This is a genomic window from Metabacillus sp. RB-C-LZQ-3-1 (genome assembly GCF_058315175.1).
On the sequence record NZ_JBZFLI010000002.1, the window covers coordinates 57,672 to 115,342 of the forward strand.

Genomic DNA, 57,671 nt, shown 5'->3' on the forward strand with positions numbered 1-57,671 from the left:
TGGCAACAAAAGATATTTATTTTATTCCATTTGGCCAGGATGCACCTGACAAAAAACCGAATTCAATGGTTGCGAGAATGGAAGCCTTGCTTGATACTGTTTTAGCTGCATTAGAAGGGAAACAATATCAACCTGTTGTTGTAGAGAAATTCCGTGATTTAGAGAAATAATTTCATAATTCAATCAAAGAATCAAATTTTTTCATCCATTCGACAATTAATGTGATAGAATAGTACGTAAAAGATTTGAAGCTGTATTTTAAAGTGAATATAGCTGGAAGGAGCTAGTGTTAAATGGAAGCAAAAGGTTATCATGTAGCAGTAGTCGGAGCAACAGGAGCGGTGGGGCAGCAAATGCTTCACACATTAGAACAACGTAATTTTCCAATTTCTAAATTAACTTTGCTTTCTTCTGAGCGTTCCGCAGGGAAAAAAGTAATGTTCAGAGATGAAGAATATATTGTCGAAGCTGCAACTCCAGAAAGTTTTGAAGGTGTTCAAATTGCCTTATTCTCAGCGGGTGGAAGTGTATCAAAGGAACTTGCACCAGAAGCAGTAAAGCGCGGAGCAATTGTTGTTGATAATACGAGTGCATACCGTATGGATGAGAATGTTCCATTAGTTGTTCCAGAAGTGAATGAAGAGGCTTTAAAAGCACATAATGGAATTATTGCAAATCCAAACTGCTCAACAATCCAAATGGTTGTTGCTCTTGAGCCTATTCGTCAGCAATTTGGTTTAAATAAAGTTATTGTATCAACTTATCAAGCTGTTTCAGGTGCTGGTGCAGCTGCAATAAATGAGTTAAAAGAACAATCAAAAGCAATTTTAAATGGTGATGATTTCTCTCCAGAAATTCTTCCTGTAAAAGGTGACGATAAACACTATCAAATTGCTTTCAATGCAATTCCACAAATTGATAAATTCCAAGATAACGGATATACTTTTGAAGAAATGAAAATGATTAATGAAACGAAAAAAATCATGAGTATGCCTGAACTTCATGTTGCAGCAACATGTGTTCGTTTACCTGTTGAAACAGGACATTCTGAATCTGTGTATATTGAAGTAGATGCTGAAGGTGTTTCTGCACAACAAATGAAAGATTTATTAAAAGATTCTGATGGAATTACATTACAAGATGATCCATCACAACAAATCTATCCAATGCCAGCAAATTGCGTAGGTAAGAATGACGTATTTGTCGGAAGAATCCGTAAAGATTTAGACCGTGATCACGGTTTCCATATGTGGATTGTTTCTGACAACCTTTTAAAAGGTGCTGCATGGAATTCTGTACAAATCGCAGAAAGTTTAGTGAAATTACAACTAGTTTAACTCTTTTAGAAGAGAGCATGGTATGTTGCCGGCTCTCTTCTCTCACGTCTATAGTAGAGGTGTTATCATTGAAAATTATTGTTCAAAAGTTTGGCGGGACATCTGTAAAGGATGATCGCGGGCGCAAGATGGCGCTTGGTCATATACAAGATGCGATAAAAGAAGGATATAAAGTGATTGCGGTCGTTTCTGCAATGGGACGTAGTGGTGATCCATATGCGACTGACACGCTTTTAAGCTTGGTCTACGGTGAACTGAAAAATATTTCTAATAGAGAACAGGATATGCTTCTTTCATGTGGTGAAGTGATTTCATCCATCGTTTTTTCAAGCTTATTAAATGAAAATAATATAAAAGCAACATCGTTAACAGGTGCGCAGGCTGGTTTTGTGACAAATAATGAGCATACGAATGCAAAAATTTTAGAGATGAAATGTGACCGCCTGTTAGACACATTAGCTCAACATGATGTCGTTGTTGTTGCTGGATTCCAAGGAGCATCAACAACGAATGGAGATACTACAACAATTGGTAGAGGGGGAAGTGATACCTCTGCAGCAGCTCTTGGTGCTGCAGTTGGTGCCGAATTTGTAGACATCTTCACAGATGTTGAAGGTGTTATGACTGCAGACCCTAGAATTGTTGAAAATGCAAAACCACTATCGAAAGTAACGTATACAGAAATTGTAAATCTTGCCTATCAAGGTGCGAAGGTTATCCATCCTCGAGCAGTAGAGATTGCAATGCAAGCAGAAGTTCCGATTAGGATAAGATCAACTTACTCAAAAATGCCTGGCACCTTAGTTTCTTCTAATCAAACGGACAAAAAGGGCAGTGATGTTCATGAAAGACTGATCACGGGAATTGCTCATGTTTCAAATGTTACGCAAATCAAAGTAACAGCAAAGGAAGGACAATACAATGTTCAGACAGAAGTTTTTAAAGCTATGGCGATGGAAGGCATTAGTGTTGATTTTTTCAATATTACCCCTAAATCTGTTATTTACACAGTAACAGATCAGGTAACATCACGAGCGGTTGAAGTTCTGCAGGAATTAGGTTATGAACCGTCAATTATTAGACATTGTGCAAAGGTTTCTGCAGTTGGAGCAGGAATTATGGGTGTTCCAGGTGTAACATCAAAAATCGTGACAGCTCTTTCTGAACAAGGAATCCAAATCCTTCAATCAGCTGATAGCCATACAACAATTTGGGTGCTTGTCAAAGAGGATGATATGATAAAAGCGGTTAATGCTTTACACGAAGCCTTTGATCTATCAAAATAGAGATAAATTCTTTTAATATGTTAAAGAAAGAAAGTCTTACATTTATAAGACTAAGCATGATAACATATTAGTTACAATGTGCTGCATAAGGAGTGAAGGTAAGAATGAGTCATTTTGGAAAAGTTTCTACAGCGATGATAACCCCATTTGATAAAAACAATAACATTGATTTTCAAAAAACAACAATGTTAATTGATTACCTAATCAATCATGGATCAGATTCTTTGGTGGTAACAGGGACAACCGGTGAATCCCCAACATTAAGTAATGAGGAGAAAATCGCCCTTATTAAACATACGGTGAAAGAAGTAAATGGTAGAGTTCCGGTCGTTGCAGGAACGGGTAGTAATAACACAAATGCGTCCATTAAATTGACAAAACAAGCAGAAGAAGCTGGTGTTGATGCGATTATGCTTGTTGTGCCATACTACAACAAACCAAGTCAAGAAGGTTTATATCAACATTTTAAAGCAATTATTGATTCAACATCATTACCTGTGATGTTATACAACATTCCTGGCAGAAGTGCTGTTAACATGTCAGTTGATACAATCGTACGTTTATCAGAAATTCCTAATGTTGTTGCTGTTAAAGAGGCAAGTGGAAGCTTAGAAGCTATGGCAGAAATTATTTCAAAAACAAAAGAGGATTTTGCTCTTTACTCTGGTGATGATGGTTTAACTTTACCAGCCCTTTCCATTGGTGCCGATGGAGTTGTTTCCGTAGCATCTCATATTATTGGAGATGAAATGCAGGAGATGATTAAATCTTATTTATCAGGAGAAACTGCTGCCGCTGCCGAACAACATCGAAAATTACTCCCAATTATGAAGCAGTTGTTTACAGCTCCAAATCCAAGTCCTGTAAAAACTGCATTACAGTTCAAAGGGTTAGACGTTGGATCTGTTCGTCTTCCTTTATTACCATTAACAAGTTCAGAAAGAAGCGAATTAATGGAAGTAATACAAAGTAATCTAAGGTAAGTTTCGCAAAGGTAACAAAAAGATGGTGCTAACAGTTAGCACCATCTTTTTTAATTACTGGAAATCGAGTCCTGCCCAAATTAGAACTTGGCGACAGCTAGGTTTTTCTTAAATCCTACCTACTGGCTAAGTTCATAAGTTCATCCACACTAAAAAGATCTTGCCTACTTCTCAAAGCATATTATACGACTAAAATTTCCTTGTGTTCCATTTCTTTCATCAGTTATAATATTTCTAAGTGACGTTGAACGGGTACTTCAGTAGGGAGGATTTTCATGGAAAAGACAGAGAATATAAAATTAATCGCCTTAGGCGGTGTTGGAGAAGTCGGAAAAAATATGTTTGTTGTTGAAATTAATTCCGACATTTTTGTAGTGGATGCAGGTCTTATGTATCCTGAGGATGAAATGTTAGGGATTGATATGGTTATACCAGATATAACATATTTAAAGGAAAATGAAGACCGAGTAAAAGGAATCTTTTTAACCCATGGCCATGACGAAAGTATAGGTGGGATTTTTTATTTATTAAATAATATTAGTGTTCCTATTTATGGGACAAAGCTTACACTTGCTTTAGTTGGTGAAAAACTAAAAGAAAATAAAATGAGGCAGACTGTTTTAGTAAAAGAAATTGATAACGACACCGTCTTATCTTTTGAAAGTACTGAAGTTTCCTTTTTTAGAACAAATCATAGTATACCAGATTCGGTGGGAATTAGTTTTTCTACAACAATGGGTTCGATCATTCATACAGGCGACTTTAAGTTCGACCAAACACCTGTTGGAAATAGTCTAATGGATATTGGGAAAATTGCGGCTCTTGGTGAAAACGGTGTCCTTTGTTTGTTATCTGATAGCGTAAACGCAGAGAAGCCAGGGTATTCAGGTTCAGAGGCCAATGTCGGCGGAGAAATCTCAGATGTTATGTATAATGCTGAAGGAAGGGTCATAGTTGCCGTTTTTGCCTCTAATTTATACCGCATTCAACAAGTCATTAATGCTGCCGTCAAAAATAACCGAAAACTTGCCGTTGTTGGTAAAAATATGCGAAATATCTTAAATCTTGCTATTAATCTAGGGTATATTTCCGTGGAAGAGGATTTATTTATATCAATTAATGAGATAAATAAACATTCTGAAAGGGAAATTGCAATATTAACGACAAGCAATCATGGCGACCCGCTTGCTGTTCTATCACGAATGGCCAAACAAGCACATAAACAAGTTAATGTTAAAAATGGTGACACTGTTTTAATAGCTGCAACGCCAATACCAGGACATGAGCTTGTTTTTTCTAAAACGATTGATATTTTAAGTAGAGCTGGCGCGAATGTTGTGTTTGGACAAAAACAAATACATACTTCTGGGCACGGACACCAAGAAGAACTAAAAATGATGCTGAATTTAACGAAACCAACATATTTTATCCCAATACATGGGGAATATAAAATGCAAAAAGCACATGAAAAATTAGCTAAACAAGTTGGTATTGATGCTCAAAACATTTTTCTTGTTGAAAAAGGCGACATCGTTGAGTTTAAAGGAGATGAAGTATATACAGGTGGAAAAGCACCATCAGGAAATGTACTTATTGATGGGTTAGGTATTGGAGATGTTGGTAATATTGTTCTCCGTGATCGTCGTTTATTATCACAGGATGGAATTCTAATTGTAGTTGTTACATTGGATAAACAAAGAAAACAAATCATATCTGGTCCTGAAATTATTACAAGAGGATTTGTATATGTAAGAGAATCAGAAGAATTAATTACAAATGCTACAAAGGTGGTTGCGACGATAGTAGAGCGAAGTATGCAAGAATATTCGATTGAATGGTCACAACTTAAATTAAGTATTAGAGAAGCACTTAATCAATTCCTATACGAAAAAACGAAAAGACGTCCAATGATTTTACCAATCATTATGGAAATATAAAATGTCAAAAAAGCATTGAATTTTTTCAATGCTTTTTTTATTGTATACTATAAAATTCTATGTTGATTCAATAATAAAAGCCTTCGCCGGTAGGATTTTGCGAAAAGCAAAACTTTTCTATCCTATCTAGATCATGATAAAAAAATGATGTTTTGTATCCATCCTTCCATCATTTCGTATGAAAAAAATAAGGTTGTAAATACTACAAACAGACTGATAAAGAAAGGATGGCTAACATGACAAATCATGATCATTACATAAAAGATGAGGAAGTACAGAAACAAGAAAATAAAGAGAGCTCCATTGTAGATAAAATTCAGCAGCTCGGTCAAACTAATGTGCCACAAATGGGGAATGAGTCAAAAATCCATTGTTTAACAATCGTCGGACAAATAGAAGGGCACATCCAATTGCCACCACAAAATAAAACAACAAAATACGAGCATGTTATTCCTCAAATTGTAGCAATCGAGCAAAATCCTAATATTGAAGGTTTGCTTGTCATTTTAAATACTGTTGGAGGAGATGTTGAAGCAGGACTTGCCATTGCAGAAATGCTAGCATCATTATCAAAACCGACAGTATCTATTGTTTTAGGAGGAGGACATTCAATTGGGGTACCAATAGCTGTTTCTTGTGATTATTCCTTTATAGCTGAAACAGCAACGATGACAATCCATCCGGTTAGATTAACTGGCTTAGTGATTGGTGTACCACAAACATTTGAATATCTGGATAAAATGCAAGAACGAGTGATCAATTTTGTAATTAGCCATTCCGGCATCAGTGAAGAAAAATTTAAAGAGCTAATGTTATCAAAAGGGAATTTAACAAGAGATATCGGAACTAATGTTGTGGGAAGAGATGCTGTTGAATATGGATTAATCGATGAAGTCGGAGGAGTAGGGCAAGCTATTCAAAAACTAAACAGTATGCTTGAAAAAAATGATGAAGATAAGGTGCTGCAATGATATACTATACAATGATGCCAGAGGAACTCATGTTCCCTTCGGTTGAAGGGGACTATAAAAAACAATCCATCGTTGAAATGAATGGTGTACAACTTCTTGTTCAACAAACAGAAAACTCTCAGTACGAAATTATTCGTGTGATGAGTAGTAACCCACAGCATTATCTTGATTCTCAATTATGTCCAGGTCAAAAAATTACAATGTCTTTTTCGATCAATTAAGAGGATTATGGTATAATAAATATTAGTATGTACAAAGAGGCAGCCTGATTCGGCTGCTTTCTTCTTTTGATTATCGAAATCATTTTTATACATAATAAAGCCTTTGGCTAATAAGAAGATTAAAAGATAACAGGTGATGTAAATGGCTAAAAGAAAAAGAAGACAGAGAAAGTCAAAGGATGATTGGAAAAGAACATTAAAGTATGAGCTAGTAGGATTAATCATTTTGGCAATCGCCCTCATCTCCATATCCAAACTAGGATTTGTTGGTTCTACATTTGTCCATTTGTTTCGGTTTTTCAGTGGAGAGTGGTACATGTTATTTTTAATAGGAATTGTCCTATTTTCCCTATATTTGATTTGGAAAAGGCAAATACCAAAGTTATTTAACAGACAGATGGTTGGAATTTATTGTGTCACGGCTTCATTATTGCTATTAAGTCATGTCACTTTATTCAAACTGCTATCACATAATGGTACGTTTGCTTCGCCGAGTGTTATTTCAAATACACTGGAATTATTTTGGATGGATGTTAAAGGAGAAGCAAGTCATGTTGATTTAGGAGGAGGTATGCTAGGAGCAATTATTTTTGCTTCCTCTTATTACTTATTTGCAGAAGCCGGATCAAGAATCATCGCGATTGTTTTAATTGTAATTGGCATGATCTTAATAACAGGTCGTTCTCTGCAGGCAACAGTTGCAAAAATTCTTAGACCAATTGGAAGGTTTATAATAAACCAAACTATTGGTTTTATAGAAGATATGAAAGGTCTCCCCGAAGCAATCAAACAAAAGCGTACTGAACAAAAAGAAAGAAAACAGCAAAAACAATTTGAGAACAATAATGTTGATGAGCTGATGGTGGACGAGCAAGATGAGCTAAAACCGATTATCTCAAGTTTTTCCGACAATGGAGATCAGCAAGAAATGGTTATTCATACAATGGAAAATCAACAAGTATCTGAAAACAATCATGGAAGAGCATCCGGAAAAACGCAGAGTGATTATGAAAACCTTTCTGAGGAATCAAGCAAAGAGCAGGAAATGATTCAACCTATGGCTTTTGTTGAAGTCGAAAATAAGGATTATAAGCTTCCACCAATAGATTTACTTAAAGCACCAAAGCACAATTCACAACAAGCAGATAAGAAAAATATTTATGAAAATGCACGGAAGCTTGAAAAGACGTTTCAAAGTTTTGGAGTTAAAGCAAAAGTAACACAGGTTCATTTAGGTCCAGCGGTAACAAAGTATGAAGTATATCCGGATGTGGGTGTAAAAGTTAGTAAAATTGTTAACTTAAGTGATGATTTGGCACTGGCTTTAGCAGCGAAAGATATTCGAATTGAAGCACCGATTCCAGGAAAGTCTGCTGTCGGAATTGAAGTTCCGAATTCGGAGATTGCGATGGTGTCTCTAAGAGAGGTACTAGAATCAAAGGCTAATGATCGCCCGGATGCAAAACTTCTCATCGGATTAGGTAGAGACATATCAGGTGATGCTGTTTTAGCAGAGCTCAATAAAATGCCTCACTTACTTGTTGCTGGATCTACGGGTAGTGGTAAGAGTGTTTGTATTAACGGAATTATCACAAGCATTTTAATGAGAGCAAAACCTCATGAAGTTAAATTAATGATGATTGATCCTAAGATGGTTGAATTAAATGTTTATAATGGAGTGCCACATTTATTAGCTCCTGTTGTAACAGATCCTAAAAAAGCGTCTCAGGCACTAAAAAAAGTCGTGAATGAAATGGAAAGAAGATATGAGCTATTTTCACACACAGGAACTAGAAATATTGAAGGTTATAATGAGATTATTAGGCGGAATAATCTAGAAGAAGAAGCAAAACAACCAGAGCTTCCTTATATTGTTGTCATTGTTGATGAGCTTGCTGATTTAATGATGGTAGCATCTTCTGATGTAGAAGATTCTATTACAAGGCTTTCACAAATGGCACGTGCTGCCGGCATCCATCTTATTATTGCCACACAGCGTCCGTCTGTTGATGTTATTACAGGTGTTATTAAGGCTAACATTCCTTCGCGAATTGCGTTTAGTGTTTCTTCTCAAACAGACTCTAGAACAATTTTAGACATGGGGGGAGCGGAAAAGCTCTTAGGAAGAGGTGATATGCTCTTTCTGCCTGTTGGGGCATCAAAACCAGTTCGTGTGCAGGGGGCATTTTTGTCAGATGATGAAGTAGAAAAAACGGTGAACTTTGTCATTGGTCAACAGAAAGCTCAATATCAAGAAGAAATGATTCCGACTGAAGTGGCTGAAATGACAACAGAAGTTGAGGATGACTTATATGAAGAAGCTGTACAGCTTGTGGTTGATATGCAAACTGCATCTGTATCTATGCTTCAAAGACGTTTCCGTATCGGGTATACCAGGGCGGCTAGATTGATTGATGCAATGGAAGAACGAGGAGTTGTTGGACCTTATGAAGGTTCTAAACCACGTGATGTCCTGCTTTCCAAAGAAAAACATGAAGAATTAACATCTTAAAAGAAATGACTAAACAGAAATGGGTAAAGATAGACCATTTTCTGTTTAGTTTTTTTATTTTCTTATCGACAAAATACGACAAAAGGAGTACGATAAGACTGTGAAACTGAAGGTTAGTGATATTAAATATTTTTAAGGAAACAAACTATACTATAAACATAGACAACTTTTATTATTTCGACAATTTTATTCGTTTCTATTTATTTCTAGATAAAAACATGATATAGTATTTTCGATTAGAGTAAGGTGTATAACATCAGATGTCTGATCTCTTATACATTGCGGGTAAAATGGGGGCGTATCAATGACCATAAAGTCTGACAATCGACATTTGTATTTACAAGTGATTGATAAAATAAAAGAGGATATTGAGAACGGTACATATCGCGAAAAAGAAAAACTACCTTCTGAATTTGAACTTTCAAAATCATTAGGTGTCAGTAGAGCCACCTTAAGGGAAGCGCTGCGAACACTTGAGGAAGAAAACGTTATCATTAGAAGACATGGTGTCGGAACATTTGTCAATTCTAAACCAAAATTCACCTCTGGTATAGAGCAGTTAAATAGTGTTACGGCTATGATTGAACAAGCAACCCTTAAGCCAGGAACAGTTTTTCTTTCTTCATCCATAACAGGTGCGACTGAAGATGAGATCAAAAAGTTTAAGTGTAAAAGAGATGAAGATATCTTTCTGCTTGAAAGAGTTCGCACAGCAAATGGGGAACCAGTTGTTTATTGCTTAGACAAAATTCCCACTTCAATTTTGCCTGAGACATTTGACCATGAACAGGAATCTCTTTTTAAATTGCTTGAGGATAAAGCTAATATCTATATTAGTTATGCTGTTACCCATATCGAACCAATTGGGTATCATGAAAAAATATCCCCCATTTTAGAATGTGACCCTGAAACATCACTGCTCCTTTTAAAACAAATGCACTATGATGAACAAGATCAACCAGTTTTATACTCATTAAATTATTTCAGAGCAGATCACTTTAGTTTTCACGTTGTAAGAAAGCGTTTATAGGTCAGAATAGAAAGAGAAATTAAAATTTATTACTATTTTTTAATACTTCTTACATAAAGTTTGTCAGAAAATCTTCACTGTTTAGTGCTTACCACCTAGTGGTTGTTTAAAATAGACGAGTGTACAGGATCTATACTGTAAGGAGGTGGTTTGCTCGTATAGGCTGTAACTTTTGTTTATTTTAATTCTTTTACAATACTTTTTAGGGGGCTATAAAATGAAAAAGAGACATGGTTTAGCATTATCATTATTTTTAGCTGCTGGTACTTTATTAGCTGGCTGTGGTGGAGCAAACAACGATGAAGGAACTGGCACTGAAGGCGGCGGAGAAGCAGCCGATGATCAATTTACCGTAGCAATGGTAACAGATGTTGGTGGAGTTGATGACAAATCATTTAACCAATCGGCTTGGGAAGGATTACAAGCTTTTGGTGAGGAAAACGGCCTTGAAAAAGGAACGAACGGTTATGATTATTCCCAATCTCAAAGTGATGCAGATTATGTGACAAACTTAAATACGCTTGCTCGTAAAAATTTCGATTTAATTTACGGAATTGGCTACTTATTACAACCAGCAGTTGAAGAAATTGCACAACAACAAAAAGATACACACTTTGCTATTGTTGATAGTGTTGTAGAACAACCAAACGTTGCAAGTATTACTTTTAAAGAGCACCAAGGATCATTCCTAGTAGGTGTTGTAGCAGGATTAACAACAAAAACAAATAAAATTGGATTTGTTGGCGGTGTTGAAGGGGATTTAATTAAAAAGTTTGAAGTAGGTTTCGTAGAAGGTGTTAAAGCAGTAAATCCTGATGCAACAGTGGATGTTCAATATGCAGGAGCTTTTGATGCAGCTGATAAAGGGAAGGCAATTGCATCAAGTATGTATGGTGCTGGTGCAGATATCATTTATCATGCTGCTGGTGGTACTGGTAATGGTGTGTTCTCTGAAGCGATTGACTTAAAAGTTCAAGATCCAGACCGTGAAATTTGGGTAATTGGTGTTGACAAAGACCAACATGAAGAAGGAAACGGAAAATATAAAGATGGTGAAGAATTCAATATTACTTTAACTTCAATGGTTAAACGCGTTGATGTTGCTGTTCAAGACCTTTCTGAAAAAGCAAAAGCTGGTGAATTCCCAGGTGGAGAAGTGATCGAATACGGTATTGAAGAACAAGCGATCGGTATTGCACCAAGTGACGAGCATTTATCAGAAGAAGTAAAAGCAAAAGTTAAAGAATTCGAAGAAAAGATTGTTAATGGCGAAATTGAAGTACCAACAAAATAATCAATAGATAAGGGCTGACTTACTTGAATGTTCAGAATCCTCCATTAAATAGCTCATATATAAGCTTTTGGATAGAGGATATGATCAGAGTAGAAGTCAGCCTTTATTCCTGAAAATCATTAAATTTAAATCTTCTAACTATTCAAGAAACTTATCGAGTGAGAGTAAAACTCACCAGTTTAGTGAATTTACATTTGGTGATTTTCATACCAGGATACTTTCGAAATAATGCTTGGAAGTGAACGAAATGAAAGATTTATACCTACCTTATTATTGTTCAGGAAAAAGGAGTGAACAAATTTGGATTATGTTATTGAGATGCTGAATATTCGTAAGGAATTTCCTGGCATAGTAGCAAATGACAATATTACCTTACAAGTAAAAAAAGGCGAAATTCATGCTCTTTTAGGTGAAAACGGAGCTGGAAAATCAACATTAATGAATGTTCTTTTTGGTCTTTATCAACCTGAAAGAGGGGAAATTAGAGTTAAAGGAAACAAAGTAAATATTACCAATCCTAATATAGCAAATGATCTAGGAATTGGAATGGTTCATCAACATTTTATGCTTGTTAACACTTTTACAGTTACAGAAAACATTATATTAGGTAATGAACCAAAAAAGGGATTATCCGTTAGTATAAAGGAAGCAGAAAAACAAGTGAAAGAAATATCTGAAAAGTATGGACTTGCAGTAGATCCGACAGCAAAAATATCAGATATTTCAGTAGGTATGCAACAACGTGTTGAAATTTTAAAAACTTTATATCGAGGAGCAGAAATTTTAATCTTTGATGAACCGACTGCAGTTCTTACTCCTCAAGAAATTAAAGAATTAATTCAAATCTTAAAAACACTTATTAAAGAAGGTAAATCAATCATTTTAATTACACATAAGCTCAAAGAAATTATGGAGGTATGTGATCGTGTAACAGTTATTCGCAAGGGAGAAGGTATTGGGACTGTTGATGTGGCGAATACAAACCCAAACGAGTTAGCATCATTAATGGTTGGCCGGGAGGTTTCATTTAAAACAGAAAAAACTCCAGCAAACCCAAAAGAGGATGTTTTAACGATCACCGATTTAACTGTAAAAGATAATCGTGCAGTACCTATGGTTAATTCTTTAAGTCTATCTGTGCGTGCAGGAGAAATCGTTGGAATTGCAGGTGTAGATGGGAATGGTCAGTCAGAATTGATCGAAGCGATCACAGGGTTAAGGAAAGTTGATTCTGGTACGATAAAATTGAATAATAAAGAGATCACAAATATGCATCCTAGAAAAATTACAGAAACAGGTGTTGGGCATATTCCCCAAGACCGCCATAAACATGGATTAGTTCTTGATTTCCCTATTGGGGAAAATATGGTCTTACAAACCTACTATAAACAACCATTTTCAAAAAAAGGTGTTCTGAATTTTAAGACAATCTATGACAAAGCAAAGAACCTTATTAAAGAATTTGATGTGAGGACTCCAAGTTCTTCCACACTAGCTAGGGCCCTATCAGGTGGTAATCAGCAAAAAGCAATTATTGGCCGAGAAGTTGATCGTAACCCGGATTTATTAATTGCAGCACAGCCTACCCGCGGTCTTGATGTTGGAGCAATTGAATTCATTCATAGTCGTCTTATTGAACAACGAGACAACGGCAAAGCTGTTCTGTTAATTTCCTTTGAATTAGACGAAATTATAAATGTTAGTGACCGAATTGCAGTCATTTATGAGGGGAAAATTGTAGATATTGTCGATCCTAAAGAAACGACTGAGCAAGAATTAGGACTCCTTATGGCGGGTAGTAAACGTCAGAAAGAAGGTAATCAATCATGAATTTAAATCGCTATATGAATCTTTTGATACCTGTAATCGCAGTAATTTTAGGGCTGATTTGTGGGGCTATTATTATGTTGATAAGTGGATACAATCCAATTGCAGGTTATAGTGCTCTATGGTATGGGATGTTTGGGGATTCTTACTATTTAGGTGAGACAATAAGACAATTAACACCGTATATTTTAACCGGTTTGGCGGTTGCATTTGCTTTTAGAACAGGTCTTTTTAATATAGGTGTTGAAGGACAAGTAATTGTAGGTTGGTTTGCAGCAGTTTGGGTTGGTATAGCTTTTGAATTACCAGCAATCATTCATCTGCCTCTAGCTATAATTGTTGCTGCTTTGGCAGGTGCGCTATGGGGGTTTGTCCCAGGACTATTAAAAGCAAGATTCAAGGTTCATGAAGTAATTGTAACCATTATGATGAACTATATTGCTCTACACGTAACAAACTACTTAATTAGAAATGTAATAACAGACAAAAGTGATACATCGGATAAGGTCTTTCCTTCTGCATCTTTACGTTCAGAATTCTTCGAGAACATAACAGATTACTCTCGCATGCATTACGGAATCCTTATCGCATTACTTGCTGCATTTATTATGTGGTTTCTTCTTGAGAAAACAACGAAAGGCTTTGAGTTACGTGCTGTAGGGTTTAACCATGATGCTGCACATTACTCGGGTATGAATGTAAACCGAAACATTATTCTTTCCATGGTTATTTCTGGTGCCTTTGCAGGTGTTGCCGGTTCAATGGAAGGTCTAGGAACATTTGAATATGTATCTGTAAAAAGTGGATTTACAGGCATCGGTTTTGATGGAATCGCAGTAGCTCTTATCGGTGGAAATGCTGCACTTGGCATTTTATTCTCAGCCGCTTTATTTGGCGGTTTAAAGGTTGGAGCTCTTAATATGCCATCAGAAGCTGGAGTACCAAATGAGCTTGTTGAAATCATTATTGCACTTATTATCTTCTTTGTAGCATCAAGCTATTTTATCCGTTGGTTATTATTTCGTTTCAAAAAGGAGGGGAAATAAGTGAGCATTTTACAAGCTTTAGAAATTATCATCCCAACAGCTTTATTCGTAGCAGCTCCACTTATTTTCACCGCACTTGGTGGGGTATTTAGTGAACGTTCCGGTGTTGTCAACATTGGTCTTGAAGGTTTAATGATTATTGGAGCATTTGTTGGAATTGTATTTAATTTACAGTTTGATGATGTATTAGGTAAAGCAACACCCTGGTTTGCCATACTGGCTGCCATGCTAGCAGCAGCTCTTTTTTCTCTACTGCATGCAGTTGCCTCTATAACATTTAAGGCAGATCAAGTTGTAAGTGGTGTAGCGATAAACTTCTTAGCTTTAGGTTTATCCCTTTTCCTTGTGAAAAATATCTATGAAAAAGGTCAAACTGATCGCATTTCAACTAGTATTAACAAAATGGATATTCCGTTATTAAGTGACATACCGATTATTGGTAAAATCTTTTTCTCGGGAGGATATATTACCTCTTATTTTGCTATTCTTCTAGCTATTATTGTTTGGTACGTTATTTATAAAACACCATTTGGTCTTCGTTTACGCTCAGTTGGTGAGCATCCAATGGCAGCAGATACAATGGGAATCAATGTTACAAGAATGAGATATATTGGTGTAATTTTAAGTGGTGCCTTTGCAGGTATCGGGGGTTCTGTGTATGCCACAATTATTTCAAGAGATTTTAGCCATGCAACAATAAGCGGACAAGGGTTTATGGCACTTGCAGCCGTCATCTTTGGAAAATGGCATCCACTTGGTGCAATGGGTGCAGCATTATTTTTTGGTCTTGCACAAGGACTAAGTATAATTGGTGGAACAATTCCATTACTAGAGGATATCCCTTCAGTTTACCTGTTAATTCTTCCATATGTATTAACGATACTTGCGCTAACAGGATTTATTGGACGTGCAGATTCTCCAAAAGCTCTTGGAACACCTTATGAAAAAGGAAATCGATAAAATAAACAAGCCTTCTCTTTCCATTAGAGAAGGCTTGTTTTAGTTTGAATTAATGGCTGTTACATAATTCCAGTATATGTTAGCGCCATTTAACACAAAATGAACTTGTTAACAAAATAATTAGTAGACAGGTGAAGACGAAATGGAAGCACGAAAGAAGCTGGATTTACTTGCATTATCATCTGTTCCTCTTGTCATGACGTTAGGAAATTCTATGTTAATTCCTGTATTGCCCCAAATCTCCAAAAAATTAGGGATTAGTGCCTTTCAGGTTTCATTAATCATTACTGTATATTCTATTGTGGCGATTTTATTAATTCCAATTGCAGGATATCTTTCAGATCGGTTTGGGAGAAAAGTTGTGATGGTTCCTTGCTTAATCATAGCTGGGTTAGGTGGAGCTGTATCTGGCTGGGCTTCATGGAAAATGGATGATCCATTTATTATGATTCTCTTAGGACGTGTTTTGCAAGGGATAGGGTCTGCAGGTGCAGCACCTGTTGTTATGCCTTTAATAGGGGATATGTTTCAAGATGATGAACAAATAAGTGCAGGTCTTGGATTGACTGAAACAGCGAATACTGCAGGGAAGGTATTAAGTCCAATTATTGGAGCTGTTTTAGCTTCCTTTCTATGGTTTTTGCCTTTTTGGTTTATTCCTTTTTTCAGTTTAATCAGTGTGCTGCTTGTATTTTTTTTAGTAAAAGTACCAAAACAGAAAGAATCTGAAAAACAAAGCTTTAAAGTATTTGCTCATTGTGTAAAAGATATCTTTAAAAGTGATGGAAAGTGGCTTTTTGCCATCTTTGCAGTGGGTTGTACCATTATGTTTGTTTTATTTGGTGTATTATTTTTTCTTTCAGACATGCTCGAAAAACAATATGCAATAGACGGAGTAAAAAAAGGATTAGTATTAGCGATCCCTTTGTTAGCACTATCTATCAGTTCTTATGTATCAGGTAAAAAAATTGGTCAAAATAGACACTTAATGAAAAGTGTCATCATTATAGGGATGTGTTTAGTTACTTTTTCTTTTATTGCTTTAAGAGTACAACACTCATTTATATTTTTAATCTCATTTTTAGTTCTAGCGGGGGTAGGGATAGGAATCACTCTGCCAAGTCTTGATGCATTAATTACGGAGGGAATTGAAAAAGAGGAACGAGGTACGATTACATCTATATACAGCTCGATGAGATTTATTGGTGTTGCTGCAGGACCGCCCGTTTTTTCTTATTTGATGTCTGTAAGTGAACATCTGGTTTATTATATTTCAGCTGGTACAAGCGTTATAGCTGTAATGATTGTAATGCTTTTTATTAAACCGGATAAAGATTTTGAGAAAGATCCAAATCAACTTCCAAAACTTGCATAGGACAGTTCTATCACTAGAACTGTCTGCACTTTAAACATTAGCACGTATAGGGAAGATTCATTAGAGTAATGATAGAAAAGAATAAATGTGTATTATTTCCTTTATTATCCTCGTATTGATATAATTACTAACAATGAATTGGTAAAAGGAGGGTCTACATGTCTTATATTGATGAACAACAAACAAATATTCATGGTATTTCACTTCACACTGTTACAACATCTAAATTTAAAACAATTACCATAGTTCTTAAGTTATTAGCTCCCCTGAATGAAAAAGATGTTACATATAGAGCCATATTACCTTATGTTCTTCAAAGAGGTACACAAAATTTCCCAACTAGTACTCGCTTAAGACAGCATTTGGATGAACTTTATGGAGCAACTCTGAATGTCGATCTATCAAAAAAAGGTGAACATCATATTATTTCCTTTCGAATGGAAGTAGCGAATGAGAAGTTTTTATCAGATTCAACTCCATTATTAGAAAAAGCGTTAAAGTTATTAGCTGATATTTTGTTAAACCCTGTTATAGAAGGCGGAGCTTTTCAAGAGGATTATGTCACACAGGAAAAAAGAACATTAAAGCAGAGAATTCAATCTGTATATGATGATAAAATGAGATATTCCAATCTTAGACTTGTCCAAGAAATGTGTAAAAATGAACCTTATGCATTACATGTTAATGGAGAATTAAAGGATGTAGATGGAATTACATCTGAAGCGCTCTACGAGTATTATCAAAACATTTTAAAGCATGACAAAATAGATCTTTATGTTGTTGGAGATATCAATCGCCAAGAAGTTGAAAGGAATGTAGAAAGTTATTTTTCATTAAAAAATACACCTCAGGCAATGGATTATTCATTAGAAAAGAAAGAGATTGTTGAAAATGAAGTAATTGAAGAGCAAGATGTAAAGCAAGGAAAGCTCAATATCGGATTTCGAACAAACAGCACATATCGAGATGATGACTACTATGCACTTCAAGTGTTTAATGGTATTTTTGGCGGTTTCTCACACTCAAAGCTCTTTATAAATGTCCGTGAGAAAGCAAGTTTGGCCTATTATGCAGCATCAAGAGTAGAAAGTCATAAAGGACTATTAATGGTTATGTCAGGTATTGAAGTTCAAAATTATGAAAAAGCTGTTACCATTATAAAAGAGCAAATGGCAGCAATGAAAAATGGAGACTTCACAGATCAAGAGTTTGAACAAACGAAAGCGGTTATACGAAATCAATTATTAGAAACAGTTGATACACCATATGGATTAGTTGAAATTGTCTATCATAACGTTATAGCATCGATAAATCGGTCTTTTGATGAATATTTAGAGGGTATAGAAAAGGTGACGAAGGAAGAGGTTGTGGAAGTAGCGAAAAAGGTGGAGCTTGATACAATCTACTTCTTAAAAGGAATGGGGGGAACGGCATGACAAAACCTATTCGTTTTGAGCAATTACAGGAATCTCTTTATTATGAAAAGATGGCCAATGGATTAGACGTATACGTGCTACCCAAAAAAGGGTTTAATAAAACTTATGCAACTTTTACAACAAAATATGGGTCGATTGATAATACCTTTGTTCCTTTAAATAAGGAAGAAATGATACAAGTGCCTGATGGAATTGCACACTTTTTGGAGCATAAGCTATTTGAAAAAGAGGATGGCGATGTGTTTCAGCAATTCAGTAAACAAGGAGCATCCGCAAATGCGTTTACTTCCTTTACCCGAACTGCATATTTATTTTCGAGTACAAGTCATGTTGAGAGAAACCTAGAAACGTTAATTGATTTTGTTCAGGATCCATACTTTTCTGAAAAAACTGTTGAGAAAGAAAAGGGAATTATCGGGCAAGAGATCAATATGTATGATGATAATCCGGATTGGCGTTTATACTTTGGGCTTATTCAAAACCTTTTTCATCATCATCCTGTTAGGATCGATATCGCTGGAACCATAGAATCAATTGCAAAAATTACAAAGGATTCTCTATACGAGTGTTATCATACATTCTATCACCCAAGTAACATGCTGTTATTTGTTGTCGGAGCTGTTGATCCTGAAAAAATTCTGCTGCAAGTCAGAGAAAATCAAGAAAAAAAGAATTTTACTGCACAATCTGAGATAAGAAGAGAATTTCCAAATGAACCTTCAGGTGTTTTTAAAAAAATTGAGAAATTAAAAATGAACGTACATGGTTCTAAATGTTTAGTTGGTCTAAAAGCAAAAAGTCCGAATAGAACTGGCACAGCTTTATTGAAGTATGAACTTTCAATGAATATTATCCTCGATATGCTATTTAGCAAAAGCTCTACTAATTATGAAGAGCTATATCAAGAAGGACTTATTGATGATACGTTTAGCTATGATTATACAGAGGAAAAAGGCTTTGGATTTGCAATGATTGGTGGAGATACAGAGGATCCTGATCGTTTAGCTGAAAAAATTAAACAAATGTTATTTTCAGCTAAAAATAATGGTGTTGACTTCTCAACATTTGAAGCAACGAAAAAGAAAAAAATTGGTTCATTCCTAAGAGCGATCAATTCTCCTGAATATATCGCCAATCAGTTTACACGCTATGCGTTTAATGAAATGAATCTTTTTGATGTTGTGCCGACACTTGAGTCAATCTCTAAAGAAGAAATAACAAATGTATTAAACGAAGCAGTTGAAGAGGATTTATTTTCAGTATGCCAAGTCGTTCCTAAATAAGTTACAAGCGAATGAAGGTCTGCATTGTCAGGCCTTTTTTTATTTAGAAAACACCTGTTTATATGCTAAAATGATGGAAGTCTATTTTATTTTTTAAGGAGCTTATATGGAAAGATATGCATTAGTAACTGGAGCAAGTGGCGGAATCGGCACCGCCATCGTTAGAAAGCTCGTTGAAGATAACTACATAATTTATGTACATTACAATAAAAATGTACAAGCAATTAATGAATTGAAAAAATATTCCAGTAATATTATTCCTGTTCAAGCAGATTTGACAGTAAAATCGGGTGTTGAAACATTATTGGCCCAAATTAATATGCCTATTGACCTGCTCGTGTTAAACAGCGGGATAAGCTTATACGGATTAGTAACGGATTTACAAGATGATGATATCGAAAATATGGTTCAATTACATATTACAAGTCCATTTAAACTAGTACAGCAGCTTGTTCGGCCTATGATTCGAAAAAGATCCGGTAACATCATTGTCATATCCTCAATTTGGGGGATAACAGGTGCATCTTGTGAAGTGCTATATTCAATGGTGAAAGGGGGACAAAATGCCTATGTAAAAGCATTAGCAAAAGAGCTTGCCCCTAGTCAAATAAGGGTCAATGCGGTAGCTCCTGGAGCCATTTCAACGAAGATGTTATCTCATTTTTCTGAGGAAGAAATAAGGGAATTATCTGAAGAAATTCCACTTGGCCGGCTCGGTCACCCCGAAGAAATTGCTCATACGGTGTCTTTTTTAGCCTCAGAAAAGGCTTCATATATTACTGGTCAGGTTATTTCAGTTAACGGTGGCTGGGTCTAAGAAAAGCGCAAGCGCCTTGAACAACCTAGGTAAATAAGACGAAATGAATAGAAGACGTTCTTTGCCTTCAATTCATTTGTGGCTAGACACTCAAACTAAGTACAATATTTTATACTTTCTTACCTGTCTAAAATTATTGTATAAAACACACCTCCTCTTGGAACAATAATTTTGTATCAATTAAAAAGGAGGAACTCCTATGTCTGTCTTAGAAAATTGGAATGAATGGAAAGATTTTTTAGGTGATCGCTTACATCATGCTCAAAACGAAGGCATGAACGAACAAGTAATTTCCAACCTGGCATTCGAAATTGGGGACTATTTAGCAAAGCAAGTTGATGCTAAAAATCCACAAGAAAAAGTACTTGCAGATTTATGGAGTGTAGCATCTGAACAAGAACAACATGCTATTGCAAATATGATGGTAAAGCTTGTTCAAAATAACGGTTCACATTAAGAGAGGAGAGATCCTCTCTTTTTCGTTGAATTCATCGCTTTCATACTTTCTTCTTTTAATAAAATCATTTATTATAGTTGGTAGTGGTTATGTTAGGGGGGCTTTCTTTGCCATTTGAGTGGTACTTAGAATATGAGATACAAAAAAATAGGCCAGGGCTTTTAGGTGATGTGTCTTCTTTATTAGGGATGTTATCAATTAATATTATAACAATTAATGGTGTTGATGATTCTAGACGCGGCCTTTTATTAAAATGTGAAAGCAATGATCAAGTTCGAAGGCTTGAATCAATTTTAAATACAATGGATAATATAACAGTTACAAAGCTACGAGTACCAAAACTTCGAGATCGGTTAGCTGTTAGACACGGCCGATATATTCAAAGAGATGCTGATGACAAGAAAACATTTCGTTTCGTCCGTGATGAACTTGGTTTATTGGTCGATTTCATGGCAGAACTTTATAAACAAGATGGACATAAACTTATTGGCATTCGAGGAATGCCACGGGTAGGGAAAACTGAATCCATTGTCGCATCGAGTGTGTGTGCAAATAAAAAATGGTTATTTGTTTCATCAACATTGCTAAAGCAAACGATTAGAAGCCAATTAATTGCAGATGAATATAGTGAAGATAATGTGTTTATTATTGATGGGATTGTATCAACAAGAAGAGGTTCAGAAAAACATTTTCAATTGGTAAGAGAAATAATGCGGCTTTCTGCAACGAAAGTTGTAGAACATCCAGACATTTTTGTTCAGAATACAGAGTATACAATTGATGATTTTGATTACATAATAGAAATCCGAAATGAACCTGATGAAGAAATCACATATAAAGATGTTGAACATCCACCGATGATGTTTGACTCTTCAGGTCTCTCGGGATTTGACTTTTAGTTATGGGGTGTTACGGTTGAGTGAATTAGGAAATCGACTCAAACAAGCAAGAGAAGAAAAAAATATGAGTTTGGATGAACTCCAGGAAATCACAAAAATTCAAAAAAGGTATTTAATTGGTCTTGAAGAGGGCAATTACTCGATGATGCCTGGTAAATTTTATGCTCGTGCCTTTATGAAACAATATGCAGAGGCTGTTGACCTAGATCCTGAAATGCTTTTTGAAGAATACAAAAATGAAGTTCCAAGTACATACAAAGAAGAGGTTCCTGAACAATTATCAAGAGTAAAAACACATAAGGAGCTGCCAAAATCAGCTTCGAAACTTCTGGATATTCTCCCAAAATTGGCAGTGGTTGCTGTGGTAATTATTGTGGCCGTTCTCCTCTGGTTATGGAGACAAGAAGCAACTGAAAATGAAACACCGAATGAACAATCAGCAAACCAAACGAGCGATGTTGAGTTTGAAAGAATAGAAAACACAACAACGAATGAAGAACAACAAGATGAGGTGGCTCCTGCGGAAGAAAATGATAACACTGTTGAAGAAGAGGTAGAGCCTGAGAAACCAGAAACACCTGCACAGACACTTACTCTAAAAGGTGTAGAGGGTTCTACAACGACATATGAATTAAAAGGTGCTGAAAAGTTTGAGCTTGAGGTTATTGCAAAAGACCGTACATGGGTTGGCATTAAAAATGGTAAGGGTAAGACTTTCTTTGGAGCAGAAATAGCACAAGGTGAAACAGAGGTTAATGATTTTACTGCTGAATCTGAAATTACAGTTAGGGTGGGGAATGTCCCTGGAACTGATTTGAAAGTCAATGGTGAACTAGTCCAATATGAGGATACAAAGAAGACACCTCAAAACATTACCATTATTTATACGAAAGAATAGGGACTGACTCAAATAAAGTGTCTTGATCTTCATACTAACACGCAGGATATGGTATGTTAGTATGGGGATCAGGCCTTATGATGAGTCGTCCCATTTTACTTGTTAACACATTTGAAAGATGATGGAGGAAAAAAGAAATGAATTTACCGAATAAAATTACAATTTCCAGAATTTTGTTAATACCGGTTTTTATGGTAATTATGCTTGTACCTTTTAATTGGGGGGAACTCACTTTTGGTACAGAGTCGATTTTGGTCACGCATTTTGTTGGAGCTATTCTATTTATCATTGCTTCAACTACCGATTGGATTGACGGTTATTATGCCAGAAAGCTGAACCAAGTAACAAACCTTGGGAAATTTTTAGATCCATTGGCAGACAAATTATTAGTTTCTGCGGCTCTTATCATTTTAGTCGAGCTTGGACTTGCCCCGTCCTGGATGGTGATTTTAATTATTAGCCGTGAGTTTGCTGTTACAGGCCTACGACTTGTATTGGCTGGGGAAGGTGAAGTTGTTGCAGCAAATATGCTAGGTAAAATTAAAACATGGACTCAAATCATCGCGATTGCTGCTTTATTATTACATAACTTACCGTTTGAATTTATGAATTTCCCATTTGCAACAATTGCCCTTTGGGTTGCAACATTTTTCACTGTAATTTCCGGGTGGGATTATTTTAATAAAAATAAACAAGCCTTTGTTAATTCTAAATAATATATAGGCAAGGGGAGGATTCTCAATGGATAACCGTACAGAAATTATTGCTGTTGGATCAGAGTTATTATTAGGTCAGATCGTGAACAGCAATGCTCAATTTTTATCAAAGGAGCTTGCTGAACTTGGTTTAAATGTATATTACCATACTGTTGTCGGAGATAACCCATCTCGTCTTGAGTCAGCTATAAAGATTGCGAAGGAACGTTCAAATGTTATTATCTTTACGGGGGGATTAGGACCAACTAAAGATGATTTAACAAAAGAAACCATTTCAAAATCATTAGGAAAAAATCTTATCTTTGATATGGATGCTATGGAAAGTATCCAGGCATACTTTACTCAGACAAAACGGACGATGTCTGAAAATAATAAAAAGCAAGCACTCGTTATTGACGGTTCAACTATTTTAAAAAATGATTATGGTATGGCACCTGGAATGGCTCTAGAAGTCGACCAAACCATTTATATGCTTTTGCCGGGTCCACCAAGTGAAATGAGACCGATGTTTCAAAATTATGGAAGAGAGTATTTTCAGAAACAGCTTGGGATTCAAGAAAAAATTGTTTCACGTGTACTAAGATTTTTCGGAATTGGTGAGTCACAACTTGAAACAGATATTCAAGATTTAATCGATGGGCAAACAAATCCAACAATTGCCCCATTAGCATCAGACGGTGAAGTGACTCTTAGACTAACAGCAAAGCATAGAGATGAACAAGTTGCACAAAAATTACTGGATGAAGCAGAGAAAAGCATTAATGACCGTGTAGGAGAATTTTTCTATGGTTATAATCAAACAACTCTTATTAATGAGTTGAAAAAACAACTAGTGAACAAGAAAAAAACGATTTCTGCAGCAGAGAGTTTAACTGGGGGAATGTTTTCAGAATTAGCAACTTCATTAGATGGTGCTTCTCAAATTTTTAATGGAAGTATCATCTCGTATACAAATGAAGTAAAAAAACAAATCTTACATGTGAAAGAAGATACACTAAAGCAACACGGAGCTGTAAGTGAACAATGTGCGAAAGAAATGGCTGAGCAGGTTCGCAAACTGCTTAATAGTGATATTGGTATAAGCTTTACAGGAGCTGCCGGACCTGAGCCGCATGAAGGTAAGCCGGTGGGCACAGTGTTCATCGGTATCGCAACAGAAGATCAAACGAACGTATATTCCTTGAACTTAGCGGGTACAAGAAAAGGCATCCGTACCAGAACTGTAAAGTATGGCTGTCATTATTTAGTCAAACTATTAAATGAAATAGAATGATATAATGAAGTCTGTTATGCATAGTCTATAAAGCAATGTTTAACAGGCTTTTTTATTGCTTCGAAAACTATAAAATGCATCAATTGTGGATAAACACTTCGGCATCCAGCTCCAGATCTTAGCCTTAGATCACACAGGACGTGCAAGTGCAGTTACAACGACAGAACGCGGTTAAGTAACTGCCTCTAGGGTCTAGCCAATTCAAAATAGAAGGCAAAGAACGCCTTCTATTCTGAATCGTCTTATTTGCCCTAGGCTGATCAAGGCGTTAAGCGCTTTTGTACTTGATTTACATGTAGTTTCCAAGAACAATATAAAAATAGTTAAAATTAAATAGTGTATAAGAGGTTGCTGTATATTATAGAGTTTTCTTTTAGAGGATAATCGAATTTTTTGATTTTTTTGGTAGAGAAAATAATCGAATAAATGTTCGATTTTCACTTGGCAAACGAATGAAAAAGCGTTATATTTATTATAGATTGATTTAAAGGAGGAAATTTTGTGAGCGATCGTCAAGCCGCCTTAGATATGGCGTTAAAACAAATAGAGAAGCAATTCGGTAAAGGTTCTATCATGAAATTGGGGGAGCAAACAGATCGTAAAGTATCAACTGTTCCAAGTGGTTCTTTAGCTCTGGATGCTGCGTTAGGAATAGGCGGATACCCTAGAGGTAGAATTATAGAAATATATGGACCAGAGAGCTCTGGTAAAACAACGGTTGCTCTACATGCTATTGCAGAAGTTCAACAACAAGGTGGTCAAGCAGCATTTATTGATGCTGAGCATGCATTAGATCCTGTTTATGCCCAAAAATTAGGAGTTAATATTGATGAGTTACTGCTATCTCAGCCTGATACGGGTGAACAGGCACTTGAGATTGCTGAAGCCCTTGTTCGTAGTGGTGCCATTGATATTCTTGTCATTGACTCAGTGGCAGCATTAGTACCGAAAGCTGAAATTGAGGGTGAGATGGGTGATTCTCATGTCGGTTTACAAGCTCGTTTGATGTCACAGGCTTTACGTAAGCTGTCAGGTGCAATTAATAAATCAAAAACAATTGCTATTTTCATTAACCAAATTCGTGAAAAAGTAGGCGTTATGTTCGGTAACCCTGAAACAACTCCAGGTGGACGTGCATTAAAATTCTATTCTTCTGTTCGTTTAGAAGTTCGTCGTGCTGAAACCCTAAAACAAGGTAATGATATGGTTGGAAATAAGACTAAAATTAAAGTAGTAAAAAATAAAGTGGCACCTCCATTCAAAGTAGCAGAAGTTGATATTATGTACGGAGAAGGAATTTCTAAAGAAGGAGAAATTATTGATCTTGGTACTGAACTCGATATCGTTCAAAAGAGTGGATCATGGTATTCTTATAATGAAGAACGCTTAGGTCAAGGTCGAGAAAATGCAAAACAATTTCTAAAAGAAAATCCAGCTCTTCGATTAGAAATCCAAGAAAAGATTCGTCAACACTATGGCTTGGATGAAGAGGTTATTGCTCCAGACGAAAGCCAGGAAGAATTGGATCTATTAGGAGAAAAATAATTATTTTAAAGGGCATTAGTGCCCTTTTTTTATTACACGAAAGCTATAAAACGTTTAAACTCTTTGTAAAGTAATACAATTAGAAATAAAGTCTTTTGGAATTTTTAAATACAATCTTGAACATAATTCAATTTGTGTGAAATATATATTGTGACATAATTCTACAAAAAACAACCTTATTTTCGGTTTTGGTACCACTACTAATAAGAAGTTAGCCCTTTAACTGCTTACAAACATTATGATGACGGGCTTGACAATAAAAATTCACACATTTACAATTGAGATGTATATTTTACATTTTTGTAGAATCATGATTGAAGCATTTTGAAAGCAGAAAATGTTGGTACTTGAATTAGTCTTATTTCAACTCATGTAAAGACGCAAAGAGTTCAACATGAAAAAAAGCTTTGAGCTGTATGTTGACAACTTAAAATTGAACAATGTACATGCCGACACTTTAATCTAGAAAAACAAGTTCATAGCAAGAGGAGGTGTAATGATGGACGTAGTATCAATAATCATCTCCATTTTGCTTGGCCTAATCGTCGGTGCAGTTGTTGGCTATTTTGTTCGAAAATCTATTGCCGAAGCGAAAATTGCTGGCGCTACTAGTGCAGCAGAGCAAATTCTTGAAGATGCAAAACGCGATGCTGAGGCTACTAAGAAGGAAGCACTTCTTGAAGCGAAGGATGAAATCCATAAGCTGCGCACAGATGCAGAACAGGAAGTTCGCGAAAGACGCAATGAGCTTCAAAAACAAGAAAATCGCTTATTACAAAAGGAAGAGAATCTTGACCGTAAGGACGAGTCTTTAGATAAACGTGAGGTTATGCTAGAGAGAAAAGAAGGTTCTCTGAATGAAAGACAACAGCATATTGAAGAGATGGAAAGCAAAGTGGACGAGATTGTGCGTAAACAGCAAACAGAGCTTGAACGCATTTCTAGCCTTACACGAGATGAAGCAAGAAGCATCATACTTGAAAAGGTTGAAAATGAACTCACACATGATATTGCAATCATGATTAAAGAAAGTGAGAATCGTGCTAAGGAAGAGGCTGACAAAAAGGCTAAAGAAATCCTGTCACTTGCTATTCAACGATGTGCAGCAGATCATGTAGCCGAAACAACCGTGTCTGTTGTTAATCTTCCAAATGATGAAATGAAAGGTCGTATTATTGGACGTGAAGGACGTAATATCCGTACGTTAGAAACACTAACTGGAATAGATCTTATCATTGATGATACTCCTGAGGCAGTCATTTTATCAGGCTTTGACCCAATTCGACGTGAAACGGCAAGAATCGCTTTAGACAAGCTTGTTCAAGATGGGCGAATTCACCCTGCGAGAATTGAAGAAATGGTTGAAAAATCTCGCCGTGAAGTGGATGAATACATTCGTGAAATTGGTGAACAAACCACGTTTGAAGTAGGAGTTCATGGACTTCATCCTGATTTGATTAAAATACTTGGCCGCTTAAAATTCAGAACAAGCTATGGCCAAAATGTATTAAAGCACTCGATGGAAGTTGCTTTCTTATCAGGTTTAATGGCTGCTGAGCTAGGTGAAGACGAATTATTAGCAAAGCGAGCTGGATTATTACATGATATCGGAAAAGCCATTGACCATGAAGTTGAAGGAAGTCATGTTGAAATTGGTGTAGAACTAGCTACTAAGTACAAAGAGCATCCTGTTGTTATTAACAGTATTGCTTCACACCATGGTGATACAGAACCTACTTCAATCATTGCTGTCATTGTGGCTGCTGCTGATGCGTTATCAGCTGCAAGACCTGGTGCACGTAGTGAGACACTTGAAAATTATATTCGTCGCCTGGAAAAGCTTGAAGAGATATCTGAATCCTATGAAGGTGTTGAAAAATCATTTGCAATACAGGCTGGTCGTGAAGTTCGTATCATGGTCAAGCCGGATTCTATTGATGATTTACAAGCACATCGTTTGGCAAGAGATATTCGAAAACGAATAGAAGAAGAGCTCGATTATCCTGGTCACATAAAAGTAACTGTGATCCGTGAAACGAGAGCTGTTGAATATGCAAAATAAAGTGGTGCAGCGATGCGCCACTTTATTTTTTCTTTATTTTGTGCAACACTAGATTTAACACTTAAAAGTAAAGAGGGTACATAAATGAAAATATTATTTATCGGGGATGTTTTTGGATCACCAGGTCGTGATATGGTGAAAGAATATTTGCCTAAGTTAAAAACAAAATATCAACCACATGCTGTTATTATAAATGGAGAAAATGCAGCACATGGAAGAGGCATTACAGAAAAGATCTACCAGCAATTTATTCAACAAGGTGCCCATGTTGTCACAATGGGAAATCATACATGGGATAATCGTGACATCTTTGAGTTTATTGATGATGCAAATCAAATGATTCGACCTGCCAATTTTCCTGAAAATAATCCTGGGAAAGGGATGACGTTTATACAAGTAGGTGGAAAAGAAATAGCAGTTATTAATCTACAAGGACGTGCATTTTTACCACCGTCTGATTGTCCTTTTAAAAAAGCAGATGAATTGATTGAACAAGCTAAAAAACGAACATCAATCATCTTTGTGGATTTTCATGCTGAAGCAACGAGTGAAAAACAGGCAATGGGCTGGTATTTGAATGGACGTGCATCTGTCGTTGTAGGAACACATACACATGTTCAAACAGCAGATGAGCGGGTATTAGATAAAGGGACAGCATACATTACAGATGTGGGAATGACAGGTCCATACGATGGAATCCTTGGAGTAGACAGAGAAATGATTTTAAAACGCTTTTTAACTGGTCTTCCTGTTCGCCATGACGTAGCAGAAGGCAGAGCTCAATTAAGTGGTGTTGTAGTAGATGTGAATGATAAGACCGGAAAAGCAAGTAAAATTAAGCGGATTCTAATTAATGATGATCACATGTTCTTTGAATAAGGATTGATATAAGAAATAAATATATTTCCATTTAGAGATAACTGAAATGAGAATTTTTCGAAATAATGTGCGAACAAGCAGGAATATATTTAAACTCTAGTGAATATAGTATCAATGGATATATAACTAACACTGTTTGGAAGGAATTTAGGGGAGGTCCTTTTAAACAAAATATACCAAAGATTGTTCTAATGAACACTCAAGGATTCATTGAAAATGAAGGGGGAACTAGAAATGGAAATATTAAAGGTTTCAGCAAAATCTAATCCTAATTCAGTCGCTGGTGCATTAGCTGGGGTTTTAAGAGAAAGAGGCGCTGCAGAAATCCAAGCAATTGGAGCAGGTGCCCTAAATCAAGCAGTTAAAGCTGTAGCGATTGCAAGGGGGTTTGTAGCCCCAAGTGGTGTGGATTTAATTTGTATTCCTGCATTTACTGATATTCAAATAGATGGTGAAGAACGTACAGCGATTAAGCTAATCGTAGAACCTAGATGATTTCTTACCAAATCATAAGAAAAGGGTTTGACTCTGCTGAGTCAAACCCTGTTTTTTTATATGATCAAAAATGATAAAAATAAAGATAAAGGAGAAGGATTGACTTGCACATTTTTGATGCACATTGTGACATGCTCTTTAAACTTTGGGAAAACCCAAAAATGGATGCTTTTAAAGATGATCGTCTACATGTAAACATATCAAGATTAAAAAATGGATATAAAAATATCCAATGCTTTGCTATCTTTATACCTGAAAATATCCCTTTCATACAACGATTAAATGTTGCACAACAACAAATCAATATTTTTTATCAAAAAATCCTTCATCAATATCCAGAGGTAAAGCTAATCAAAACTAAGTCTGATCTTACAGGCTTAAAAAATGGAGAAATAGGAGCCATTTTAACGCTTGAAGGATGTGATGCAATTGGTGATCAAATTGAAAATCTGGAGTTATTATATGAGCTTGGTGTTCGATCAGTAGGGTTAACGTGGAACTATGCAAATTTAGTGGCAGATGGTATTCTGGAAAAACGAAATGCTGGAATAACAAACTTTGGAAAAAAAGTTATTCGCTTTTTAAATAAACAAAGAATGTGGACAGATTTATCTCACGCAAGTGAGAGAAGCTTCTGGGAAGCATTAGATATCGCTGACTACCCAATTGCTACTCATTCAAACGTCTATCAATTATGTTCACATGTTAGGAATTTAAAAGATGAACAGATCGTTGCTCTTTTTCAAAAAAAGGGAGTAATAGGTGTGACATTTGTCCCGTTTTTTACGACAGAAAAACCTGAACCAACTGTAGCAGATCTTATCAAACATATAGATTATTATTGTTCATTAGGTGGAGAAGATCAAATTGGATTTGGTTCAGATTTTGATGGAATAGATGTGACGATCGGAGGACTTGAAAATTATTCCTGTTATCAGCATTTAGTCAATGAGTTGCTTCATCATTATTCTGAGTCACAGGTAAAAAAGTTCCTTTATCAAAATATGGTTGATCATCTTTCTTTTTAATGAACGATCACCCCCATTTTTCACTTTATTTTAGGAAACTCTTGTATTTTTTCCTTGTAAGGTCTAAAATTGAATACGTTTAGTGTAAATCCAATCATTTTACTAAGTTTTGAATTACATAGCAACTATAAAAGTTGGTATACTGAACATTATGGAATATTATAAAGATAGATAATAAATGATGTATATATTGAGGAGTGTAGAATGCATGATTAGTCAACTTTCCTGGAAAGTTGGTGGACAGCAAGGTGAGGGTATTGAAAGTACAGGTGAGGTATTCTCTATTGCTTTAAACCGACTAGGTTATTATTTATATGGATATCGCCACTTTTCATCTCGAATTAAAGGTGGTCATACTAATAATAAGATCCGTGTTAGCACAACTCAAGTACGTGCTATTTCTGATGATCTTGATATTTTAGTAGCTTTTGATCAAGAAACGATTGATGTGAATTTTCATGAGCTTCGTAATGGTGGCATAGTCCTTGCAGACTCAAAGTTTAATCCAACCATTCCTGAAAATGAGAATGTTACGCTTTACTCAGTTCCATTTACTGAAATTGCAACTGAACTTGGGACTTCGTTAATGAAAAATATGGTGGCAATTGGCGCAACTAGTGCTATTTTGGATATTGAAGCAAGCCAATATCACGAAGTAGTTCATGAAATTTATGGTCGTAAAGGCGATCAAATTGTTGCAAAAAATATGCAAGCTATAGAAAACGGTGCAAGATTTTTAAAAGACGAGCTTGAATACAATAGAGAGGATCTCTATTTAGAAAAAGCAGATGGAAAAAAACGTATGTTCATGATTGGTAATGATGCTATTGCGTTAGGTGCAATTGCAGGAGGGTCACGCTTTATGGCAGCTTATCCAATTACACCTGCTTCTGAAATTATGGAGTACTTAATCAAAAAACTACCTAAATTTGGCGGGGCAGTTATTCAAACGGAAGATGAAATTGCTGCTTGTACAATGGCAATCGGTGCAAACTATGCTGGAGCACGTACATTTACAGCATCTGCTGGACCTGGGCTATCTCTAATGATGGAAGCAATCGGATTATCGGGGATGACAGAACAACCACTAGTCATTGTCGATACACAACGTGGTGGACCAAGTACTGGGTTACCAACCAAGCAAGAACAATCTGATTTAATGGCAATGATATATGGAACACATGGTGAAATACCTAAAGTAGTCATGGCTCCAAGCACAGTTCAGGAAGCATTCTACGATACAATTGAAGCTTTTAACATAGCTGAGGAATATCAAGTTCCTGTTATTCTTTTAACGGATCTGCAGCTTTCTCTAGGAAAACAAACAGTAGAACCGTTAGATTATAGTAAAATTGAAATCCGCCGTGGAAAATTAGTTTCTGATGACTTACCTGAGGTTGAAAATAAATCATACTTTAAACGTTTTGAAGTTACAGAAGATGGCGTATCACCTCGAGTGATTCCGGGAATGAAAAATGGTATTCACCATGTAACAGGCGTTGAGCATGATGAAACAGGAAAACCTTCTGAAGCAGCAGGCAATCGTGTTGACCAAATGGATAAACGTTTAAGAAAATTAAATCAATTAAAATTCAAGAATCCAGTTTATAAAAATGTTTCTCATGAGAATCCAGATGTATTGCTTGTTGGATACATTTCAACTAGAGGCACGATTGAAGAGGCAATGACAAGACTAGAAGCAGATGGAATAAAGGTAAATCATGCACAAATTCGCTTAATCCATCCGTTCCCAACAGATGAAATGCTGCCACTTGTGGAAGCAGCTAAGAAAGTGATTGTTGTCGAAAATAATGCAACAGGTCAACTGGCAAGCTTACTAAAAATGAATGTGGGACATGCGAATAAAATATCATCGCTATTAAAATATGATGGAAATCCATTTTTACCACATGAAATTCATACGAGAAGCAAGGAGTTGATCTAACATGACAGCAACATTTAAGGATTTTCGAAATAATGTAAAACCAAACTGGTGTCCGGGATGTGGAGATTTTTCTGTACAAGCAGCTATTCAACGTGCGGCAGCAAATGTAGGGCTTACTCCTGAAAATTTAGCTGTTGTATCAGGTATTGGTTGTTCTGGACGTATTTCAGGATATATTAATTCGTACGGCTTCCATGGTATTCATGGAAGATCATTGCCAATTGCTCAAGGAGTTAAAATGGCAAATAAGGATCTTACAGTTATTGCATCTGGTGGAGACGGAGATGGATTTGCTATTGGGATGGGTCATACGATCCATGCTATTCGTCGTAATATTGATATTACGTATATCGTAATGGATAACCAAATTTATGGACTGACTAAGGGACAAACTTCTCCACGTAGTGATGCAGGCTTTGTAACAAAAAGTACACCGCAAGGTTCAATTGAGTCATCACTTTCAGTTATGGAAATGGCATTAACAGCAGGAGCAACCTTTGTTGCACAAAGCTTTTCAACTGATTTGAAAGATTTAACTGCTTTAATTGAGGCCGGGATTAACCATAAAGGTTTTTCTTTAATCAATGTATTTAGTCCGTGCGTAACTTATAATAAAGTTAACACTTATGATTGGTTTAAAGAAAATCTTACAAAACTAAAAGATATTGAAGAATATGATCCACATAATAAAGAGCTTGCTATGCAAACTTTAATGAAACATAATGGCTTAGTAACAGGATTAATTTATCAAAATACAGAGCAAAAATCATATCAAGAAATGATCAATGGATATAGCGATAAACCGCTATCGCAAGCGAAGCTGGATATTGATGAAGAAGAATTTAATAAATTAGTTGCAGAATTTATGTAAGTAGATAACGAAGGGCTGATGATTAATCATCAGCCCTTCTGCATGTAAACAATGTAGTTCAATGAATGTAAAAATGTTGAATAAGGCATACTTTAATAGAAAACTTGTTATTTTGATTGGGGTGTCAACATGAAAGCTGTAACATACCAAGGTCCGAATAATGTTGTTGTGAAAGAAGTTGAAGATGCTAAATTAGAAAAAAAAGATGATATTATTGTTAAAATAACTTCCACTGCTATATGTGGTTCAGATTTGCATCTATACCAAGGAAATATGCCATTACCTGAAGGGTATATTATCGGACATGAGCCGATGGGAATAGTAGAGGAAGTCGGTCCTGATGTGACAAAAGTAAAAAAGGGGGATCGAGTTGTTATTCCATTTAATGTGTCTTGTGGTCAATGTATTTATTGTAAACATGACTTGACAAGCCAGTGTGATAACTCTAATCCACATTATGATTCCGGTGGTTATTTTGGATATACAGAAAAGTTTGGTAACCATCCTGGAGGACAAGCAGAATATTTAAAAGTACCATTTGGTAATTTTACTCCATTTGTTATACCTGAATCGTATGAATTAGAGGATGAAGATCTTTTATTTTTATCTGACGTTCTTCCAACCGCCTATTGGAGTGTCAAAAATGCAGGAGTAAAAAAAGATGATACTGTCATTATTCTTGGAAGTGGTCCTATTGGATTAATGGCACAAAAGTTCGCATGGATGGAAGGGGCAAAACGTGTCATTGCAGTTGACCACCTTAAATATCGTTTACAACATGCAAAGGAAAAGAATAAAGTTGAAACCTTTGATTTTACTGAATATCCTGACATGGGTGAACATTTAAAGGAAATAACAAACGGTGGAGCAGATGTTGTGATTGACTGTGTCGGCATGGACGGAAAAAAATCGCCTTTAGAATTCATTGAACAAAAACTAAAATTACAAGGTGGGACGCTAGGACCGATTCAAATTGCAACAAAAGCTGTTAGAAAAGCAGGGACAGTTCAAATTACTGGTGTTTATGGCGCAAATTATAACAACTTTCCATTAGGTGCTTTTTTTGTAAGAAATATTACCTTGAAGATGGGACAAGCTCCAGTAATACCGATTATGCCAAAATTATTTGACATGATTACAGATAAACAATTTGATCCGAAAGATATTATTACTCATCGAACCGCATTAACAGATGCAAAAGAAGCATATAAAATATTCAATGACCATGAAGATAATTGCATAAAAGTTGTACTAAAGCCTTAGGAACTACTCATACAAAAATACTCAGAGAATGACTCTGAGTATTTTATATTGTTTAGGAAATTATTCTTGTACTTTGGACAATCGTGCGACATTCAGCTCCAGCGCCTAGCACCTCGAGGTTATAAGCCAATTTGGAATTAAAAGGCTAAGAACACCTTCTATTCCAAATCGTCTTATTTGCCCTAGGGTGACCAAGGCGCTTGCGCTTTTGTTCTGTAATTGAAAATCATCGATAACATCATGTAAAATTAAGTTTCAGTTATTTTTCTTATTATAAAAGATAGAGTAAACTAGAAAAAAAGAATTGTAAATTAGTAGGTGTAGGAAAGTCATGAAAATAATTATTGCTGAAAAGCCTGATCAAGCTTCAACCCTTTGTGGGCAATTTCAACGAATAAAACGCGATGGGTATTTTGAAATTAAACCTAATGAGCTTTTTCCAGATGGAGCTTATTGTACATGGGCAATTGGACACTTAACACAATTAAGTTCACCAGAAGCATATAAATCAGAATGGAAAAAATGGTCTATCTCAATGCTGCCGATTATACCGGATAAGTTTCAATACGAGGTCACAAAATCAAAAGCAAAACAGTTTTATACTATCAAGCAGCTTCTTACAAATCCAGCAGTTACAGAAATTATACATGCAGGTGATGCTGGTCGTGAAGGTGAATTAATTATTCGAAATATTATTCAGCTATCAGGGGTCAAAAAACCTATTAAAAGATTATGGATTTCATCATTAACACCTGCATCAATATACGAAGGCTTTAAACAATTATTAGATGGAGAAAAAACAAAAAATTTATTTTTTGAAGCTTATTCTCGGGCATGTGCTGATTGGTTAGTCGGTATGAATGCATCAAGAGTATACTCTCTTTTATTAAAAGATCATGGAATGAATGACGTGTTCTCAGCAGGGCGTGTTCAAACACCTACTCTTGCTCTTATTGTAAAAAGAGAGAGAGAGATCGATGACTTTAAACCAGAGCCATTTTGGGAAATTATCGCAACCTTTAAGATAAACGGGAAAAAGTACAAAGGGAAATGGCATAAAGATCAGCAGACTCGTATCATGGATCAAGAACTTGCTAATAAGATTGCAGCATTTTGTACAGGAAAGAAAGCTACGATTCAGGATTTAAAAACCGAACGTAAAGAGTATCAGCCGCCACTTTTATTTAATTTGTCATCACTACAGGCAACTGCTAACAAGGCGTTTAAATTTTCTCCTAAGAAAACGTTAGATATTGTTCAGTCTTTATATCAAAAAGGAATCGTTTCATACCCGAGAAGTGATTCAACGTATGTAACCAAAGGTGAGGCAGAGCAATTTCCAGGCATTCTACAAAAGCTAAGTGGTTTTGATGAATACAGTGATCTTTTTCCACTGCCTAAACAATCAATTTTAAACAATTCACGTTATGTAAATGAAAAAAAGGTGACAGATCACTATGCAATTATACCAACTGAACAAGTACGAGATCCTAAGAAGCTATCAGCAGATGAACAAAAAATATACGATATGATTGTTCGTAGATTAATCGCTGCACACTATGACCAGTCGATTTTTGATTATTCCACTCTCATCACACTAGTTGATGGTCGCGCTGAATTTATAACAAAAGGAAAACAACAAATTCAAGAAGGCTGGCGTAAAGTTATTTTCCAGAATGACAAAGAAAAAGATGAGCTACTTCCTAATCTTCAAAAAAATGATAGCGGAGTGGTAGACAAAATTGATACAAAAGAAGGAAAAACACAACCACCTAAACGTTACACAGAAGGTCAATTAATCACCTTGATGAAAACAGCAGGAAAATATTTAGATAATGATGAGCTTGAAAAAGTATTAAGTAAAGTAGAAGGCCTAGGAACAGAAGCAACAAGAGCAGGTATTATAACCATGCTTAAAGATCGAAAATATATTGAGATTAAGAAAAACCAGGTTTATGCAACAGACAAGGCAAAAGTTTTAATCAAAGCAATTGGAGATCAAATTTTAGCTTCGCCAGAAATGACGGCCAAATGGGAACAGAGACTTTCAGAAATTGGTGAAGGGCTAGCGTCACCTTCTGTATTTATGGAACAAACGAAAAAACTGTCATCTAAAATTGTGTCAGATGCTATGGCTGTTTCATCCTCTTGGAATTTTGATGGTTTAAAGGTTGAATCAATTCAACGAACTTCTTCAAGATTTACGATTGGAAAAAAGGTTGGGAATTGTATGGTATGTGATGGAGATGTTGTCGACAAAGGCGAATTTTACGGATGTACAAATTACAAAACAAATCAATGTAAATTTACTATTTCTAAAAAAATACTTGGAAAGAAAATCTCTCAAACTAATGCACAAAAGCTTTTAAAAGAAGGGCAAACAAATGTAATTAAAGGTTTTAAAAAGGGAGAAAAAACATTTGATGCCAAACTTGAATGGAAATCTGGAAAAATAAGTTTTCTGTTCGAAGTTAATACTAATAATTTGTAGAATTGGTTTTTAATCGAATTAGTGAAAGCCTTTGAAACATATTTGAAGGCTTTCATAGAATTTAAGTTTACATAATTATATTATAGGAATCTAAGGACATACCTTAAAAATTTCCATAAAACAATATTAGCCTTTTTTAATGAAAACGTGTAAAATTTAAGTCAGTATGTGTTGAGGATTGTTTTCTTACTAGATAATCGATATACTTTTATGTTGTACGTCTTATGATTAAACATACTCGTACAATTTTTCTAATAGAAAAAATTAATTATGAATTTGTAAGAGATGGATGTCTGTGAAAAAACAGATTGAAAGGAGAATGACACAATGAATGAACAACAACGTAAGGAAAGCACGCAAGTAACTCCTTCGGACAAAAAATCCGACAAGGACTACAGCCAGTATTTCCAATCTGTATATATGCCGCCTTCCTTAAAAGATGCTAAGAAGCGTGGGAAGGAAGAAGTCAAGTATGATGGTTTCTCTATTCCTGAAGAATTTAAAGGAATGGGACAAGGCCGTAAATTCTATATTCGCACATATGGCTGTCAAATGAATGAGCATGATACAGAGGTAATGGCGGGAATCTTCATGGCCCTTGGTTATGAGCCAACTGATGGTGTAGAGGATGCAAATGTCATTTTGCTTAATACATGTGCAATTCGTGAAAATGCAGAAAACAAAGTATTCGGTGAGCTAGGTCACTTAAAAGCATTGAAAAAAGAACGTCCAGATTTATTATTAGGTGTTTGTGGTTGTATGTCCCAAGAAGAATCTGTTGTAAACCGTATTCTAAAGGTACATCCATTTGTGGACATGATTTTTGGTACTCACAATATTCACCGTTTGCCACATATTTTAAATGAAGCATATCTTTCGAAAGAAATGGTTGTTGAAGTTTGGTCAAAAGAGGGAGATGTTATTGAAAATCTTCCGAAGGTTCGTAAAGGAAATATTAAAGCATGGGTTAATATTATGTATGGCTGTGATAAATTCTGCACGTATTGTATCGTTCCTTATACACGTGGAAAAGAACGTAGCCGTCGTCCTGAAGAAATCATTCAAGAGGTGCGTCATTTAGCAGCTCAAGGGTATCAGGAAATTACACTTCTAGGTCAAAATGTTAACGCATATGGAAAAGATTTCGACGATATTGAATATGGATTAGGCGATTTAATGGATGAAATTCGTAAAATTGATATTCCAAGAATTCGTTTTACAACAAGCCATCCTCGTGACTTTGATGATCACCTAATTGAAGTCTTGGCAAAAGGTGGAAACCTTTTAGATCATATCCACTTACCTGTTCAATCAGGAAGTTCAGACGTCTTAAAAATTATGGCTCGTAAATATACACGTGAAAGCTATTTAGAGCTTGTTCATAAAATCAAGGAAGCAATGCCTAATGCATCTTTAACGACAGATATTATTGTAGGTTTCCCTAATGAAACAGAAGAGCAATTTGAAGAAACTCTTTCTCTATATCGCGAGGTAGAATTTGATAGTGCCTACACATTCATCTACTCTCCGCGAGAAGGTACACCTGCAGCAAAAATGAAGGATAATGTACCTATGGAAGTGAAGAAGGAACGTCTTCAACGCCTAAACGCGGTTGTTAATGAGATTTCTGCTAAGAAATTAAAAGCTTATGAGGGTCAAATTGTTGACGTTTTAGTAGAAGGGGAAAGTAAAAATAATCCTGATGTTCTAGCAGGTTACACTGAGAAAAGTAAGCTAGTAAACTTCAGAGCACCAAAGTCAGCAATCGGGAAAATTGTCAAAGTAAAAATCACAAAAGCAAAAACTTGGACATTAGATGGAGAAATGGTAGAAGAAGCGGTTGAGGTGAAATAAGATGACAACAACTTATACAAAAGACGATATCGTAGCAAAAGCACGTGAACTAGCAAAAATGATTTCTGAATCAAAGGAAGTAGATTTCTTTAAACGTGCAGAAGCACAGTTAAATGAAAATCAAAAGGTTCGTGAAATGATTGCAAGTATTAAAAGCCTGCAAAAACAAGCTGTTAACTTCCAACATTATGGAAAACACGAAGCACTAAAACAAGTTGAGGCTAAAATTGATAAAATTCAAAACGAATTAGATGAGATTCCAATCATTCAAGAATTTAAAGAATCTCAGATCGAAGTAAATGATTTGCTTCAGTTAGTTTCACATACGATTTCAAATAAAGTTACGAATGAAATCATCACGTCAACTGGCGGGGACTTATTACAAGGGGAAACAGGATCTAAACTAAGAAATTCTCCTGGTAGTAGTTGTTCTTAATTATCATAAAAATAATTGCAGCTTTTTAGGGATTCGAAGGGACTATTCGAATCCCTTTTTTGGTCTAGGAAATTATAAAATTCTTGTACTGTGAATAAGCGCCCGGCATCCAGCTTCGAAGCACAGAACACTGCGGTTTTAGGCTGCAAGCGACTTGAGCTAGGCTGTTCAAGTCGCTTGCGCTTTTGTACTTTGTATTCAAAAATAGGCATAAGTTTTATTCATTTCTCATACATTCTTCTGAAAAGCCTTTTTAATTAATAAAGGCAATTTTCTGTGTCAAACAACAATAAAAATAGGCCATTATTTTTCTTTTTACACATGCACCTTTTTTTATTTTTAGGCACATATTCTGTAAATCTAGCATACAATGTACTATACGTTACATGTATTGGCGTAACATGTCATGAATTCATTTAATTACTTAGCACATCTGTTATTAGCCTAGCATAGGATTAAATGAAGATTTATTGAGGAGGGTATGCTCGAATGTCTGAATACAGAGAAATCATTACGAAAGCTGTTGTTGCAAAAGGACGTAAATTTACTCAATGCACACATACGATTGCACCATCACAAAAACCAGCGAGCATTTTAGGTGGTTGGATTATAAACCATAATTATGATGCTCAAAAAAATGGCAGAACAGTTGAAGTAGAAGGTACTTATGATATTAACGTATGGTATTCTTACAACGAAAATACAAAGACAGAAGTTGTAACAGAACGCGTTAAATATGTAGATGTCATTAAATTGAGATATAAAGATGACAATTTTCTTGACGACGAACATGAAGTTATCTGTAAAGCACTTCAACAACCAAACTGCCTAGAAGTAACTATTTCACCGAATGGAAACAAGATTATCGTTCAAGCAGAGCGTGAGCATCTTGCGGAAGTCATTGGCGAAACTAAAGTATGTGTTCGTGTAAATCCGGAAGGCTGCGATGATAATGATGATGATTGGGAAGAAGAATTAGATGATGAGTTTGAAGATTTAAATCCGGAGTTTATAGTTGGAGATGTAGAAGAATAACTAGGGGGGAGCGACCTCCTAGTTTTTTGTATTTTATTAAAGATTTTTGTGCTGCGTAAATTTCCCTATTAGTTAATCCCACTGCAATTTGTCGATTTATGTTATAATGGACTGTATGAAAAAAGTACGTTAACAGTGGTATTGGGGGTTTAACATGGCTACTTATACGCCGATGATACAGCAATATTTAAAGATTAAGGCAGATTATGAAGATGCCTTTTTATTTTTTCGTTTAGGAGATTTCTATGAAATGTTCTTCCAGGATGCAATCTCTGCATCTCAAGAACTTGAAATTACATTAACAAGTCGTGACGGTGGGGGAGAGGAAAGAATTCCGATGTGTGGAGTTCCTTATCATTCTGCACCTAACTATATAGAACAGCTTATTTCAAAAGGATATAAAGTGGCAATTTGTGAGCAAACAGAAGATCCAAAACAAGCCAAGGGTGTCGTGAGAAGGGAAGTAGTACAACTGATTACACCCGGAACAGTAATGGATGGAAAAGGTATTCAAGACAAGGAAAATAACTATATTGCTTCAATTACTGTTTTCGACTCTTTATTTGGTTTAGCACTAAGTGATTTAACAACAGGAGAAAATCTTGTAGCACTTTGCGCCAGCTTTGAAGACCTGCTTAATGAGATTTATTCCGTAGGTGCAAAAGAAGTGGTGATTTCAAATGATCTTCGAGAAGATTGGAAAAAACAATTAGTTGACCGCTGTCAAGCAACATTGTCCTACCAGTCTGAATCCATTATTCCAGACAATTTTAAACCATTGATTCAGGACGTTCGTGATGAACGCCTTGTTACTGCTTTTGCGAAACTTTTAACATATCTAGAGCGAACCCAGAAGCGAAGTCTTGATCACTTACAAAACGTAAAAGTATATTATCTTCAAGATGCAATGAAAATTGATTTGTTTTCAAAACGAAATCTCGAACTAACTGAAACTATACGTTCAAAAGGAAAAAAAGGCTCCTTACTTTGGCTTCTTGATGAAACGAAAACAGCGATGGGAGGCAGATTGTTAAAACAGTGGGTAGACAAGCCTCTCGTTAATCGTAACCAAATAGAAGACCGATTGATGATGGTCGAAACATTAATTGAAAATTATTTTGAGAGAGAAGATCTAAGAGAGTTGCTAAAAGAGGTATATGACCTAGAACGATTAGCAGGAAGAGTAGCATTTGGAAATGTAAATGCAAGGGATTTAATACAATTAAAAAAATCCTTGCAACAAGTTCCAGCAATAGCCGATCTTTGTTCGGGATTACAAAATGAGCATTTCGCTTCAAGAAAACTTGATGCATGTACTGATTTAGCAAACCTGCTTGAAGATAGCATCATTGATCACCCGCCTCTTTCAATTAAAGAAGGGAATATTATTAAGGATGGATATGATCAGCAATTAGATCAGTATCGAGATGCAAGTCGTAATGGAAAAACGTGGATTGCTCAATTGGAGCAGCAAGAACGTCAAAAAACTGGAATAAAGTCCTTGAAAATAGGCTATAACAAAGTATTCGGTTATTATATCGAGGTGACAAGAGCAAATCTTCACTTATTAGAAGAAGGCATGTACGAAAGAAAACAAACCTTATCAAATGCTGAGCGATTTATCACTCCAGCCCTTAAAGAAAAAGAATCACTTATTTTAGAGGCTGAAGAGAAAATTGTTGAGCTAGAATATCAAATATTTGTTGAAATTCGAGAGAAAATTAAACAATATATTCCTAGATTACAAGAATTAGCTAAACGATTAAGTGAGCTGGATGTTTTACAATGCTTTGCAACAGTTAGTGAACACCGTCATTATTGTAAGCCGATGTTTTCGAAAAATAATGAGCTTTTTATAAAAGATGGCCGTCATCCTGTTGTTGAAAAAGTGATGGATTCTCAGGAATATGTAGCAAATGATTGTTATTTCGGTCAAGATCGTCAAATGCTGCTTATTACAGGCCCAAATATGTCTGGTAAAAGTACGTATATGCGTCAAGTTGCATTAACTGCGATTTTAGCGCAAATTGGTTGTTATGTACCAGCTTCTGAGGCCGTCCTCCCGATTTTCGACCAAATTTTTACAAGAATTGGAGCTGCAGATGACCTCATTTCTGGTCAAAGTACCTTTATGGTGGAAATGCTTGAAGCGAAAAATGCAATTGCTCATGCTACATCGCAAAGCTTAATCCTTTTTGATGAGATTGGGAGAGGTACTTCCACCTATGATGGAATGGCGCTTGCTCAAGCAATTATTGAATATATTCACGAACATATTGGAGCAAAAACATTATTCTCAACTCATTATCATGAGCTGACGATTCTTGAAACACAACTGAGCTCATTAAAAAATATTCACGTAAAAGCAATTGAAGAAAATGGTAAAGTTGTGTTTTTACACAAAATTGAAGAGGGTGCAGCAGATAAAAGCTATGGTATTCATGTCGCAGAGCTTGCTGAGCTTCCAAGTCCGCTTATCCAGCGTGCAAAGGAAATATTAGCTGAATTAGAGGAAGACCGTATAGATACAATACCAACTCGTAAAAAGGAATCAATTGTAAAAGAAGATGCTTATAAAGATTCACAACTTTCTCTATTTCCTGATGAACAACCTGTTCAAGTAAAAGAGCCGGTTCTGACTAAAAAAGAAAAGACTGTTCTCGAACTATTAAAAACAATCAATCTGCTAGAAATGACACCTCTTGATGCAATGAATGAACTTTACCAATTACAGAAAAAAGTAAAATAGGATTAGACACACTATCATAAGGCGGTGAAATCATGGGGAAGATAATACGTCTTGACGATATGCTTTCAAACAAAATTGCAGCTGGAGAAGTAGTAGAGCGACCAGCATCAGTTGTCAAAGAATTATTGGAAAATGCAATTGATGCAAATAGTACAGTTGTTGAAATAGATGTAGAAGAAGCCGGCTTGAGTAAAATACGGATTGTTGATAATGGGGATGGAATTGAACCAGATGATTGCCTTAATGCTTTTCACCGGCATGCCACAAGTAAAATAAAAGATGAAAATGATTTATTTCGTATCAGGACATTAGGATTCAGAGGTGAGGCTTTACCCAGTATCGCCTCTGTATCCATATTAGAAATGAAGACAAGCACAGGGGAAGGTGCAGGTACACATCTTATTTTATCGGCTGGAAAAATTGAAAAGCACGAATCGACCTCCAGCAGAAAAGGCACAGACATCACCGTAAGAAACCTATTTTTCAATACACCAGCACGTTTAAAATATATGAAAACAGTTCACACAGAGCTTGGAAATATAACGGACATTGTCAATCGAATTGCCCTTGCACATCCAGAGGTTTCCATTCGATTAGTTCATAACGGTAAGAAGCTCCTTCATACAACAGGTAACGGAGATGTTCGACAAGTATTAGCGTCCATATATGGGCTTTCCATAGCAAAAAAAATGAAAAAACTATCGTTAGAATCTTTAGATTTTGAAGTTAATGGTTATTTAGCATTACCAGAACTGACACGAGCTTCTCGAAATTATATTTCAACCATTATTAATGGTCGTTTTATCAAAAATTATCCTTTAGTGAAGGCGATCCAACAGGGGTACCATACTTTACTGCCGATTGGACGTTTTCCCATTGTCTTTTTAGAAATAAATATGGATCCATTGTTAGTAGATGTCAATGTGCATCCATCAAAGCTAGAAGTTCGTCTTAGTAAAGAAGCCGAATTAAATGAATTGATTACGAATGGAATAAAGGATGTTTTTAGACAGCAACAGCTTATACCGTCTGTGGAAGATCCAAAAACAAAAACAGTTAAACCATCTGAAGAACAGCAACAATTTATATTTGAGCATCATGCAGAAGCAGTGACTAAAAAAACTCCGACATATTTCGAACCTGTTCAGAGCTCATATGTAAAGGAAGCAATCAAAACTCAACCTGATGAAGAATCCCTTCACGGTTTGGCTGAAAATGAAATAGATCTTAATATGGAATCACCATCAGACGATCTTGAATATGTTCAACAAGTACCGGAAATTGAGCCAATACAAGGTGAAACTCCACATATTGAAGAAATGGAAGAAGTTATAGAGCAAGAAGATCGTGTTCCACCTTTATACCCAATTGGTCAAATGCACGGAACATATATTTTAGCTCAAAATGATCAAGGTCTTTTTATCATTGATCAACATGCTGCACAAGAACGAATAAAGTATGAATTTTATCGTGAAAAAGTCGGTCAAGTTCAATCGGAGGTACAGGAGCTTTTAGTTCCTTTAACTTTTGAGTATTCGAATGATGAAGCAATGATCATTGAAGCACACTTAGATACATTAGCAAGCGTTGGGATATTCCTAGAACCATTTGGTCGTAATAGTTATATTGTTCGTTCACATCCACAATGGTTCCCCAAAGGTGATGAAGCATCCACAATCGAGGAAATCATTCAACAGGTGCTCGATGAAAAAAAGGTGGAAATAAAAAAGCTTAGAGAAGAAGCGGCGATCATGATGAGCTGCAAAGCATCAATTAAAGCAAACCATCACCTACGAAATGATGAAATTTTCGCTTTATTAGAGGCGCTAAGAAAATCATCTGATCCATTTACATGTCCACATGGCCGTCCTATTATTATCCATTATTCGACATATGAGATGGAGAAGATGTTTAAGCGTGTGATGTAATTTCTATGAGGGTTAAACTCTTGAAATATAAGGGTTTAACCCTTATTTGTATTTGATTTGACCACATTTCTACCACATTCATTGCTCTGAGCTCAATTTCATTAACGCCTTTTAGAAATTTTCTGCTGATTGTAACCTGTAAATTTGGTGTAACATGACTATACTTATCCAAAGTAATTGACACATTAGCATAGCTAATCAATCTGATACAAACTTAGGACTTTCACCAATCTCTAACAAAATTGTAATATGTGTATGTCTTAGTTCATGGAATCGTACTCTTTTAACACCTGCTAATGTAGTATAATGAGTGGTCAACAAAAATTCTTTTTTTGTTAAAAAATGATTTTGGAGATCTTCTTTTTATTGTGTTTAACATAATTTATGTTTAGCAACATACTTTTTATCCTTCTTGTATGAACTAACATGAAGTTTAGTTAAAAAAAGGAATGTGGCATAATTACTTATCCTCCTGTTCCCATGTAATATTGATCTGTTCTTTCTCTAGTTTGTTGGGATTTGCTCACCACTCGTACCATCAGAAATTGATACCCATAGATGATAACGGCAAAAGAAAGTACAATAAGGTAGATTAAATATTAAAGAATTATAATTAATTATTTTTTTGATAAGGTAGTTAGGATACCCTCTATATTCTAAACAAAAATGATGTTTTAACTGTTCTTCAATTGGTGCATTACTACAATAACGATCTTCAACAATCAGACACATTTCTGGAATAAGAAATGTGTCTTTATTAATTTCTTTAATTAATTATTGGATCAGAGCATGGAAGATTGTTTATATATTTGGATACACTGAAAATGGAATCTATAAATCGAGGTGGAATTACTTATGACTTCAAAGAGGCACAAAGTTTTAAATTTGTTTTTGATACTAATTCCCTGGTTTTCGATGTTTTTTATAGGAAAGCATAGTTTAAAACGTTATTCAGTATCTAGTTTTATTATTAGTATCTTTGAAATTTTAAATCATTTGTATGGACATAAGAGGAAGTGGTGGGAGTTTTATGATAAGCCTAAATCATTTAGTAGGGATGAACTTCCTTTTGATATTGGTCCTTACATGCCTCTTTCTATGTGGATACTTAAATTTTCGTATGGGGATTTTAAAAAGTTTGTGTTAATTAATGTTGTTGCTAATGGATTCTTTGCTTTTCTCTTCATGCCTTTTCTTAAAAGAATTAGAATTGTTCGTTTAAATCGGTTAAACTATTTTCAATTCTTTTTATATATACATTACAAAGCGTACATACTATATGGAATCCAATACTTATTCGAAAAAGTAAAAAGTACAAGTTGATTTTAAAAAATATGTTGCCATTGAAGTTGTCCTTTTTAATAGGAAATTATGATGAGTAAAAAAACTCACCTCTTGAGTTATCAAATTTTTAATGAGAAAAAGAGAAAGTAAAGTAGCGCCATTTTGATAAACTTATGATGTTTATGATAAGGCGTTAATTTCCTTATGAATTGGATTTTATGGACTAATCCAAGAAAAGACTTGGTTTTATATTTCATGCGTTTATCTGCTGAAACTGCAAAATTCACTGAAGACGGAATATTATGATTGATAATGGGTGGTTGGAAGAACCCCCACTTTAAGAAGACCCTGATAAATTAGCAAACCAATAAGGTGGAGGTATAAAAGTTGGTAGATAATAACCCAAAACTAACTTCAGCTGAAATTTCACAATTATGGTCTAATTACATGAATGATACTATGTCAGTTTGTATGCTGTCATATTTTAAAAAAACGGCAGAAGATTCGGTAGTGCGTGAATTGATAGAATTCGCTTTAGAGCTATCACAAAAACATATTCAAGAACTAACCGTTATTTTTCAAGATCATAATTATCCTATCCCATATGGATTTACAGAAGAAGATGTGGATTTGTCCGGACCGCAATTATTTACAGATAATTATTATTTATACTATTTACATCAATGGAGTGGTGTAGGTCTAGATTCATATAGTCTTTCATTGATGTTAGCAGCTAATAAGGATGTTATCCAATATTTCTCTGAATGTGTTAATGAATCTAAGGAACTTTTAAATAGAACAAAGGAAGTATTGTTATCCAAGGGATTGTTTATTCGAGCTCCTTATATTCCTATACCAAGCAAGGTTGAATTTGTGCACAAACATAACTTTATGGCTGGATGGTTTGGAGAACGTAGACCATTAAATACATTAGAAATTGCAACTTTATTTGCAAATTATCAGAGAAATGCTTTGGCTAAAGTTACTTTTATTGGGTTTAGTCAAGTTGCGAAGGATAAAGAAGTTATTGAATGTATGTTAAGAGGAAAGGATTTAGCTTCTAATCATATTAAAGGTTTTGATACTATCTTACACGCTAGTGACCTCCCTTCCTCTGAAACGTGGGATACTATGGTAACTGATTCAACAGTCCCGGTTTTTTCTGACAAGCTTATGATGTTTCATATATCAACCTTGCTTAATCGCGGTGTTGGTTTTTATGGAACAAGCTTAGGAGTAAGTTCAAGGCGTGATTTAGGAGCCTATTATCTAAAAATTTTAGGAGGACTATTATTATTTGCTGAGGACATTGCGAATTTAATGATTGATAAGGGATGGATGGAACAACCACCAAGTATGGTGAATCGGGATGAACTAAGTAAAATAAAAGGGGATCATGTAAAAGATTAAATGCAATAATTTGAAGTATTACTGCCAGGCGCCAGGCTTAGCTCCTGTAAAACGATGTAGTTTTACTAAAGGGTTCAATACTTCAATAACGTCTTCAACAAAACGAGCGCTTTAATTGAACAAGCAGTATAATAGGGATCTTCGGATGAAGATCCTTTTTTTTTGTCAATAATATATCTGGTTCTTGTTCAGCAATCAGGCCATTAAATTGATAAGAGGTTACATAAAACTCCACTTTGAATGCAGTCAACAGGTCGGTTGAGTGCGCATAAACAATATTTTTTTACAAGTTTAGTTCCCTTAGCTCCCAGAGTGGGGAATAGGAAACTTCTGTTAGTTAAGAATTATGTTGACTGGAAATTTATGAGATAAGATTTAATGTCCTTTATTAAAAAAATCTTATGAAACACTTAATAAGACATAGTTTTTTCAGCAATGGTTGGAGAATAATTACCACGAATTTGGAAAAAATAATTCTTTGATATGGTGACGATTAAAGGATCTCTTAAAAAGGAACGAGATAATGATTCTTCCAAAAGAACCTGTAAAAAAAATAGATGATGTATATACGGCTTTAGTTCAGGCTAATCAAAAAGATCATGATATTTGGTTTGAATATGTGTTTTTATCTTGGCAATGGTGGTTTTGTGTCTTACTTTCGATCATTCCCTGGATTTTATGGTGGAAATATAGAAAAAAGGAATCTACGCATCGTTTGTTATACGGGGCATTTTTTATCATGTTTATTTCGATGTCCTTGGATTCTTTTGGAGCAGAATTGGGCTATTGGGATTACCGATATGAACCGCTGCCGTTCTTGCCATCTTTCGTACCTTGGGATTTATGTCTTCTTCCCATTACTTTTCTTATTTTTATGCAAATAAAACCAAATATTTCTCCTATTTTAAAAGCCATTTTCTACTCATTTTTTTGCACACTAATAGGTGAACCTTTTTTTGAATGGCTAGGATTTTATCAATTAATAAAATGGAACCATCTGTTTTCATTTCCTATCCATTTTTTAATATTTCTAATTGGTTATTTTCTTGTAACAGGCAAAAATTTTGAGGAATTAAAACAAAGATAAGGCAATGAATATTTTGTGGATACTTTTCGAAGTAATAGGAAGGTCTTTTAAAAAATAAAGTATGATCATTCTTAAAAAGAATACGTTTTTGTTATTCTACAATAGGACGCTTTAATTGAACAATCAGTAAAATAGGATCTTCGTTCTAAGAATCTTTTTTATGACGATAACATAGCTGGAGCTTGTTCAGCAATCAAGCAAAATTCTTGAAGAATAAATTTGAAAATGACAGATTTCTAATAGTAAAGATTGGATTTTAATTTTTTTATTGACCTCTTTATTTCTCAGGGTTTTTTGGTGTTCTTGTTGTAGAAGAAAAAATGATCGAATATCCAATAAGCTTTTTAAGCAAGTATTTCACCTCTAGCCTTCTTTATAAATATTTTTTACTTCCAGTAGTCTGTATTTACTTTTATCGGACAGCTTATTATTCAAGATATCCTAGCATTATGAAATGTACATTGTATACATCTGTTTTGACGTTCATTGAGGTTCTTTTGGAAAGGTATACTGATTTAATTGAATATCATCTTGGACATGAACACATACGTTTACCAGTATCTTTTTTCTAATGATGTTTATCCGTATCCTTATGAAATTAATTAACAGACATGAGTAAAAAGGGATCTTCGATTGAAGACCCTTTTTCATGCTTATCTAATAGCTGGATCTTGTTCAGCAATTGGTCCAGATTGTTCAAGGTCGAATAATATTGGGCAAAGACCTGGATAGCTGTATTAGAAGTAATATAGGGACGGCTATTTATTTTGTTAAGTAAGCAAAACAATTAAATTTTTCATGTTTTAAATAAACTATTTTAATGTTTATAATTTATATTTTGTTCAATCTGAATCCTTACTTCTATGTGTTCTAAAGATCCTTTATCAATCGAATTAATTGCACTTTCATCCCATTTTTTCAGATGATATCTATAAGTGTTCTCACTGATATTTAAAAGATCTGCTTTTATTTCTTCACTTTTATCCATTGTCTTTAATAGTTCATTTTTAATTTTTATTTCTAATTCTTTTTTTATTTTATCTATACTTATATCTTTCTCATTTTGGGTCAATACCGCATTGGCATGTACAATTAAGTGATAAGAAGGTTTATACCCATTTACTACTTTGATCATTATTTTAGGTTTCTTTATGATTACACTGACTTTTTCTTCAAAGAGAAAGAGTGGGATATTAGTAGCTTTATTAGATAACCATTTTAAGCCAACTAGGTCTTTTTTATTGACCCATCCCTTGTATTGTTTCTGTGAAAGGACAAATCCACCCGTAACAACAGCAATATTTTTCTTTTTTTCATCCTCTGAGTAATTAGTCTTTTTCACTTCTAATGAAGGAATGATCTGAGAACCAACTGGCTGGTAGTATGTCGAGATAAATTTATTATACTTTTCAATCGGAATGAAGTAATTGTTGTTAGTTAAGGTTTTGGGATCATGGATGATTGTATATAAAGATGAAAAATTAAAAAAGCTCTCACTTGTTAAAATTTCTTTAATATCCTGTTCAGTACCAAAAAGCCATATGTTGTATCTCAGTAAGGAGTTTTGTCCAATAAATTCGATGACGGACTTCATTTGCTCTTTTATGACATTTTCACTTAATAGAATGGTTTCAACATGTCCGTAGTAATGAGGTAATGCTGACTTTTGTTCTAATTTGCTTAAAGCTGCCTGTATCGTTTTTCCCTTAGCTTCTCCAATTAAAATAGGGGGGGCTTCCATTAAAGCAGAAGCCCCTTCTTGCTTCGCGATATTGGCAAAATTCAATGCTTGAATATAGACTATAAATTCTCCTTCAGAGTAATCCAACCCTACACCCGTAATATAAGTTTGGCTTTGAATTTCTTTTGTACCCCAGCAACCAGACAGGAAAAAGAATGGACTGCTTATCATAATTATCAGTAAAATCTTTTTCATAAATTACTCCTTTTGACTATCGCTATCTATAGGTTGATATGCTTGATTTCTCTTTTTCATAAATCGATAAGGAAGCCTCAGAATATTTTTTACGATATCTGTTGTATTGGGTCTAGATAAATACGACAAATATGGTTGTCCAAAGCTTTCTGCTGAAACTACGGATGTTATGATTAAAAAAAAGGAAATAAAGAAGCCATACAAGCCAAATAGGGATGATAATGTGAAAACAAGGAATCGTAAAATTACGATATTACCTGACATGTTTTGATTAATAAGTATATAACCCGATATCACTGTTATTGAAACAATCACTAAACAAGCAGGGGATGTTAGACCAGCCCGAATAGCGGCATCACCAATAAATAATCCGCCCAAAACAGCAACAGTCTGCCCAACGGCTTTGGGGAGGCGTACCCCGGCTTCTTTAAATAATTCAAATAAAATAAGCATCATAAAGACTTCCGCAGGAGCAGATAAAGGTAAGCCAATTCTAGAAGCAGATATTGTTGCGACAAGTGAATAAGGAATTTGATCTGGTTGGAAGGTTACTAATGAAATATAAAATCCAGGTAAAAATATCGTCGTAAATATGGCCATTAACCGAAGAATCCGAACCATACTTATGAAAAAAAAACTTTCCTGCAAGTCTTCAGGTGAAAATAATATTTGATTAAAATTTGTGGGTCCTATCAAGCATGTAGGATTTCCATCCACTAAGATTACAAATCTTCCTTGTGTTAAAGATTGAACAGCAAAGTCAGGTCTACCTGAACTCTCCATTAAAGGAAATAAAGTGAAGGTATTGTCATATAGGAACTCCTCAATTTCGTAACTGCTAACGACAATGTCTACCTTTATGGAATCCAATCGCTTTTTGACATCTTCTAGAATGGAAGGGTTCATAATATCATCAATATAGAGTAATAAGATTTTCGTTCGGCTTCTTTCGCCGATTGTATATTCAATACTTTTTAATGAAGTCGTTTTTAACCTCTGACGGATTAATGCCATATTATCCGATATGTTTTCTACCAATCCATCTCTCGGTCCCCTAATGGAGGATTCCATATTGGATTCTTCGGGACTTCTTTTTGGAAGGTTAGTAACAGTTATAAAAAAAAGATCATTTAAATGATGGCTTATAATGAGTAATTCACCTGAAAATAGTTTTTCCTCAATCTCTGCTTTAACGTTATTTAAATCTTTAAGTTTACTGACCTCTAGGACATTATTTAACAATTCAAAATTTAAGTGGCCGTTCTTTTCTAATACATCATTAATGACAGGAAAAACAACGTCATTAATAAATTTTATATCCACTGAATGAGGGCAATATAAAAAATCCAGTTTATGATCATGGTAGGATCTTGTTTTTATAACGATATCGGAAGAACCTTCAAACCAATTTTTCATTTGGTCTAAGATAATGACTTTTTTATCAGCTTGAACTTTCTTCATGATTATCACCTTTTAAATGTATAATTAGTAATAAAATCAGCATAGTGCAAATTTGAAAAATAAGGCTAATAGGGAAAAAATAATGTTGCAAAAAGTAAAAAAATGAGGTTGCATTCCAAGGAATACATGCACCAATGATTAATAGTAGATAAAGAATAGGAAGAATCCATTTTATCTTTTGGTTAAACATAAAGATTTTTTCGGCAATAAATAAGGATAAGCTTATCCGAACAAACGCTCCGGAAAGCCATTGGAAGATCGAAAGAAAATCGAGACGAGTAATATGAACGCCAATAGTTAACAACTTCCACTGCTCATAAGCTGGATTCCTCAATTTTGCTGCTTCTTCCGGACCAAATTCTGAGATGGCCCCTACTAGTGGACCTAAGATTAAAAACACAAGAATGATCCCAACTATAATAAGCCATTTTACCTTTAGTCTATCTTTAATATAGGACGTTAAAAATAAAAGAAAGATAATTTCAAACAATCCGGAACAAGTATGAACCAACCCTTGAATAAAATCTTTGTAACCATTCTCAAATATAGGAAACAACAATTCATAATTTTTATTTGGTGAATTTCCAATACCTACCAAAAATCCAAAAAATGAAACAATAGGAAGCACTAGAAATGCGATTGTACTTATCGTACGTATACCTTTTAAAGATGCATAAAAGCTAATTAGAGCGAATAACAATACAATGATAAAATTAGGGACCTCGAAAGTATAATTGGCATTTGCCCAAAAAAAAGTATATTTAAGAGTAATAAAGGCTGAAATTAGAAAATAAGTCCCGAATACAATTGAAAATATAATAATAACCCAGGATGGAAATAATTTTCGTTTAAGTAAAGAGAGAACATCATCACGAGTTTTTAATTTTTTATAAATATAAAAAACAAGCAGAATCCAGAAAATAAAAGGTATCGTACTAAAAATGACACTTAACCAGGCATCCCTATTAGAGGTTGATAATATGGCTGGGATTATTAGAACATGTACCATGAATCCTGTAGACATAATTAGTAAAATGTAAATATGAACAGCTTGAATCATCTTTTGGTTCATTGAAAACCACCTTAAAAATTGCTAATTATTACATATTTTAGCCTTGAATATGTAAATTATTAGCTTTTTGTAAAAAATTGCTTAATCTCTGTCGGGATTTAAATATCATTAAATGGTAAAAAACAACCTTGTGACTAAATTTTCAGATAAGCAAGCTAGTTTAATGCATTTGTCTCCGAAGTGATTGCAACAATGATTAAAAGAAATAATGTGTATGTAGAAAATATCTTTTTCTTAAACATGAGTACCTCCTGAATTTGATAAAGATATTTTGTCCTAAATGTAATAGAGGTATGTGTTTCTTAATCGCTTTAATTTAGATAAAAGGCATTATGTGAACTATTTTTGTATTGTTCGGCAACCGGGCCATATTTTGGAACAAAGCGATTGCTCAAGTCAGGGATCTTTGAAATAATTGTTTATGAGTTTAAGAGGATAGTTTAACAAGAAAAGCACTTTGTACATTCGTACGAGATTGTGCAGTGTGAATGATGGGAGGGAATTGTGATAAGGGTTAATCCAAAAGAATTTTTTATTAATGACTTACGTTATATTGTAAGGTCTGCAATAGAAGAGGATGCGAAAAATTTGTCTGAAATAAGACTACAGATTGATGGCGAAACAGAAAATTTAGATAGAGAAAAGGGCGAGGCATACATAGATGAATCTGGTTTTAAACAAATAATAAAAGATGATACAGAAAGTACTAGTAACTTGTTTTTAGTTGTTGAAGTTAATGAGAGGATTGTAGGTTTTTCCAGATGTGAAGGGAACAAACTGAAAAGGTTTTCTCATAAAGTAGATTTTGGAGTCTGTGTCTTAAAAGAATATTGGGGATATAGGATAGGAAAAAACCTTTTAAAAGAATCTATTCATTGGGCTGACTCAAATGGAATTAAAAAAATGAACTTAAGTGTACTTGAAACCAATGACAAAGCTATAAAGCTATATGAAAAATATGGGTTTGAAGTGGAAGGTATTTTAAAAAAGGACAAAGTTCTATCTGACGGGAATTACTATAATACCATTTTAATGGGAAGGTTTAATAATTAAGGGAATGTACTCCACTGGAATCGGTCACTACGGAACATAAAGGAGGTTTGCGTTTTGTCCAAGGGATTACTTCACCATATTGAGATAAACGTCTCGGATTTAAAAAGGTCAGTGGAATTTTGGAAATGGTTCCTTGAAGACTTAGGATATAATTCCTTTCAGAAATGGGATGGTGGACAAAGTTGGAAATTAGGACATACCTATATTGTCTTTGTACAGACTGAGGAAAGATTTCTGGATATCTCATATCATAGGTGTCGAGTCGGTCTTAATCATTTAGCATTTTGCGCAGATTCGCGTCAACACGTAGATGAAATGACAAAAAAATTAAATGGTAAGGGGATTAATATTCTTTATACAGATAGACATCCATTTGCTGGGGGTGAAGACCATTATGCCGTTTACTTTGAAGATCCTGACAGAATAAAAGTGGAGTTTGTAGCACCGTAAGCTATAAGGCCGTTCCTGGGATCTAAAAAAGGTATTGGAGACAATCTGCCGTTAACGGGCGCTTTAATGGAATAGGCAGCAAGAAAGAGATCTTCAATTGAAGATTTGAAGATCTCTTTTTATATAAAGGATTAATTAATAGAGACAAGAACACATGGGTATGAATTAGACGACTATGCATTTATATAGTATAATTTAATTAATGCATCAGTATTGTAATGAAGAAAAAATTTAAAAATGAAACGGAATGAATGTTCACGAAAGTGGAGAATTAAACATGTGATGTAATTTATTAGAAGGTAAAACCGTTTATATATCACGGTGTTTACCTTCTTTTTTTGCAATGGCACTGCAATTTACACTCTCTTTATGAACAATTCGAGAATGATTAAATATGGAATGTAATTCAAATATATGGATAGCAATTTTAACAACTAATCAGATAAAATTTTTTATTAACAAATCAAAAAATACTGAATATAATGCTGAAAAAGGAGGGAATTGTCATATTAATGGAACTAATTTTTTATGTGATGATCGGGTTAGCCTTTTCACTTTATAAATTTAGGAAAATTAATCGATTTAAGGCAATTCTAACAATCTTTTTTTGGCCTATTATTTTGTTGAATTCTTATATTGAATTAGTAGACAAGATTAAGTATAAAAATAGGAAACGCTAAGTCCTCTTTAGAGGGCTTTTCTTATGCTTTTGTCCACCTAAGAGAGAGCCGTTTTATCAAATGATTCTTATCCATTTTAATCTAGATATTAAAAGACAAAAAAACAATGACACTAACATACATAGTAGCCAAGTGAGCGGAATTCCAACGAAAGGATGAACCCATTTTGCATTAACAGGTAAAATGTCTAAGAAAAATGGATGTACTAAATATATTCCAAAACTGTATTTAGAAATGTATTTCGTTAAGATATTTGAATCTTTATTATTCATGTTATGCTTTGCAAAAATGAATATCATTATTGAAATCATTACCGTAGACGGTGAAAGGTACCTATAAAACCATGAATCTAATTCGCCATTCATATTACTTAAAATCCAAGTTCCAAAAAGAGTTAATACAAGTCCTAATAAACCTAATGTATAAAAAATTTTCCTTTGTTTTAAAGTATGTATTTTAAAACTTAGATAATAACCTAATAAATAAAATCCAATGTATCCGATAAAATATTGTACCTCAAGCATTGTTGTGAGACCAAGGTATTCTTTGATTAATGAAGTGATGGTATCAAAAGAAAAAGAAAATACAATAAATAAAAGTAATTCTTTATTCGTTGCATTTTGGACAAATCTCCTAATAAAAGGGGTAAAAAGATAAAGTCCGATCAGCATATATAAATACCATAAATGATAATATACAGGTCCTGTATAGATGGTTTTAATACTACTAGTAATGGAAAGCGGTTGATTACTAGTATAACTCCCCCAAAATAAATAAAATACAATCCAAAATAAAAAAGGGATTATTATTTTGGATAACCTTTTTTTATAAAAGCTCATAAATGGTTCTTCTTTTCTTAACAAAAGCGCACCACTAATCATAATAAATACTGGAACACACCAGCGACTCAAGCTATCAAAAAAATGACCAATTATCCAATAAGAATTTGCAGGATCTAAATATAACAGGTTCGCAGAAACATGAATCATTACAACAGCCATTATCGCCCAGCCTCTAAGTTTTTCAATGTAAAAATACATATATATCCTCCTAATAATGAGAGTGTACTAATATTTTCAACATTGAAAATCTATCATACTAATATAACCATAATTTTATAGTACAATTACGTTTTGTTACACTTTCATTACGACAATCAATTTCATTTAAAAAAATAAGCCTATTCTTTTGGAGGGCATTTTTTTAAACAATAAAGTTGTTTAAAAGATCAGTACCGCACAAGTTCTTTTTTATCATTGAAGATTAAAAATGATCACTTCTAAGTTGAAGTAGTCGTTATTCATTCATAAAGAATTGACGAATTAAGTCGAAAGAAAAATCGCAAAATTTCGATTGTTGCATTGAAGATTCGGATTTAGAAGCGTATCATTAGTTTAGAGGATAAATTAAGTGGGTGATAGCTGCTTGCACAATATGATCTAATAGTCCTTTGTTATTTTGTAAGCGTTTTATTGTTAGAGTGATACAAATGAGACATCTATACTTTAACTCATTCCTATGTGTATCTATTTTTCAGGTTGGAGACAGGGGGAAAATTGATAATTCTCAGATTAGTGTATTACGGTATTTGTAAAAACTTAACAAAAAATATCTATTTACTTTTTTAAAATAGAAGACAAGGAGCTGAAGAAAATGAGTGACCGATTGTCCTATATTATGGGAGAAGAAAACGAGGAGTTATTCCAGGTACAGTTTCACGCACCTGGTCCCTCTGGTTCTCTTCCTCTTACTTCAGAAATGCTATTAAATGCACCAAGTGGAGATTTATTTGGATTATCGCAAAATGTTGGGATGGGATGGAAAGCAAGTGAATTATTAGGAAAGCAATTTCTTATATTAAGTACTCAAGGTGGCATACGTGGAGAAGATGGCCAGCCAATCGCATTAGGTTACCATACTGGTCACTGGGAAGTTGGATTACTAATGAAAGCAGCTGCTCAAGAAATAACAAGTCGCGGTGGAGTCCCGTTTGCGGGGTTTGTAAGTGATCCATGTGACGGAAGATCACAGGGAACAACAGGTATGTTTGATTCCCTTCCTTATCGAAATGACGCTGCAATTGTGTATCGGAGATTAAT

General features: G+C 34.9%; 45 protein-coding genes and 1 pseudogene (2 of these 46 cut by a window edge). 42 read left to right on the plus strand and 4 right to left on the minus strand.

Annotated elements, in window-relative coordinates; genetic code table 11:
* From AC4GZ8_RS03685 to AC4GZ8_RS03875, 39 genes and pseudogenes are all read left to right on the plus strand, one after another.
* A protein-coding gene (locus tag AC4GZ8_RS03685; RefSeq protein ID WP_491080474.1) for a dipicolinate synthase subunit B crosses the window boundary here: on the plus strand, positions 1-170 show its 3' portion. 433 nt of this gene lie to the left of the window's left edge; the window shows 170 of its 603 coding nt (coding positions 434-603); its start codon lies beyond the left edge, outside the window; its stop codon occupies positions 168-170.
* Between the two features lie 123 nt (positions 171-293).
* Complete coding sequence (gene asd, locus AC4GZ8_RS03690) at positions 294-1,337, plus strand: aspartate-semialdehyde dehydrogenase (RefSeq protein ID WP_491080475.1); 1,044 nt, start codon at positions 294-296, stop codon at positions 1,335-1,337.
* A gap of 68 nt (positions 1,338-1,405) precedes the next feature.
* On the plus strand, positions 1,406-2,623 hold the full coding sequence (gene dapG / locus AC4GZ8_RS03695; protein WP_491080476.1) for an aspartate kinase: 1,218 nt from the start codon (positions 1,406-1,408) through the stop codon (positions 2,621-2,623).
* 104 nt (positions 2,624-2,727) lie between these two features.
* Positions 2,728-3,606, plus strand: coding sequence for a 4-hydroxy-tetrahydrodipicolinate synthase (gene dapA / locus AC4GZ8_RS03700; protein WP_491080477.1), 879 nt, complete (start codon positions 2,728-2,730; stop codon positions 3,604-3,606).
* Positions 3,607-3,875: 269 nt separating this feature from the next.
* The gene (locus AC4GZ8_RS03705) at positions 3,876-5,543 is read left to right on the plus strand and encodes a ribonuclease J (protein ID WP_491080847.1); all 1,668 of its coding nucleotides are present in this window, start codon (positions 3,876-3,878) and stop codon (positions 5,541-5,543) included.
* Positions 5,544-5,770: 227 nt separating this feature from the next.
* Positions 5,771-6,514, plus strand: a complete 744-nt coding sequence (locus tag AC4GZ8_RS03710; RefSeq protein WP_491080478.1) for a ClpP family protease — start codon at positions 5,771-5,773, stop codon at positions 6,512-6,514.
* Positions 6,511-6,735 (plus strand): YlzJ-like family protein, encoded by a 225-nt coding sequence (locus AC4GZ8_RS03715; protein ID WP_491080479.1) that lies wholly within the window; start codon positions 6,511-6,513, stop codon positions 6,733-6,735. Before AC4GZ8_RS03710 ends, AC4GZ8_RS03715 begins: the two co-directional genes overlap by 4 nt.
* 142 nt (positions 6,736-6,877) lie before the next feature.
* Positions 6,878-9,247, plus strand: a complete 2,370-nt coding sequence (locus AC4GZ8_RS03720; protein ID WP_491080480.1) for an FtsK/SpoIIIE family DNA translocase — start codon at positions 6,878-6,880, stop codon at positions 9,245-9,247.
* Between the two features lie 304 nt (positions 9,248-9,551).
* On the plus strand, positions 9,552-10,277 hold the full coding sequence (locus AC4GZ8_RS03725) for a GntR family transcriptional regulator (protein WP_491080481.1): 726 nt from the start codon (positions 9,552-9,554) through the stop codon (positions 10,275-10,277).
* Positions 10,278-10,494: 217 nt separating this feature from the next.
* Complete coding sequence (locus tag AC4GZ8_RS03730; RefSeq protein ID WP_491080482.1) at positions 10,495-11,571, plus strand: BMP family lipoprotein; 1,077 nt, start codon at positions 10,495-10,497, stop codon at positions 11,569-11,571.
* Between the two features lie 300 nt (positions 11,572-11,871).
* A complete protein-coding gene (locus AC4GZ8_RS03735; protein ID WP_491080483.1) occupies positions 11,872-13,401 on the plus strand; it encodes an ABC transporter ATP-binding protein in 1,530 nt (509 codons plus the stop codon).
* Positions 13,398-14,444 (plus strand): ABC transporter permease, encoded by a 1,047-nt coding sequence (locus AC4GZ8_RS03740; protein WP_491080484.1) that lies wholly within the window; start codon positions 13,398-13,400, stop codon positions 14,442-14,444. Before AC4GZ8_RS03735 ends, AC4GZ8_RS03740 begins: the two co-directional genes overlap by 4 nt.
* Before the next feature lie 6 nt (positions 14,445-14,450).
* On the plus strand, positions 14,451-15,404 hold the full coding sequence (locus AC4GZ8_RS03745) for an ABC transporter permease (protein ID WP_491080848.1): 954 nt from the start codon (positions 14,451-14,453) through the stop codon (positions 15,402-15,404).
* 142 nt (positions 15,405-15,546) lie between these two features.
* Positions 15,547-16,779: a bacillibactin exporter BcbE gene (gene bcbE, locus AC4GZ8_RS03750; RefSeq protein ID WP_491080485.1), complete on the plus strand. Its 1,233-nt coding sequence runs from the start codon at positions 15,547-15,549 to the stop codon at positions 16,777-16,779.
* Positions 16,780-16,937: 158 nt separating this feature from the next.
* Positions 16,938-18,215 (plus strand): EF-P 5-aminopentanol modification-associated protein YfmF, encoded by a 1,278-nt coding sequence (yfmF, locus tag AC4GZ8_RS03755; protein ID WP_491080486.1) that lies wholly within the window; start codon positions 16,938-16,940, stop codon positions 18,213-18,215.
* A complete protein-coding gene (gene yfmH / locus AC4GZ8_RS03760) occupies positions 18,212-19,498 on the plus strand; it encodes an EF-P 5-aminopentanol modification-associated protein YfmH (RefSeq protein ID WP_491080487.1) in 1,287 nt (428 codons plus the stop codon). The genes yfmF and yfmH overlap by 4 nt, the downstream gene beginning before the upstream one ends.
* A 106-nt stretch (positions 19,499-19,604) precedes the next feature.
* Positions 19,605-20,315, plus strand: coding sequence for an elongation factor P 5-aminopentanone reductase (ymfI, locus tag AC4GZ8_RS03765; RefSeq protein ID WP_491080488.1), 711 nt, complete (start codon positions 19,605-19,607; stop codon positions 20,313-20,315).
* A 199-nt stretch (positions 20,316-20,514) separates the two neighbouring features.
* The gene (locus AC4GZ8_RS03770; protein WP_491080489.1) at positions 20,515-20,772 is read left to right on the plus strand and encodes a DUF3243 domain-containing protein; all 258 of its coding nucleotides are present in this window, start codon (positions 20,515-20,517) and stop codon (positions 20,770-20,772) included.
* A gap of 107 nt (positions 20,773-20,879) precedes the next feature.
* The gene (locus tag AC4GZ8_RS03775) at positions 20,880-21,671 is read left to right on the plus strand and encodes a DUF3388 domain-containing protein (protein WP_491080490.1); all 792 of its coding nucleotides are present in this window, start codon (positions 20,880-20,882) and stop codon (positions 21,669-21,671) included.
* A gap of 16 nt (positions 21,672-21,687) precedes the next feature.
* Positions 21,688-22,569, plus strand: coding sequence for a helix-turn-helix domain-containing protein (locus AC4GZ8_RS03780; protein ID WP_491080491.1), 882 nt, complete (start codon positions 21,688-21,690; stop codon positions 22,567-22,569).
* 137 nt (positions 22,570-22,706) lie between these two features.
* Complete coding sequence (gene pgsA / locus AC4GZ8_RS03785; RefSeq protein ID WP_491080492.1) at positions 22,707-23,285, plus strand: CDP-diacylglycerol--glycerol-3-phosphate 3-phosphatidyltransferase; 579 nt, start codon at positions 22,707-22,709, stop codon at positions 23,283-23,285.
* A 25-nt stretch (positions 23,286-23,310) separates the two neighbouring features.
* On the plus strand, positions 23,311-24,558 hold the full coding sequence (locus tag AC4GZ8_RS03790) for a competence/damage-inducible protein A (protein ID WP_491080493.1): 1,248 nt from the start codon (positions 23,311-23,313) through the stop codon (positions 24,556-24,558).
* Between the two features lie 501 nt (positions 24,559-25,059).
* The gene (gene recA / locus AC4GZ8_RS03795; protein ID WP_491080494.1) at positions 25,060-26,103 is read left to right on the plus strand and encodes a recombinase RecA; all 1,044 of its coding nucleotides are present in this window, start codon (positions 25,060-25,062) and stop codon (positions 26,101-26,103) included.
* A gap of 499 nt (positions 26,104-26,602) precedes the next feature.
* Entirely contained in the window at positions 26,603-28,165 is a 1,563-nt protein-coding gene (gene rny / locus AC4GZ8_RS03800; RefSeq protein WP_491080495.1) for a ribonuclease Y, read from the plus strand.
* An 84-nt stretch (positions 28,166-28,249) separates the two neighbouring features.
* Positions 28,250-29,044 (plus strand): TIGR00282 family metallophosphoesterase, encoded by a 795-nt coding sequence (locus AC4GZ8_RS03805; protein WP_491080496.1) that lies wholly within the window; start codon positions 28,250-28,252, stop codon positions 29,042-29,044.
* Between the two features lie 234 nt (positions 29,045-29,278).
* The gene (gene spoVS / locus AC4GZ8_RS03810) at positions 29,279-29,539 is read left to right on the plus strand and encodes a stage V sporulation protein SpoVS (protein WP_003181955.1); all 261 of its coding nucleotides are present in this window, start codon (positions 29,279-29,281) and stop codon (positions 29,537-29,539) included.
* A 104-nt stretch (positions 29,540-29,643) separates the two neighbouring features.
* Positions 29,644-30,567, plus strand: a complete 924-nt coding sequence (locus tag AC4GZ8_RS03815) for a dipeptidase (protein ID WP_491080497.1) — start codon at positions 29,644-29,646, stop codon at positions 30,565-30,567.
* Positions 30,568-30,775: 208 nt separating this feature from the next.
* Positions 30,776-32,512 (plus strand): 2-oxoacid:acceptor oxidoreductase subunit alpha, encoded by a 1,737-nt coding sequence (locus AC4GZ8_RS03820; protein ID WP_491080498.1) that lies wholly within the window; start codon positions 30,776-30,778, stop codon positions 32,510-32,512.
* Between the two features lies 1 nt (position 32,513).
* Positions 32,514-33,383 carry a 2-oxoacid:ferredoxin oxidoreductase subunit beta gene (locus tag AC4GZ8_RS03825; RefSeq protein ID WP_491080499.1) on the plus strand — a complete coding sequence of 290 codons (870 nt, stop codon included), beginning with the start codon at positions 32,514-32,516 and terminating at the stop codon, positions 33,381-33,383.
* A gap of 129 nt (positions 33,384-33,512) precedes the next feature.
* The gene (locus tag AC4GZ8_RS03830) at positions 33,513-34,646 is read left to right on the plus strand and encodes a zinc-dependent alcohol dehydrogenase (RefSeq protein ID WP_491080500.1); all 1,134 of its coding nucleotides are present in this window, start codon (positions 33,513-33,515) and stop codon (positions 34,644-34,646) included.
* Between the two features lie 331 nt (positions 34,647-34,977).
* The gene (locus AC4GZ8_RS03835; RefSeq protein WP_491080501.1) at positions 34,978-37,137 is read left to right on the plus strand and encodes a DNA topoisomerase III; all 2,160 of its coding nucleotides are present in this window, start codon (positions 34,978-34,980) and stop codon (positions 37,135-37,137) included.
* Between the two features lie 327 nt (positions 37,138-37,464).
* Positions 37,465-38,991 (plus strand): tRNA (N6-isopentenyl adenosine(37)-C2)-methylthiotransferase MiaB, encoded by a 1,527-nt coding sequence (miaB, locus tag AC4GZ8_RS03840; protein ID WP_491080502.1) that lies wholly within the window; start codon positions 37,465-37,467, stop codon positions 38,989-38,991.
* Position 38,992: 1 nt separating this feature from the next.
* A complete protein-coding gene (gene ricA, locus AC4GZ8_RS03845) occupies positions 38,993-39,427 on the plus strand; it encodes a regulatory iron-sulfur-containing complex subunit RicA (protein ID WP_491080503.1) in 435 nt (144 codons plus the stop codon).
* Between the two features lie 489 nt (positions 39,428-39,916).
* The gene (gene cotE, locus AC4GZ8_RS03850) at positions 39,917-40,462 is read left to right on the plus strand and encodes an outer spore coat protein CotE (protein ID WP_491080504.1); all 546 of its coding nucleotides are present in this window, start codon (positions 39,917-39,919) and stop codon (positions 40,460-40,462) included.
* 154 nt (positions 40,463-40,616) lie between these two features.
* Positions 40,617-43,211, plus strand: a complete 2,595-nt coding sequence (mutS, locus tag AC4GZ8_RS03855) for a DNA mismatch repair protein MutS (protein ID WP_491080505.1) — start codon at positions 40,617-40,619, stop codon at positions 43,209-43,211.
* Between the two features lie 32 nt (positions 43,212-43,243).
* Entirely contained in the window at positions 43,244-45,139 is a 1,896-nt protein-coding gene (gene mutL / locus AC4GZ8_RS03860) for a DNA mismatch repair endonuclease MutL (RefSeq protein WP_491080506.1), read from the plus strand.
* Between the two features lie 1,671 nt (positions 45,140-46,810).
* Positions 46,811-47,833 carry a DUF3231 family protein gene (locus tag AC4GZ8_RS03865; RefSeq protein WP_491080507.1) on the plus strand — a complete coding sequence of 341 codons (1,023 nt, stop codon included), beginning with the start codon at positions 46,811-46,813 and terminating at the stop codon, positions 47,831-47,833.
* A 523-nt stretch (positions 47,834-48,356) separates the two neighbouring features.
* Positions 48,357-48,920, plus strand: a complete 564-nt coding sequence (locus AC4GZ8_RS03870) for a CBO0543 family protein (protein WP_491080508.1) — start codon at positions 48,357-48,359, stop codon at positions 48,918-48,920.
* Between the two features lie 293 nt (positions 48,921-49,213).
* Positions 49,214-49,492 (plus strand): annotated as a pseudogene (locus AC4GZ8_RS03875) (CBO0543 family protein); the annotation flags it as partial.
* A gap of 245 nt (positions 49,493-49,737) precedes the next feature.
* On the opposite strand, the gene AC4GZ8_RS03880 reads toward AC4GZ8_RS03875, so the two are convergent.
* From AC4GZ8_RS03880 to AC4GZ8_RS03890, 3 genes are read right to left on the minus strand one after another with little or no spacing between them, the layout of a single operon-like run.
* Entirely contained in the window at positions 49,738-50,856 is a 1,119-nt protein-coding gene (locus AC4GZ8_RS03880; RefSeq protein WP_491080509.1) for a Ger(x)C family spore germination protein, read from the minus strand.
* 3 nt (positions 50,857-50,859) lie between these two features.
* Complete coding sequence (locus AC4GZ8_RS03885) at positions 50,860-52,317, minus strand: spore germination protein (protein ID WP_491080510.1); 1,458 nt, start codon at positions 52,315-52,317, stop codon at positions 50,860-50,862.
* Positions 52,298-53,389 (minus strand): endospore germination permease, encoded by a 1,092-nt coding sequence (locus tag AC4GZ8_RS03890; RefSeq protein ID WP_491080511.1) that lies wholly within the window; start codon positions 53,387-53,389, stop codon positions 52,298-52,300. The genes AC4GZ8_RS03885 and AC4GZ8_RS03890 overlap by 20 nt, the downstream gene beginning before the upstream one ends.
* A gap of 507 nt (positions 53,390-53,896) precedes the next feature.
* Here AC4GZ8_RS03890 and AC4GZ8_RS03895 point away from each other — a divergent pair.
* Together AC4GZ8_RS03895 and AC4GZ8_RS03900 are read left to right on the plus strand one after the other, a co-directional pair.
* The gene (locus AC4GZ8_RS03895) at positions 53,897-54,442 is read left to right on the plus strand and encodes a GNAT family N-acetyltransferase (protein WP_491080849.1); all 546 of its coding nucleotides are present in this window, start codon (positions 53,897-53,899) and stop codon (positions 54,440-54,442) included.
* 54 nt (positions 54,443-54,496) lie between these two features.
* The gene (locus tag AC4GZ8_RS03900; protein ID WP_491080512.1) at positions 54,497-54,892 is read left to right on the plus strand and encodes a VOC family protein; all 396 of its coding nucleotides are present in this window, start codon (positions 54,497-54,499) and stop codon (positions 54,890-54,892) included.
* 736 nt (positions 54,893-55,628) lie between these two features.
* Here AC4GZ8_RS03900 and AC4GZ8_RS03905 read toward each other — a convergent pair.
* On the minus strand, positions 55,629-56,612 hold the full coding sequence (locus tag AC4GZ8_RS03905; RefSeq protein ID WP_491080513.1) for an acyltransferase: 984 nt from the start codon (positions 56,610-56,612) through the stop codon (positions 55,629-55,631).
* Positions 56,613-57,225: 613 nt separating this feature from the next.
* Between AC4GZ8_RS03905 and AC4GZ8_RS03910 the strand changes: the two genes are divergently transcribed.
* A protein-coding gene (locus AC4GZ8_RS03910; protein WP_491080514.1) for a YjhG/YagF family D-xylonate dehydratase crosses the window boundary here: on the plus strand, positions 57,226-57,671 show its start. Its footprint extends 1,543 nt past the window's final position; 446 of the gene's 1,989 nt are visible here — the first part of the coding sequence; it begins with the start codon at positions 57,226-57,228; its stop codon lies off the right edge, out of view.

Bases quoted from the DNA above. Each gene is read 5' to 3' on its own strand.
- asd (WP_491080475.1), top strand. From the start codon at position 294: ATGGAAGCAAAAGGTTATCATGTAGCAGTAGTCGGAGCAACAGGAGCG.
- dapA (WP_491080477.1), top strand. From the start codon at position 2,728: ATGAGTCATTTTGGAAAAGTTTCTACAGCGATGATAACCCCATTTGAT.
- AC4GZ8_RS03710 (WP_491080478.1), top strand. From the start codon at position 5,771: ATGGCTAACATGACAAATCATGATCATTACATAAAAGATGAGGAAGTA.
- AC4GZ8_RS03715 (WP_491080479.1), top strand. From the start codon at position 6,511: ATGATATACTATACAATGATGCCAGAGGAACTCATGTTCCCTTCGGTT.
- AC4GZ8_RS03720 (WP_491080480.1), top strand. From the start codon at position 6,878: ATGGCTAAAAGAAAAAGAAGACAGAGAAAGTCAAAGGATGATTGGAAA.
- AC4GZ8_RS03725 (WP_491080481.1), top strand. From the start codon at position 9,552: ATGACCATAAAGTCTGACAATCGACATTTGTATTTACAAGTGATTGAT.
- AC4GZ8_RS03730 (WP_491080482.1), top strand. From the start codon at position 10,495: ATGAAAAAGAGACATGGTTTAGCATTATCATTATTTTTAGCTGCTGGT.
- AC4GZ8_RS03740 (WP_491080484.1), top strand. From the start codon at position 13,398: ATGAATTTAAATCGCTATATGAATCTTTTGATACCTGTAATCGCAGTA.
- bcbE (WP_491080485.1), top strand. From the start codon at position 15,547: ATGGAAGCACGAAAGAAGCTGGATTTACTTGCATTATCATCTGTTCCT.
- yfmF (WP_491080486.1), top strand. From the start codon at position 16,938: ATGTCTTATATTGATGAACAACAAACAAATATTCATGGTATTTCACTT.
- yfmH (WP_491080487.1), top strand. From the start codon at position 18,212: ATGACAAAACCTATTCGTTTTGAGCAATTACAGGAATCTCTTTATTAT.
- ymfI (WP_491080488.1), top strand. From the start codon at position 19,605: ATGGAAAGATATGCATTAGTAACTGGAGCAAGTGGCGGAATCGGCACC.
- AC4GZ8_RS03770 (WP_491080489.1), top strand. From the start codon at position 20,515: ATGTCTGTCTTAGAAAATTGGAATGAATGGAAAGATTTTTTAGGTGAT.
- pgsA (WP_491080492.1), top strand. From the start codon at position 22,707: ATGAATTTACCGAATAAAATTACAATTTCCAGAATTTTGTTAATACCG.
- AC4GZ8_RS03790 (WP_491080493.1), top strand. From the start codon at position 23,311: ATGGATAACCGTACAGAAATTATTGCTGTTGGATCAGAGTTATTATTA.
- rny (WP_491080495.1), top strand. From the start codon at position 26,603: ATGGACGTAGTATCAATAATCATCTCCATTTTGCTTGGCCTAATCGTC.
- AC4GZ8_RS03805 (WP_491080496.1), top strand. From the start codon at position 28,250: ATGAAAATATTATTTATCGGGGATGTTTTTGGATCACCAGGTCGTGAT.
- spoVS (WP_003181955.1), top strand. From the start codon at position 29,279: ATGGAAATATTAAAGGTTTCAGCAAAATCTAATCCTAATTCAGTCGCT.
- AC4GZ8_RS03820 (WP_491080498.1), top strand. From the start codon at position 30,776: ATGATTAGTCAACTTTCCTGGAAAGTTGGTGGACAGCAAGGTGAGGGT.
- AC4GZ8_RS03825 (WP_491080499.1), top strand. From the start codon at position 32,514: ATGACAGCAACATTTAAGGATTTTCGAAATAATGTAAAACCAAACTGG.
- AC4GZ8_RS03830 (WP_491080500.1), top strand. From the start codon at position 33,513: ATGAAAGCTGTAACATACCAAGGTCCGAATAATGTTGTTGTGAAAGAA.
- AC4GZ8_RS03835 (WP_491080501.1), top strand. From the start codon at position 34,978: ATGAAAATAATTATTGCTGAAAAGCCTGATCAAGCTTCAACCCTTTGT.
- miaB (WP_491080502.1), top strand. From the start codon at position 37,465: ATGAATGAACAACAACGTAAGGAAAGCACGCAAGTAACTCCTTCGGAC.
- ricA (WP_491080503.1), top strand. From the start codon at position 38,993: ATGACAACAACTTATACAAAAGACGATATCGTAGCAAAAGCACGTGAA.
- cotE (WP_491080504.1), top strand. From the start codon at position 39,917: ATGTCTGAATACAGAGAAATCATTACGAAAGCTGTTGTTGCAAAAGGA.
- mutS (WP_491080505.1), top strand. From the start codon at position 40,617: ATGGCTACTTATACGCCGATGATACAGCAATATTTAAAGATTAAGGCA.
- mutL (WP_491080506.1), top strand. From the start codon at position 43,244: ATGGGGAAGATAATACGTCTTGACGATATGCTTTCAAACAAAATTGCA.
- AC4GZ8_RS03870 (WP_491080508.1), top strand. From the start codon at position 48,357: ATGATTCTTCCAAAAGAACCTGTAAAAAAAATAGATGATGTATATACG.
- AC4GZ8_RS03880 (WP_491080509.1), bottom strand. From the start codon at position 50,856: ATGAAAAAGATTTTACTGATAATTATGATAAGCAGTCCATTCTTTTTC.
- AC4GZ8_RS03885 (WP_491080510.1), bottom strand. From the start codon at position 52,317: ATGAAGAAAGTTCAAGCTGATAAAAAAGTCATTATCTTAGACCAAATG.
- AC4GZ8_RS03890 (WP_491080511.1), bottom strand. From the start codon at position 53,389: ATGAACCAAAAGATGATTCAAGCTGTTCATATTTACATTTTACTAATT.
- AC4GZ8_RS03905 (WP_491080513.1), bottom strand. From the start codon at position 56,612: ATGTATTTTTACATTGAAAAACTTAGAGGCTGGGCGATAATGGCTGTT.